This window comes from Pseudoalteromonas sp. GB56 (assembly GCF_054923835.1).
In genome coordinates this window covers 346,029-403,699 of sequence record NZ_JBPCHK010000003.1, presented here as the reverse complement: position 1 = coordinate 403,699, position 57,671 = coordinate 346,029, and the positions used below count along the sequence as shown (strand labels likewise).

Below are 57,671 nucleotides of genomic sequence, written 5' to 3'. Positions count from 1 at the left end.
TATTTAAATTCATCACATTGTGTACCAAAAGTTTTAGCGGCACCGCCACGCTAACTGCTTTGCGCTACTATGTCAAAGTCCTTAAGTTATAACGAAAAAGAGCGCTTGCGCGCTCTTCTTTGGTATTTACTTATTCATTGCCTGTAATAAGAAGGCTGAAATTTTTGCCCCCTCTCGCAAGGTTGTTTCAGAGCTCGATTGACCGACAAGCGAGCTGTCAGTAAATGGGGCTATTTCCATCATATCTGCGCCAGTAATTGGGAATTCATCGCCTAGAGCGCTGAGAATTTCAAGCGCTTGTTGCGGGTTTAACCCATCCTCTTCAGGCGTGCCGGTAGCTGATGCGAACTCTGCATCCAATGCATCAATGTCAAAGCTTACGTATAATTCATCCACACCATCGGCTCGTAACTGTGCTAGCACTTCATCAATCACGGCCTGTGTTCCACGCTCGTTAATTTCATGCGCCCAATGTTGCTTCACACCAAAAGTGCCTTCCCAATGCGCCTTTGGTTTGCCACTTGAACGAATGCCAAACTGAATCAAGTGTGATGGATTAGGCAAGTATTCCAAGATGTGTGTACACCACGAGCCAAAGCACAAATCAATGCCTAAGCGTTCAACGAGCAAGTCAGTGTGCGCATCAAAATGGATGATAGCAACCTTCTTACCTTGATCACGCTTTGCCTGTAAGTAAGCTTTCGTCAATGGGTAACTGATTGAGTGGTCACCACCGATACCAAAAATGCCTTTTTCTGGGAAGTTAGCATAAAAATCGGCACACACATCTTCTGTAATAGACAACGGACTGACGTGGTACTCACTCTGCTCGTCGGCATATAATGCTTTTTGGCAGTTGCTGATGGTGCCTTCGTTTAGATATTTGTCATGTAAAAGGTGTGGGATAACGCGCACATCACCTAAATCAAAAGCACGTGCTTGCGGCTGTTGTTCAATCAAAGTAGTGCGCACAAACAGGGGCCCCCAGTTGGCTCCACGTAAAATACCGCCGCCGCAATCAGAGCTTATGCCCAACATCACAGCTTTGTGTTCAGTCGTTTGCAGGTCTTCTAAAGAGTCGCGCCACAGAGTGTCTATGTCCTCTGTTTGTCCATAGAGCTTTTGATGCAACGCCGCTTTACGCTCTTTTGCCGTATTTACTGTGAATACACCATTACCCGGCGGGCACAAGCATTGCTCTACTTTATTACGAAAGTCCTGCCACTTCGCTGACATGCTATCTCCTCAATATTTATGCAATTCTGATACTTACCTAAAATTTTTTACTAGCTTCTGGTTTAGACCGCATAAATCAAACTAACTTCCTCAAAAATAGGAATGATGATTTACATTAACTAACTAATTTTATTAACTTTTTATTTTAAATAGGAAACGTAGGTAAGGGTTAATACTGGATCAATATACAAGCTGAGCACAGAAGTCAAACCCAGTCTAAAACGGGCTTTGTGTCTAGGTGACTGGCTATGCACAATACCTGCATAAGCCAGCCAATATTAGATAAATCACCCTATTCGTACGTTCTTGGGCGTTTTGTTTTGATAGTGGCGATGTAGCCGTGCCAACTGGCATAACTTAACAATGGCATAATGATAATAAAGCCTGCCGTGCCCGTTGCAAAGCCGATGAGTATTAACGCAATGATGCATCCGCACCAGACAATCATCGCACCAATATTATTGCGCACAGCGTGCATCGAACTCACGACCGCGGTCATAATATCCACTCTGCGCTCCATCATGATTTGAGGGGTGAACGCCGACATCGCGAACACAGTGACTAAAAGTACTCCCCCGATTAACGAACCGAGAGTTAAGAACGCACTGAGTTCCTCAAAGCTGGGGTTCACCGTATTAGGGTATAGCGCATGAACCAAGGCAGCGAGTCGCATCCACACTATCATTACAACCATCAGTAATACCGCAAAACCCCATTCCCCTGCGGGGTTTCGAAACATAGATTTGAGACTGTGTGTGAGTGTTGGCGTATGTCCTTTCTCTAATTCCCATGCGACGTCGTATAGGCCGGCAGCAAACGCGGGCCCGACCAGTGCAAACGCAACTGCAGCGGGTAAAATAACTAAGTGACTTTGGCTGGAATAAACAAAGAATAAGATTGTTGCCGGTATCAGTGTGAATACAAGGCCATAAATTAAACTCAGGATTGGAGCTCTCGCCATGTCTCCAAAGGCCAATGCTAGCCAATGAAAAGGAGCGAAGGTACTGATTTTATTACATTCAAAGCAACGCGCAAACTCGGTATGACTCGTGGCGTTTGTTGATACAGCCATAACTTACCTCCTATGATACAGTTACTTAACATCTAGTTGAGATTTACTGTACAAGCAAGGATTTGGATCATTAATATCGGACATTTGTCCTTATTGACTCAAAGTAAACAACCGCAGCATGTACCCCAGAATTATCATCAACAATTACTTATCAGTGATGCTATTGTTTTTATAATCATTCTCGCTCATTAATGAGTGAGAATAGGCACTGTGTACTGAACAATATACATAGGCTTATTACGAGCAGCATCACCGATATGGCATAAGAGAGCTATCATGAAAACGATGTTTCATCTAGGGATCAGTAAGGAACAAATCAAAGGCGCGACACTGGCTATCATTCCCGGTGCACCTGAACGTGCAGGCGTCATCGCAGAGTTATTAGAAAATCATACTTGCCTCGCCAAACACAGAGAGTTTCACGTTTATTTAGGCGAAATAAAGGGTATTTCTGTTGTCGTGTGTTCTACCGGTATCGGCGGTCCTTCAACCTCTATCGCTGTGGAAGAGCTTGCCCAATTAGGTGTTGAGACCTTTTTACGCGTTGGCACCACTGGCGCTATTCAACCTCATATTAATGTTGGGGATTTATTGATTACTCAAGCGTCTGTGCGTTTAGATGGTGCTTCTCATCATTTTGCACCAGCGAGCTATCCCGCTGTTGCAGATTTCAAAGCGACAGCCGCCTTAGTCGCCGCGTGTGAGGCGAATAATGTGCCGCATCACATTGGTATTACCGCATCAAGCGATACGTTTTATCCGGGACAGGAGCGCTATGACACCCACAGCGGCTATGTGCCTCAACACCTACAAGGAAGTATGAAGCAATGGCAAGCACTCAATGTGATGAACTATGAAATGGAATCAGCAACGCTGCTTACCATGTGCAGTGCGCTAGGATTGAAGGCTGCGTGTATCGCAGGAGTATTAGTAAACCGCTGCGATCAAGAGATCCCAGCGGTGGATATTCAAGCTGTCGAGAAGCGTTCGATTACCCAAGTGATCGCTGCTGCACAATCGCTTTTGGGTTAGACCGATTCATACAGGGCATTCGGTGCTAGCCGATGCACCATCGTGGCTATCACTTCGCGATGAGATTTTAGGCTGTGAGTTTCTAACAAGGTCACAGCCGCAATTTTATTAAAATCAATTCCTTGTCCACACAACGCAATCTGACTCAATGCCGCCAAAAATGGATTGAAACTTGGATTAAACGCCGCGTTTTCGATGTATCGTCCATAGAATGACTCGCCTTCATAACTCACCTCAGCAGCCGCTCGCCCACCACTGTAGGGTGCATAACTTGCCTGTTGATGTTGTCGCAGGTGTGTGTGGGTATGTGTACCGTCCATATCCGATGTCACCGCCGCGGTAAAAATAGATTCTTTAACACCTAGATCAATTGGCCCAAACGCATGAGGTAGTAACGCATTGAGTGTTGTGTGCGTATCAGCAATACTCACAGGCAACACAGAGCCACTAACAAATTCATTCATAAATTGGCGGCAATACCCGCAAGGAGCCGCATTTATATAGATATGTTTAAGCTCAACAGCACCATTTAACCACGCATTGTGCAGTGCACATTGCTCAGCATGTACTGCACTCTCTAAACCGAAATGGGCTATTTCCACATTGACACCAAGCGCATAGAAGTCTTCTCCCTCTTGGTTCTTGGCGTGAACCAATGCGCTCACATGAAAGTTAGAAATTGGTGCAACTGCCCAACGCTTAAACTCATCCAGCAACCACGCGGCCGTTGCTGCAGTATCAGTATGTAAATCATTTGCTAGTTGGGTAAATTGAGAAGAAGTGATAATCCCACGTTGGCGCTCAATCGTTTCGAGCAAAGTAGATTGGCTCACACAGCAGCCTTGATTGTTATATTTATTTGAGTCGATAGTACCGCAGCGGCAGTAGCGGAGCAACTACAGGCACATAGTGTCACACTGCATTTAATCTAGCCAAAAATAACAAGCCCTCATGATGAGGGCTTGAGACGTTTCTTTTAGCCTGTATTCCGCATACCTGCTGCTATTCCCGTCATGGTGATCATTAGGGCATTATCCAACGCCGCCGAACCACCAGCGCGAGCACGTTTTAGTAATTCAACTTGCAACACGTTAAGTGGATCGGTATAGGGGTTGCGTAACTCAATGGATTGTCGGATCCATGGTTGATGGCCCAGCAGAGTATGCTCTGGGCTCAACTCTTTTACCAGTGCAGTGGCTTTACTCAGCTCACCTCGTAGCTCTATACCTAAAGGCTGTAGTGCTTTGTCCACCAGGTGTTGGTCGTAATACTCACTCAACCAACTGTCCGCTTTACAAAACACCATTTCCAGCATTTCCAATCGCGTACGGAAAAATGGCCATTGCTGTGACATGTGCTGTAAAAGATGCTCACCAAATTGCTCAATCGCTGCGCCAAGACCCTGATAAGCGCCAAGCCACGCAGGCAACATCAAGCGGTTTTGAGACCAAGCGAAAATCCAAGGAATAGCACGTAAGCTTTCAACCCCGCCATTGGGGTTACGCTTTGCTGGACGAGAACCCAAAGGGAGTTTCCCGAGTTCCTGTTCAGGGGTTGCGCTTCTGAAATAAGGCACGAAATTAGGATTTTCGCGCACGACTCCTCGGTAATGATTACAGGACACATCGCTAATGAGCTCCATCGCTTGACGCCACTGCGGCTCTGGCTCAGGCGGCGGCAATAAATTACCTTCCAAAACTGCACCAACATAGAGATGCAAACTTTGCTTGGCCACCGCAGGTAGGCCAAACTTGAAACGAATCATTTCACCCTGCTCGGTGACTCGTAAGCCATTTTTCAAACTGCCCGGAGGTTGTGAACGTAATGCCTGTGCAGCAGGTGCACCACCGCGCCCTACGGTACCTCCTCTGCCGTGGAACAAAACAAGCTCAGTGCCATGTTGCTCGCTAAGTTGTACCAAGGATTCCATTGCACTGTATTGAGCCCAACCTGCGGCCATCATACCCGCGTCTTTCGCAGAATCAGAGTAGCCTATCATCACGTATTGATGCGCGCCCATGATGTCACGATATACTTGATTCTCATACAAGGTGGTCATAACTTGAGATGCGCGATTTAAATCGTCCAAGGTTTCGAACAATGGCGCCACAGGCATATTAAATTCGCAACCGGCTTCTTTGAGCAGTAGTTTTACTGCCAGTACATCGGACGCTTGTCGCGCCATCGAAATAATATAGATACCGAATTTATCAGCACGGTTGTTGGCGATAACTTTAAAGGTATCAAGGACTTCTTGGGTTTGCTCACTTGCTTGCCAATGAGTTGGAAGCAAGGGGCGTTTGTTAGCGAGTTCAGCTTCTAAAAAGTCGAGTTTGCGCTGCTCGTCCCAAGACAAATAATCACCCAAGCCTAGGTACTGGGTAATGTCACTGAGCACTTGCGCATGTTTATCGCTGTCTTGTCTAATGTCGAGTTGACTCAACTGCAAACCAAAGCAGCGACAGCGAATGAGCGTGTCCTTGAGCAGCCCATCAGCGATAGTCTTCATTTTGTTCGCACACAGCGATTCATAGCACAGTTGCAACACATCGGCGATCTGCGCAATTTCAGTGATTCTGTCTTCGCCCCGAGTCGGTTGACCCGTAATTTTTGATTCCAAGAATTTATGCGTTACTTGCAAATCCGTGCGCAAAGTTTTTAGTAATTTTCGATAAGGTTCATGCGCATCACCAGCAACCGCTAACAAGGCCTCGCTGGCTTGGTGCATCGACAGTTCACTGATCAATTGATTGATATCACGGATATATAAGTCCAATGCCATCCATCGCCCGTGCTCAATAACACTTTGCGTGACTGTCGCGGTGACAAACGGATTACCATCTCTATCTCCCCCCATCCACGAGGTAAAACGTACAGGTTTGGCAGCTTCATTCAAACCAACACCCAATTCTTCTGATAATAACGAATCGAGTTCACGAACATACTCAGGGACTGCTTGCCACAGACTGTTTTCAATCACCGCAAAACCCCATTTCGCTTCATCCAACGGTGTGGGACGGCTTTGGCGAATTTCATCGGTATGCCAAGCTTGTGCAATCAGTTGGCGAACACGCGTCATAATGGCTGCTCGCTCAGATGGCAACAAATCACCCAACTCTAGTTGGTTTAGGCAGTTCGTTAGCTGCACGTGCTTATTAATCAAGGTACGACGGGTTACTTCTGTAGGGTGTGCCGTAAGCACCATATTGATATCAAGTTTAGCGACAGCATCTTTTATTTGTTCATCGCTGATATTATTGTGCTTTAAACGTTGTAACGTCTGTTTTAATGGGTCTAATTGACAAAACCCTTCATCGGCATTTCGCGATACTGTGTGATATTGCTCAGCAACATTAGCAAGATTAAGGAATTGGTTAAATGCTCTTACTACCAATAAAAGTTCGTCATCACTTAAGTTTTGAAGCTCAGTAAGCAACTGCTCTCTGGCTAGTTCATCACCATTTCTCGAGCTTTTAGCTAATTGGCGAATTTGCTCTACTTTGTCCAGTGCTTGCTCCCCAAGCGCCTGCTCAATGGTTTGACCTAAAACTTGTCCTAACAAACTTACATTACTACGTAGCGCAGCATATTGGTCACTCATTCCCATTCCTCCTGTGCATAATGATGCACCAGTTGTAGCATGGATCAGGGAGTGAATTAAAGGGGGCATAGCCATGAGTGATAAATCTTCAAGTGCATGAAAAACGGGTTATAGCTCCGCTCGTTTGTAACTAAGCCACTACAAAACCAACGCATTGTTCAACTCATATCTTTTTATAACAAGACTTTGGATAATCACCAATAAACAAGCTAGAATCAGGAAGATAGCAGTGACTCTGGAGACACACACATGTTGCGAAAAACCCTATATATTGTCGGCCTTTGCACTTCTTTTGCATTGACGGCACCAGCGCACGCTGGGTTAGAAGAAGGCATAGCGGCAGCAAATGTCGGTGATTTTGAAACCGCACTAACGGAGTTCCAATACCTAGCAGATAAAGGATTTGCACCAGGCCTCTATGAACTTGGACAAATGTATGAAAACGGCTATGGCGTTGCTAAAAATCAACATAAAGCGGCGGAGCTATACCAACAAGCTGTTGATAAAAATTACGCTGACGCGATGTTTTCTTTGGCGGTGATGTATCAAGAAGGCAGAGGCGTGAAAACTGACCTGCAAAACGCCGTTAAATTATTCGAAGGTGCTGCAGCGAAGGGGATTGCAGCTGCACAGTACAACCTAGGCGTGATGTACACCAATGGCGAAGGCGTCCTAAAAGACTACCCAACGGCAGTTGATTGGTATCAAAAAGCAGCTGCGCAAAACTATACACTGGCGCAGTTCAATCTAGCTTTGATGTATTATGAAGGCTTAGGAGTACCTAAGAGTTTAGAAAAATCATATATTTGGAATACTATCGCTGAATACAACGGCAACGATGATGCGAGCACCAGTCGAAAACTCGATGAACGTAAATTGCAGCCTGACGCTATCGAGCGCGCAAAGAAAACGGCAGACTCAATATATGAGAAAATCCTTGCGGGACGTTACACAGGTGAAGGCCGTCGCCTCTAATATGCACAATGAGCTCCGCAGATGTTCCCTCTGCGGGGTCTCCTTTAAGGTATCTCTATCTGCTTAATTCGTTTACAGGATGTAAAGTTATATATGGATGTATTTGAATGCCACCTCCTCTGTTTTTCTGAGGCTTTTGCTTACGCCCCAAGACACATGTCTCCTGTTCTGTCTTGCCATTCTTGTGATGAGAACGGAGGCTTCCTATGGTCGTAGAAAGTGTCGCTAAAAGTCATCAAGGTCTTGTTCGCAAGGACAATGAAGATGCCGTGTTGGAATTGCCCAATCACCAAGTATGGGTCGTTGCAGACGGCATGGGAGGTCTCAGCGATGGCCACTTCGCCAGCAAAACAGTGGTTAACCATGTTGCCAATCGACTTGAGCAAGATACGGGAAATCAAAGTACTGTGCAGCTTGTCGTCCAAGCACTGCACGCCGCCAATGAGGACTTATACCACTATGGGATTGAGGAACTGAGTGGCAAACGCATTGGCTCCACTGCCGTTGCACTGGTGATTGGCGAGGACGATTATCACTTTATTTGGGCAGGTGATAGCCGAGGTTATTTATTCCGCGAAGGTGCCTTAGTGCAGCAAACTCGCGATCACAGTCGCGCCAATCAACTTCTTGATGGCGGTTCCATCACCAGTGTTCAAGCAGCGAGTCACCCTTTGAAACATGAAGTGGCAAGAGCAATTGGCGTAACTAACCACGTTGCAATTGAAGTCGTTCAAGGCAAACTGAAATCGAACGACACATTTTTACTGTGCAGCGATGGCTTGCATGACGCATTATCTGATTTTGAAATCGAAGGCGCGCTAACTGGTGCCAATATCGATGTCAGCATAGAAAAACTGGTGCACTCAGTGCTTGTTCGCGGCGCGCGCGACAATGTGAGCTGTGTATTGGCAAAGTTTACACGTTAACACTCTTTTATCCCTTCGGGCGCCATGCGCCCTGGATTTTCTCTTGCGCTAGATCAAACAAGCGTCCCTCTTGGTATCTTCAGGTTTTGATTGTGTGATTTAGATCAACAAGTTTGGTGCTACATGGTTGCTAAAATTTAACCAGCTACTCATATGACCAAACAAGGAAAGACCATGGCGCACCCAGATATCCCCACCCACTTTGATTCACAAACGCAGCCTAATGTCACTCATATCAGTACATCAAGTGGTGAACCCTCACTGCATGAGCAGTTGTACCTTTATAAGCAATTACTACAAGAAAAAGAGCGACAAGTTAAACAATTACAACAAGCTCAAGAACCACTAATCCAGCAAATAAATCAAGCTGAGGCTCTGAACAAGAAGGCGTTAGCACACATGGATAAAATGGCCGAGCAAATGCAGCAGGTGCAAACACAAGCTAAGCGTGAAGTACAAATTGAAATGGCGCATTTAGAGCAACAATTAGAAGAAGCCAATACCAGCAAACATGTACTCAAGCATCATTGCCGTGACCTGCAAGAGCGTAACAAAGAGTTGCACGACCTCCTAAAATCATCAAATCTCCACGTTGATGAGCTGCAAGCGCGCTTTGATCGTCAAAGTAATGAAATCAATGTGATTCGTGATGAAAAAATAAAACTCAGTATGCAAATCATTGAGCAAGGTGAACACATTAAGCGCAGTGAAAAGCAACTGCATGAAGCGATGCATGGCTATTACACAGGCGTAATGAACAAACACAAGAAATTGAGTAAAAACTTACCTCGCTAACACGCTAGAGTGGGCATTGCGCCCACTTCTACGTTCTAAACTGCTACTTTCTCAAATACAGCCACTTTGACAAGCCGAGCAATAGTTTAGAGCGCTGTAGCAATAATCGTGCTTTAGGCCAACGCGCCGGGCTGTGAACAACAGCGCGGGCATGAGAAAAGGTAATGAACCCTTCTTTACCATGGTACTGACCAAATCCAGACTCGCCCACGCCGCCAAACGGCAAATCTGTTGCACTCACCTGCATCAAGGTGTCGTTTATGGCCAATGTACCGCTTTGCACTTGTTCACTAACATGTTGCCATTGTTCAGCGTCTTGAGCGAATAAGTACAGTGCCAAAGGTTTTGCTTGGCCTTTGAGTGTCTCTATCACCTGATCAATATCATCGTAACCATAAACAGGTAATATCGGACCAAAGATTTCGGTGTTTGCGATGTCCATGCGAGTGTCGACATTCAGCAACAGAGTAAGACGTGTATTACCTTTTGCATCTAACAATGGCAGCGCCTTTGCCCCGTTTTCACATGCTTGTGCCAATAAAGAATTGATGCGTTGTTGTGCTCTATCGGAAATAATCTGGGTACTCGGATACGACACAGCAGCGACACGTTGTGTGATTTGTTCGATGAAATCATCAAGCAGATGATCAGGTACATAAACGTGATCGGGTGCGACGCAAATTTGCCCGCCATTGGTCAATTTGCCAAAGCACAATTGCGATACTGCACTTGGCAAATGTGCCGAAGGCAGCACAACCGTTGGCGACTTGCCGCCCAACTCCAGAGTAAGAGGCGTTAAATTTTGCGCGGCACTGCGCATAACATGGCGACCTATTTGTGTGCCGCCAGTGAATAGCAAGTGATCCCAAGGCAATGCACTAAATGCTTCAGCAATGTCGCTTTCCCCCTCAACGAAGGCGATAACTTGTTCTGTGTTTGCTGGCAATAGCGCCTTAAGTGCTGCGTTTAAATGAGGGGTGTATTCGCTGAGTTTAACCACCACCCTATTTCCCGCAGCTATCGCGAAAGCAGCTGGCGACAACGCAAGATTAATCGGGTAGTTCCATGGCGAGATCACACCAACAACGCCCTTTGCTTCGTACTTTACGTACAATTTAGATGGAAAATGAGCGAATCCAGCGCGCCTTTTTTCGGGTTTAGTCCAGCGTTTAAGATTCTTTGCACAATATGCAATTGCGTCCACCGTGGGCAGAATATCACTAAAAACCGTGTCGAATTCATCGCGATAACCAAAATCCTTGCTCACAGCTTCCACAAGCACGTGCTGATGACTTATGAGCGCTTGTCGTAATGCGTCAAGAATCTCTTTTCGACGCCCAAGCGATAACGGCCCTTGGTCACGATGAAAAGTGTTAAATTGGTTATAAACTCGTTCCAATTCAGGGATGTTAGCAATCATATCAGTAGAAAATTTGGTTGTTTAAATACAGCGTAAGATTAAAAAGATACATTGCTAAACAAGGATTTACCAGTATTGAACTGAAGCCAATACTGGTAACAGTCAAGATTAAGCTTGTGCGAGTTTTAACTCTCGACGTGCTTTATAGTATTTATAAATACCGATTAGGGATGCAGCTATCCAGAAAATTTCAATTACAAAGCTGGCCAAGTTGAAGTTGTAACACAGGCTGATAAGTAAAAGGATGGCCCCCGTTAGGTTCATGACGTTATAGCCAATACCTGATGCAGGAAGTTTTCCTAACTGCAATAAAAAGAAAGCGCCTACCACCAAAAAGGTACCACTCATTCCAATTACATCGAATAAAAGATCCATGATCTACTCCACTATTTATACAGCGCAAGCCTACCAAGGGCCGGGATTCCCCCTAAGGACATTTGCCCTACTTCATATACACTTTCTGACCAATCATTTTAAATGCGGGGGTACCGCGTATGAGCATGTCTCGAGCAAATACTTGTTGGCATTGAGGGCACGTGGCCGGCTGTTGAGTATAATCCTCAGTGATCCGCTCTTTGAAGCATTTCACCAATGCGCCTTTGCCCCCTTTACGATAGGTGTAGAGTTGAGTTCGACATTTAGCACAAAAAATATCGACCGTTCGTACTGGGCCTTTTTTGTTTGGTTTTGCCATGCACTCCCCTTTTCAGTTGATTGCACAGTTTATCATGGAATTACGAGGCTAATGCCACAACCCGAGTATTAAACCGATTAGTGTAAATTGCACCGTGTGATAGCCGCCGTTAACAAGAAACAATTTCAAGGGCCGTTGTTCAAATAAATAACTGATACCAAACGATGTCGCCACCCACGCGATACCTGCCGCAAAGCCTGCGCCAACAGCAAATCCCAAATCCGGTTTCGGGCCTAAGAACAACGCAAAAACAAACGCGGCTATCAAAGACAAAATAAGTGCTAAAGAAAACACTTTTGGCATCGACGCCTCAGCCAAGTCCATATCAGTGAGTCCGCAGCCATCAAGCCAAGCAGATTTGAACATCAAAGGAGAGTACCAGAGACCACCGAGAACAAACGTAGCGAGTGCAGCACATAACACCGCAAGAAAATTTAATTCGGAGAAATTCATAGCAATACTCACACTGCCTATACCCTCTAAGCGTAGCCTGAGATCGAAAGAGCAGCAAAAATGTATGTCTGCGACAAAATGTCGCACATTGGCAGATTCCCCTAGCTCAGGTCACGCAAGCACAGGAAAATAGTCTCAAACATCACGGCAACAAGAAAAAATAATGAACTCAACATCCGTACTGGCATCCTCACTTGCACTCGCGCTCAACGCTTCAAGTTACGCGATGGAAGTGATAACTGTCACAGGTTCTTATCACCAACCCAACGAGCAAAAACTAGCTGTTGAACCAGTGCTATTTAGTCAAGATACCAGCGCTTGGCTCAAAGGGGTCGCTGGCGCAAACATCAATACCAATGGCCCTATCACGGGTATTGCCCAGTACCGAGGAATGTTCGCAGAGCGCGTCAATATCAACAATAATGGATTACAACTGGCTGGAGCTGGCCCAAATGCCATGGATACCCCTTTAAGTTATGCACCGAGTGTAATGGTAAAGCACATGCAAATATACAGGGGGATAGCACCTGTTAGTGCGGGTATCGACACGCTCGGTGGAGCCATCGAAGTGACAATGAGAAAAGCACACACACAAGAAGCACCGTGGGCACAAAGCAACGTCAATTTAGATGAGAATAATGCCTACAAAGGTAGCCTAGTTACAGGATTTGGTGCTGACAGTTTTGGAGCAATGGCCTATGCAGAACAACAGTACAGTGACGAACAACACAGTGCGACAGGCGTTATTCCTAACAGTCACTATAAACGCCGTCAATTTGGGTTATTAACAACATTCTCTGCTCGTCAAGGGAACGTTCATGTCAACGTTCATAAAACGGACACCGGCTCTACAGGCACCCCTGCTCTGCCTATGGATATTGATTACATCAACACAACCAAATATGAACTCGAAGGTGACCACACATTGAATAATGGGACCTTGTCATGGGGTCTTGCTTATCAAGATGGTGACCATGGTATGGACAATTTCCAACAGCGATTTGTGAGCTTTGCATCAAAAGAACGCTATACTCGAGCATCGTCGAAAAGCACAGGTTTATATGCCCACTTAGAAAGTAATAACTGGAAAATAGGGTACGATGCGTCACTGAGTACCCATAACGCTGATATTACAAATCCTAGTAATCCGATGTTCTTTGTCACTAATTTTAATGAGGTACAAGACCATCGCCACAGTGTTTTTGCTCAATATCATCTGTCCCAAAAACATTTAGAGAGCATTATCGGCGTGCGAGTCAAAGCAAACATGTCCGATGCCAACAATGTGAGTTCTTCGATGGCGATGATGATGCCTGCAGCGGCTTTGCTAGAACAACGATTCAATAACGCAGACAAAAATGTGTTTACCGGAACTTACGATGTCACATTCAATAATCGCTACAGTGTCAATGAACTCACTTCACTGTCTTATGCATTTGCTGTAAAACAGCGCGCACCGCAGTATCAAGCTCGTTATTTATGGCTCCCGATGCAATCGACCGGTGGTTTAGCCGATGGACGTACTTATGTCGGTAACATCAACTTAAAAGCGGAGACCGCGTATCAATTTAATATCGGTATTTCTGTTCAAACAGGACAACTCACCTTGAGTCCACAAGTGTTTTATCAACATGTTGACGATTATGTGCAGGGTACCCCTATTCAAGATGCAGTCGTTAATAAAGTGGCCAATATGATGGGGGGTCACAATGCGCTGCAGTTTAACAACATAGACGCTGTGCTTTATGGGTTTGATGTTACCTCTCACTACACTATCAACCCAAGCTGGTACATTAATGCTAACGCGAGCTACGTTAGGGCAAAACGTGTTGACGGCGTTCAGGATGACCTTTATCGAATTACACCAGCGAATATTCAACTGGGCCTTAATTACACTAATGACACTCTACGTGCACAAGTGAACTGGCGAGGCTATACAAAGCAACACAAGGTATCGCGATACAACCAAGAATTACAATCACCTGGTTACGGCGTTCTCGATTTTACAACCTCTGTGGATGTGACCCCCTCAGTAAGCATCCGCGCAGGTATTGAAAATGTATTTGATAAGGCATACAGCGAACACCTCAGTGGCCGTAATCGTATCGCTCAAGTTCAAACTCAGGTAGGTGAAAAACTAGCTGCGCGGGGCCGCACAGTTAATCTGGGTATTTCATTGCTACTGTAGGCTGGTGCCTACCCCACAGCCGGTCTCAACTTGAGACCGGCTTTTTTTGCAGCTTACGTTGCAAAGTTCGGCGGTGCATATTGAGTTGTCTTGCTGTTTTAGAGATATTACCATCATTGCGACCAAGCACCGCTTGAATGTGCTCCCATTCAACTCGATCTGGCGACATCACGATGTCCTCTGACACAGAGTCATCGCTCGCCTGCCCGTTTAATGTTGCTAATATCATCGCTAATGAAGCGGGTTTACACAGATAATCATCCGCACCGAGTTTTATAGCCTGCACAGCTGTGGCGATACTCGCAAACCCTGTCAATAGCACAATCCGAGTTGCTGGTAATAAGGCACGAAGTGGCGCTAACAGAGCTAATCCAGACTCACTATCAAGATTCATATCGAGAATAATATGGGTGGGGCGAACGGCACGAGCCTGCAAGAGTGCTTCGCTGCTATTTGCTGCATGCGACACAGTGCAACCACCACTTATGAGGCGTCGCATTAATGTTTGTGCAAATACACTGTCGTCTTCAATCAGCAAAATATTCACGTTTAGGCCTTAGGTAAAAAAATATCAATACAAGCGCCAGCTGGGGTATTTGTTAGTGCCAATCGTCCACAACAGCGCTCTATCGTTGCGTTCGTCAACCACATTGCCACACCAAATCCATTATCGCTGGCTATGATGACAGAGCCCAAATCAGCTAATTGCTGGGTATTAATTCCTTGTCCTTGGTCTTCGATTCGCCACTGCACTTGCTGCGTGTGGCCACTCACCTTCAAACTGATATTTGACGCACCTACGTGTTCATTTGCCCTTGCTGCATTAGCTAAGACATTTAAAAACGCCGCACTCAATAACGGGTCCGAGTTAATATGTGTATCCATAAGAACTTCTGCGGTATCAACGTGCAAAGTTTGTAGCGGAAATTGAAGACTAAATGCTTGCTTAATCTCAGTTACAAGTTCACCAATAGTACAACTAGATGATGCGGTGACATTCTTTTGCGCTTGGCGTAATTGCTCAGACCGCTCCCTGAATAAGTCCAGTTGCGCCTGACATTGCTCAATGGGTGTTTTTAACTCTTCACTAATAGGCCTTACACTCGCTTGCGACGAGCTCAATTCCTCTAACTCTTCGTGCAGTAACGCAATCGTAGCCAGGGGAGTAGCCAGTTGATGGGTCGCTTGAGCCGCTGCATTTCCTAACGCTAACAACTGTTCTGCACGAAGTTGTTCTTCGCGACTGCGCGCAATAGCGCTTTGCTGTTTTGCCATCGTTCTCGCTAATGCGCTCACAACAGTCGCGACCACCAGCGCACTAATAACAAAATTGACCCACATGGCAATAAAGTGGCCTTGCATCGCCATTGTGTGGTGCCCTGCTCCATGCACACTATGTTGCTGAGGCATCACAACAACAAGCCAAGTATAAATTGCTATTGCAATGACAGTGATAACTGCAGTAAGGCGTGCAGGTAGAGTGACCGCTGCAATGATTATCGGTAAGAGAAGCAAGGAAACGAACGCATTCGTCGCCCCACCGCTGAGCGCGAGTAATAGCGTTAAAAAGCCAATGTCAGCGATAAGTTGCCAGACAATAGTCAATGAGCCCACACGCTCATTTTGGCGCAAACGCTTACGCAATAACCACACACTCGCTAGTTGAAATACAGACTCCAACGCAATCACAAGCAGTAAGGGAAGCAGAGCCAAATCGAGGTCTAGTATGAAGTGCCCAATTAAGACAGCGCAAAACTGCACAACAATAGCAAGGCTACGAAGTAACAATACGCGACTAATACTTGATTGAGGGAGCAAATCCAAGGGGGGATACACCTTTGCTTATGACTGCGAAGATTGTACTAGTTTAGGTATCACTGAGGAAGTTGAACTGTGCTTTTTGGCAAGTTTGTTGAAAGCTGTTTGATATACCTCAACGCTCCTGACCTTTTATTGCAAAGGGCTCGCACGGGGAGCCCTGATGATACACCAAACGCCATTGTTCATCATCGTTTAAACGCCAAATCGACATACGCATAGAGAAGTGCCATTGCCCGCCTTTGATGCGTTTCAGCGCAGCGTTATAGGAAATTTGAGCAACGTCATCACTGAGCATTCTGCCGGTAAAGTCTTGATTGTGGAATATGGGCTTTCTACCTTTGGAGCGCTCTTTGGGCAAACGTTCGAGTACATTTTCTTTATCGAGACGGCGACCATCCACTGATACTTCGATAAAATCGTTATCAAGCATCGCACTGAGGCGCGCAGCATCAGAGCGAACGTCATCACGCATAAGTGCACGTTCGCATTCGACCAGTTGTTCTAATAGCTGCGCTTTTATTTTATTCATTGTGCTTAATAACTTTCCCTTGTTTCATAACGAAATCGACAGACAGTAACTGGCCAATGTCATCCAGTGGTGATTTATCGAGTGCGATTACATCAGCGTAGTAGCCTGTTTCTAATTTGCCAACTTCTTTCTCCATATTCAATACCTTAGGAGCAGATTCTAGGCTCGAAGCAATCGCTTGCCTTGGCGTCATGCCATAATCCACCAACAGCACAAATTCCTTAGCATTGTCACCATGACGAGAAACTCCAGAATCCGTGCCAAATGCGATATTGATTCTTTTTCTTCAACGCACTTTGGAATGACGCTTTAACAACTGGCGCCACCGTTTTTATCTTTTCAACAATCGCAGGGGGAATGTTCGGGTTCGATTGCACCTCTTCGCTAACCGAAACACCAGCCAGTAAAGTAGGAACCAAATACGCACCAGTTTGTTTGAATAATTTAAGGATGTCATCATTCAAATAAGAACCATGTTCTATTGAATCAACCCCAGCTCTGAGCGCTGCTGCGATTCCTCCGGCGCCATGGGCATGGGCTGTCACTGGGCGACCGAGGTTATGAGCAGTATCAACAATGGCACTTAGCTCAGCATCTGTTAGCTGTTGATTTAAACCCGCTTTGGTATTACTTAGTACACCGCCAGTGGCTGTAATTTTGATTACTTGCGCGCCAGCTTTGACCAACTCTCGTACAGCCCGAGTACAGTCATCTGCCCCATCACACACGCCCATTCTAGGCGTAAATGCTTCGAGAATTTCTTGGCGATAGCCGTGCATATCACCATGCCCTCCCGTGGGTGTGACAGCTTCACCCGCAGCGATAATTCGGGGGCCTACGATCACCCCTTTGTCTACAGCACGTTGCAGCGGGAAAATAACATCATTACTGCCACCTAGGTCTCTAACTGTCGTAAATCCGGCTTCAAGTGTGGAGCGAAGGTAATTCACTGACCGCAACGCACTGTCAGCCTCTACTTCCATCAACGCTCTGTGAGGGTTTGCCTTTGGATCGCGCTCAAAGCCAACGTGAACATGCAAATCAATTAAACCGGGCATGACAAACTTGTCGCTTAAATCGACCAGCTCAGAGTGTTGCAAACCCAAGTCTGCAGATGTGAGAAAACCCGCATGAATGGCTTTTACTTTGCCATCTTCAATTTCAATTGTTTGCTGCTGTGCTACTTTTTTATCTGCTGCGCTGAGTAATTCACCCGCATGGATTAGCGTGGTGTTGGCCCAAGCGGTGGGCACGGATGTCGCCATAAACACGAGCGTTGATAGGAGCGTTATCTTCATCTTAAACCCTTAACCTTTTGATTATTTGTATTATTAGGTACATAAACTGCAAATATAAAATGCAGTTATGTTTACAATCTAACACAACATACTTTGCCTTACTGCGCCAGTATAACTCGACCAACTTACGGCATTTTGGTATAAAGTAGCGATAAGCAAAAGACATCGGGCCAGTATAAAAACACTGCGTCCCATGCAGCAACGATTAGGATTTTATATGCACTATGCAGAGATCACAGGCTGGGGTAAGTGTATTCCACCAGCGCGAATTAGCAATGAAGACATTGCTACCGTCGTCGATACATCAGATGAGTGGATCAGCTCACGTACTGGTATTAAAGCTCGCCATATCAGTCATGTAAGTACGGCCGAGCTCGCTACAGTGGCCGCGCAACGTGCATTAGATTGCGCAGGTTTAGACGCTGCGGACCTAGACTTGGTATTGGTAGCGACCTGTACGCCAAGTACCGTGGTGGCAAACACGGCCTCTGAAGTACAACAACGTCTGGGGGCAACCGGTGCAGCTGCATGTGACAGCAACGCAGCGTGTTCAGGCTTTTTGTATGCGTTGCAAATGGCCACTGCACAAATTCAAGCCGGTATGATCAAGCGTGCAGTAGTGATTGCTGCTGAACGTATGCTTTGGTATGTAAACTGGGCGCGTCGTGACAGCGCTGTGCTGTTCGGTGACGGCGCAGGTGCGGTTGTTCTCGAAGCAACTGAGCAAAAAGTGGGCTTACTTGCCTCTAAATCTGGTTGTGATAGTTCAGACAGAAGTATTCTGCACATAGAGAACTTTGGTTCGAATATCAATAAGTACGAAGCCATCGGTGGTTCTGAAATTAACTTCATTGGCCCTGAGATTTTCAAGCGCGCAGTGAAAGGCATGAGTGTTGCGTGTGATGATGTTTTAAACCAAGCACAAATTAGCTTAGACGACATCGATGTTCTGGTTCCACACCAAGCTAACTTACGTATCATCCAATCGATACAACAGCGCCTGAAAGTTGAAGATGACAAGGTGATGATCAACATTGATGAGTACGGCAACACATCAGCGGCAACCATTGCTATCGCATTATGTGAAGCGGTTGAGCGCGGCATGATCAAACCTGGCGCAAATATTATGTCTGCAGCATTCGGTGCAGGTCTTACATGGGCCGCCAGCTACATTAAGTGGGGCGAGCGTGTTACACCGATGCGTGAGAGCACAGCGGAACTGGCGCCATGCACACAAACAGGTTTGGAACTCATTGCTGATGCAGTGAAAGCCTGCCAAAAGTAAGTCACCTTTGTAATTTGACCTAAAAAAGCCACTCCTGTGGCTTTTTTTATTGTTCCGCCCCCAAATTTGAGCCAAATCATTAATACCCTTGAAAAAATTGACTATGGTTTAGACAGAAAAGTTAAATCGTAGGAACATCACGGCAATGAAAAGACATGGGTTACACATAGGCATCGAACGAAATAATGAGCGGTTTTATATCACGCTGGTGCTGGTAGGTACGTTAGGACATCAAGACTATGAGATCATCACTCCGATGTTCGATGATGCGCTTAAAGGTGTTGATGAACGCATAGTAGACGTATTTATTGACGCCAGTGCACTCGAAGGGTTCAGTGCCCATGCAATGTGGGATGACTTTAAATTGGGCATGACACATCGCCATCAATTTAGACGCATTGCATTGTATGGTCATGAACGTTGGCAAGCCTATGCCGCGCGATTTGCAAACTGGTTTGTCAGTGGGGAAATCAAGCACTTTACCCGTCCGGGCGATGCGCTAATGTGGTTGAACGAAGAATAGTTGTTTTAGGCGAATCTGTGTTGATAACGGCATTTGATGACCGTTATCAACACACTGATATTTTTAGCTACCGAATTTGTCATGAAGAAGTGCATACACTGCACGAATGCCAAAGGCTTCCCCACCTACTGGTCGGCCAGGTAAAGCGCGGACATTCCATGCCATCACATCAAAATGAATCCAAGGCGTTGTTGGTGCAACAAACTCTTGTAGGTAGAGCGCTGCAGTAATAGCGCCACCAAATGGGCCTTTACTACAGTTAGTCATGTCTGCAACATCACTGTTTAACAAGTTCTTGTATTGCGCGAACAAAGGCATGTGCCAGACAGGGTCTTGGCTTTGCTCACCCATTGCGCACAACTTAGATGCGAGTTCACTGTCACTGCTAAAGAAACCCGGCAATTCAGTGCCCAGCGCCACGCGCATCGCACCGGTTAAAGTTGCAAAATCAACAATAAGGTCAGGATTATCTTGCTGCGCTTCATCGAGCGCATCACACAGAACCAAGCGCCCTTCAGCGTCGGTGTTGTCGATTTCTACAGTAATACCTTTACGTGTTTTAACTACGTCACCTGGGCGGAATGCATTGCGTGAAACCGCATTTTCAACAGCAGGCACTAACACGCGCAATTGCACGTTCAAGTCCATCGCCATAATCAAGTTAGCAAGGCCAATCACATGCGCTGCACCGCCCATGTCCTTTTTCATCAAACGCATGCCATCTGCAGGTTTCAAATCCAAACCACCGGAATCAAAACACACGCCTTTGCCAACAAGCGTTACTTTAGGCGCATCTTTTTTGCCCCAACGTAAATCGAGTAAGCGAGGTTTGTTCTCACTGGCGCGGCCCACTAAATGGATTGTTGGGTAGTTTTGCTCAAGCAGTTCATCGCCCACCCACTCGCTAAACTCACCTTGGTAACGAGTAGCTAAATCACTCATTACTTCACTGAGGTGCTGCGGCATCATGTCTGCCGCTGGGTATTAACGAGGTCGCGAACCAGCTGAGTCGACTCAACATGCGCGGTCAATTCGCTAAACAACGATGGGTCTTCAATTAATAAACGCGCTTTAGGCGCCGATACTTGCTTATAGCCGCTAAACTGATACCCACCAAGGGCAAATCCAAGCGCTACTTCTTTAAAATTTTCAACGTTTTGTAATTGGTAGTCCGCTTTAGGTAGCTTCTTAACTATATCGCCTGCGGCCCACATATCTTGTGTATTTTGGCAAACAAGTACAGCTTGTTGTGGCTGACCTGTAGCAGTATTTGGCACGATACATAAACCTGTTTGTTCAAGGGCACTCGCCAACCAATTTTGTGTAAATTCATCTTGCTGTTCACACCATGCTTGGCATTGGGCTTTATCAAATACAAAAAGTGGGATTAACTGAGTGTCTAAGCGTGGTTTATTAATGAGTAATTGCATTGCGGACTCACTGTCTAATACTAATAATAGTCAGGATAACAATTCCAATAACTAAATGATACTACTGAGTTATGCAGCACGTACCTACATCAAAACGACTGTTCTTCGCATTGGGCTTAGACAAATACACTAAACAGCAAATTGATAATTGGCTATCGCAAAGTGTCACAATGACCAAAGCGCCGACTCAATCGCGCAATTGGCATCTGACCCTTTTGTTTTTAGGCGAAACCTCAAACGAGATAGCAGCGAAATTAACGACCGAGGTGCAATCCCTGTCTGTAAAGTCGTTTAAACTGACGATAGATGACTACGACTTTTGGCAACATAATGGCTTGTTTCATCTAAAACCCAGTGTTGCACCAGCTGAATTAATCGATTTAGCCGCACAATTAAGAACTATCGCGAAGCAGTACGGTATTGAGGATCAGCACGCGAGCTACCGACCGCACATTACGTTAGGCCGAGGGCTGAAACACTCACCGAAAGTCGATGCTGCACCAACACATCACCAGCTAGATGTAACTGAATTTGCTCTTTATCACTCGACAAGAGATGAGCTTGGGCTGGTTTACCACCCTATCGCCCAATTTCCGTTGAAATGAGCGGCTTAATTAGCCCTCTTTGTCCGTTTCTTCTGTGGGTTTCGCTTTGGGAGGTTTAGGATGACTGAACGAACTTGGCAGAATATCGACACCAACCATGTGGGCAATTTTCACCACTAATGGAATAGTGATAGGCGCAAATGGTAACACTGCAAACACACCTAACCCCAAGCCTTTAAGGATGTCGATGAACTGCTTATTGGCAATTTCCAACTCTTGTTTGCTGGCTTGTCGCTTGGTGTATCGTTTGTAGATTTCAAGCATTTCTCGCGTCTCTTGACGCTCTTGTGCTAACGCCCATTTTAACGTGACCATCGCTCGACGAAGCTTTATTTTTTGACGACGCCGCGAAATCATTAATACTCGCAAAGGTGCTCGATGAAACGAACGATATATCCGCATAATGTACTTCTGAGTAATTTCCAGAACCGATTGTCACACACTTCTGTATGCGAAGCTAGGATTTGTAACGTCCTTCTCACGCTTTCACAGTCAATCGTTATTGCATCTAATTTTTACAAATTCAAAGCCCGCAAACACCTGTACCAATTTTACGTCATCTGTTAAACAGTGTTGATCTGATTGTTAATGATCTGTATACGTATATTATACACAATGACAACAAACAAAGATAAATCTGTATAAGTCTGGGGGACGAACTATGAAGTTAAAGTACAGAAAACTGCAATCAGCTGTTCGCTGCGCACTACTTTCAACATCTGCAATCGCAGCAATGAACAGTGGTATGGCTTTCGCTGAAGATGAAACTGGGGCAGAAAATAACGAAAAAATTGAGAAAATTGCGGTTGTCGGCTCACGTGCTGCACCACGTTCAATTGGTAGCTCACCTGTACCAGTTGATATCATCGGTGGCGATGAGCTGGGCAAATCTGGTAACACAGACATGCTTGAAGCTATCAAGGGGACTGTTCCTTCTTTCAACGTACACAGCAACCCAATTAGTGATGCTGCAACGCTTGTTCGCCCTGCGAATTTACGCGGTTTGCCTTCAGACAGCACGCTAGTATTGCTAAATGGTAAGCGTCGTCACCGTGCATCGGTGATTGCATTCTTAGGTGGCGGTATTAACGATGGTGCGCAAGGTCCTGATATTTCAGTAATTCCTAGCATTGCCTTAAAGCAAGTCGAAGTACTACGTGACGGTGCTGCTGCACAATACGGTTCAGATGCTATCGCCGGCGTAATGAACTTCGTATTAAAAGATGCCAGCGAAGGTGGCATGCTTGAAGTTCGCCATGGCCAATACTACGAAGGCGATGGGGATTCAACGCAAATCGCAGGTAACATCGGTCTTCCATTTACTGATGACGGCTTCGCTAACTTCAGTTTCCAATACAAAAATGCAGATGCAACAAGCCGCAGCGTTCAGCGTCCTGATGCTGCTGCCTTCATCGAAGCTGGCGTGCCTGGCGTACCCGACCCTGCACAAATCTGGGGCTCACCAGAAGTTAACGACGACATCACGTTGTTCGGTAACATCGGTTTAGAGCTGTCTAACGATGATGAATTTTACATGTTCGGTAACTACTCTGAGCGTGATGTTCGCGGTGGCTTCTACTACCGTAACCCACACACCCGCCCAGGTGTTTACTCAAACGACGGTGGTGAAACACTTTTAGTGGGTGACTTAACGGGTGACATGAGCGGTAACTGTCCAACGAACATCCAAATCGATGACAATGTGTTAGACAACCCTGAGTTCATCAATGGAGTATTAAATAATCCAGATTGTTTTGCGTTCAATGAGCTTATCCCAGGCGGTTTCACACCAAACTTTGGTGGTAACATCGTTGATACCTCTATCACCGCAGGTGTGAAAGGTGAATTTAGCGAAGGTATTTTTGCTGGTTGGTTCTATGATGCTAGTGCATCGGTAGGTTACAACGCATCACGTTATTTCATTTACAACACAGTAAATGCGTCATTGGGCCCAGATACACCTCGTGATTTCTCTCCAGGTAAATATGAGCAACTAGAAAAAACATTTAACTACGACATGAGTAAGTTGTTTGACTGGGGCTTGTATGATGACGTGAACGTTGCCGGTGGTTTAGAGTGGCGCGAAGAAACCTTCTCAGTTATTTCAGGCGACGAAGCGTCGTTCGAGGTAGGTCCGTTAACAGAGCAAGGTTTCAGCATCGGCTCGAACGGCTTCCCTGGTTTCCAACCATCGCAAGCGGGTGAATTTACTCGTCGTAACTATGCAGCGTACGTTGATGTTGAGACCCTATTCACTGAAGATTTCTTGATGGGCTTCGCACTTCGCTATGAAGATTACGATAGCTTTGGTTCAACAACGAACTACAAAGTAACAGGTCACTACACAATTAATGATATGTTCTCACTTCGAGGCTCTGTGAGCACAGGTTTCCGTGCGCCAACAGTGGGTCAAGCGAATGTGAGTAACGTACAAACAAACTTGAGCAGCGGTGTATTAGTAGACTCGGCGTTATTGCCTCCTACTAACCCAATTTCTGTACAGTTAGGTGGTACTGAATTGGAGCCTGAAGAGTCAAGCAACTACACGTTCGGTGCAGTTTACGAAAACGGCGACTTCTTCATGACTGTTGATTACTACAACATTGATGTTGAAGACCGTATTTCGCAATCGGATAAAATTGAGCTATCTGATGCCGATAAGCAAACCCTTAAGCAAGCAGGTGTACCGAACGTAGATCAACTTGCTCAAGTCAGCTTCTTCACCAACGACTTCGATACTACAACTCGCGGTGTTGATGTTGTTGCCAACTACAGCGCTGATCTTTTGGGTGGTTCTTCAACTTTCAGTGCTGCATACAACTGGAATGAAACAGAAGTTACTCGCTTCAGTGATATTACTGGTGCATTCAAAGTAGATCGCTTAGAAAATGATTTACCAAAACACCGTGCGACCTTCACTTGGTCTCAGGACTGGGAGTCAGTTTCAGGCTTTATCCGTGCTAACTACTTCGGTGAATACCAAGGCGTGCACGTAGATTACGATGCAACGGCGAAAATGGCAGACGCGTCATTCACCTTTGATGCAGAGTTAACATACCATGTGAACGACAATATCGGTCTATCTGTCGGTGCACAAAATATGTTTGACGAAGAAGGTGAGCCATTAGACTTCGCTGACCAAACAGGTTTAGCGAACAACACCTGGGGTGGCAAGTTCTATGAAACTTCGCCTTATGGCTTTAACGGTGGTTACTACTACGTGAAAGCGTCTTACACCTTCTAATAAAGCAATACCCATTGAGATTTATAAGCGGGCGTCAGCCCGCTTTTTTATGCTTGCGCTCTACATATTTGGGGAGTATTTTGAATTCAAAGGAAATATTACACAGCAGAGTTATGAACTTACTGGAGCAGGCCAATCAACTACTCAGTGAAAATCGCTTAAAAGAGGCTGATTTTCATTATCGTTCTGTACTTGAAGCCAACCCAAATCAGGGAGAAGCGTTATTCGGGCTTGGGCGTATCGCCATGCGACTTGAGAAGTACCCAGAGGCCGTGTATTTGCTCCGACAAGCCTGCCAGCGTTTACCTAAAGTGCTTAACCCATTGTTCGCGCTAGCCGACGCGTTTGATGCCATGCAACAAAGAAAAGACGCGTTCGACATTTTGGAGTATTGCTGCAAAATAGCACCGCACAATGCCGAGGCGTTTTATCGCTTTGCTCAGCACTTGCAAATTTACGGCTACACCCGCCAAGCGTCAGACGTTCTAAAGAAAGGTCTAAAATGCCCTGATAGCGCAGTGACTCCCTATATTTATTACGATCTTTCCAATATCGACACACAGGCCATTACCAAAGACCATGTTGAACACCTGCATGCTCTGCTTGCTAGAAGCCAACATAACCAATCTAATGTCGTACTGCATTACACACTTGCAAAGAGCTATCATAATTTGGGGGATAAAAAACCAAGCGTTTTCTCATTGGCGTCTCGCAAATGAACTCCAATCACAGCTTTGTCGTCCTTTAGATGGTGGTTTCGATCATTTTATCAAAGACATTATCGACCAATTCAGCACCGAGTTCATTGATGAAGTGCAAGACCCAGTAAAGCCCAGCTTTACACCTGTCTTTATCATCGGCATGCCACGCTCAGGCTCAACGCTATTGGAGCAGATGCTGTGCCAACATCCAAGCGTTGCGAGTTTGGGTGAAAACGATGTGTTCAGTCGTAGACTTATGGCTTATTTAAGCCACAGTAGCAATAAATCGTTTCCACAATGCATGGCAACCACAAACAAGGATATGCGCACACAGTTACGACAGCTATATGCTAATGAAATAAGTAAGCATAAACTCAGTAACGCAGTGATCATCAATAAATTACCTGCAAACTTTCAATCTGTAGGGGCCATTAAGGCATTGTTTCCTAATGCTAAGTTCATTGATATGCGCCGCAGCTTTTACCCCATGGCGTGGTCAGTGTTCACACATTACTTCGGCGCTAATGAGGCATTTTACTGTGATATGAATGCGTTGATGACGTACTACGAAGGGTATGACAAACTCATGCAACATTGGCGAGATTGTCTCCCACAAAGCGTCACCACAGTACACTACGAGCAGTTAGTGGAAGACCCGCAAGCACTGTTGCGCCCCTTATTTTCCTGGCTAGGTCTCACCTACACCCAAGCTAGCTTAAAGTTTTATGATACCCACTTGCAGGTTAATACCTTGAGTCGAACTCAAGTGCGCCAACCCCTTTATGCCACTGCAAACAAGGCATACAAAGAATACGAAGCGTCATTTAAAGAATGTTTTGACCGTGAAGTCACCATTAGCGTCATACCTCCTGAGCAGGAGAGCGCAAACAGTTAGTTTGATGACAGCGTGAGTATTCGAACAGCACACTTTGATACACACGCAGTTTAAGTATTTGACTATAATAACCTTGTCTAATTATTGTTCAACCAAAGGCTACCGGTCATCGTGCCCGACACACATACATTCGCACTGCACACTTTTGCTTTATTGAATCGCTTCTTAGCGTTCGTCATCTCATCCCTGTTGATATGCCAGGTGTCTTTGGCGTCACCAACTAAACTTGATATTGCTGTTGGTAACACCCTTCCCCCGTACAGCATCGCTGAATTTGAGTCCGGTATTGAAGTAGAAATCGTGCGCACTGCGTTACAAAATAAAGGCTATACGGTTAAATTTTTTTACGTGCCTTTTGCCCGTCTTAAATCATCATTGCACTCCCACCTAGCTGACGCAGCGCTCACTCTTAAAAGTGACAATGAAAGTGGAGATATTTACTATTCTGAGCCTCATATTGAGTTTCATAATGTAGTCGTCACGCTGTCAAAAAATGACATCTCTATCAAATCGATAGACGACTTAAGCTCGCTGTCTGTCCTCGCTTTTCAAAACGCCAACATAAACCTAGGCGATGCATTCGATGCCATGGCAAAGGGCAATTCACGTTATGCTGAGATAGCAAATCAAGAAAGTCAGGTTTCCATGCTATTTTTAGAGCGTGTGGATGCGTTAGTCATAGATAAAAGGATTTTTGATTACTACCAACAACGCTTAGATTCGCCTTTAAACGCTCAGGCAATAACGGTTCACAACATATTTAGCCCCACTGATTACCACGTAGGGTTCATTAAAAAGGCGATTCGTGATGATTTCAATCATGCATTGAGTGATTTACGCTTATCAGGGCAATACCAAAACATACTTAACAAGTACTAACTTCAATCGCTCTAGGAACTGTATTTTTCAAACCATTCAAGCACATCTTGAAATTGGTCGCGTTGTGCTTGTGGGTGAGTTAGCATATCGATATGACCATAGTCATGGTGATGCCCTTTGTTTCGGCCATACACATTCAATTGCTGAATGCCCACACCTGACTCCTGCATAAACTTTTTGATATCAATTGGTTGGGCCAGCGCCTTATCTTTGACACCCGCAATGTGCAAAATAGGTGGTAGCGCTTTGCCTTTGAGTGCTTTGGCATAGTCAAAACCATCATCACTGTCGATCCAAGGCCTGATTTTAGCCCACTGCATACTTTGACGGTGTGATTTGACTGTCTCATCATCACTGCCCCACTTCAGCTTTTTAGCGGGCAGGTAACCATGTTTCTTCGCGTATTTGGGCGCAAGCCAATACCAAATTATATTGCCCTGAATAAATTTACTGATATGACGATTATAAAGCGAACGCTTTGAACCGAAGTACGCGCACGCTTTGACTGACTTTATGTATTGTGGAAAGCGCGCAAAAGCGCTATTGAACAACACCCCACCCCAAGAGTGCGCCACCCAGTATGCGGGAAACTCGCCACAATGTTGCTGAATATGCGTTATAAAAGCCGGAATTTCCTGACAAATAGCCTCTGTTTGCCCGTAGCTGGCACCTTTGTTGATAGCAGGTTTACTTTCTCCTCGCCCACATAAGTCAGCGACATAACAACGGTATCCATGACGCGCAAGAAACGGAGCAATACCCTTATTGGAATGAGTGTAGAAAATTTTGCCATTCTCGACAGCACCATGCATGAAAAATACGACTGGCCCCGTCGCATCTCGCTCGGCAATATAACGTAAATGCAGCTGTTGCGTCGGGGTATAGTCAATTAACAACGACTCTTGTATTAACTCGGACATGGTTATTCTACTTCTTGTTCTTTTCACTCATCCTACCAGTAGGCACTAAAAGCGACAAGTAGTATGCGCGCCCCCAAATTTGGCGAGTGCCATTCAAAATGAGAATCTGCGGCACGATGAGATTTTGGTTATACAGTAACACCAATGCAGAACCCTTATTCGTTGATGTCAGAAATTCGAGTTGTAGGAGCCACTGGCTAGATGAGCGCTAGCAAAAAGACGATGAAAATGTGCCGAAAAAGTTTGTTTGATGGTTTCTATGTTGTGTAATTCACATTTACGAAGGGAAGCGGCCTTGTGCCATTAGTGGTCATAAGGCCAACATTGACTGTCAGCAGACGTTGAACATAACGCATATTTGGACAGAAACACGTTAGAGTAATTATTCGGTAACGCCTTACTAATGGGCGCAAAAATGCTTGGCTAAAATTAGCGACGAAGGAGCACAAGCCAAGCGTTTTGCGTCCTTTTGAGTAACTTGTTATGCATGCTAACCTGCAATCTGTGCTTTTATATTCTCCAATAGATTGTTTATATCGCCCATTATCGTTAAGCATTCCTGTGCGTCACAGAAAACTTCTAACTTTACTTTTTTTAAACCCTCTGAAGTTTCAAACTGAAGGCCAATCTTATAATGGATGAGAGTGCCAAGTTTAAACTCGTTAAACTCAATAAGCTCTTTAGATTGCTGAAATTTATTTAATTCTAAATCTTTTAGCGGCTTAATACTTAACCATGCGGCGTCATAAGAAGTATCTATAACCTCACAGATTACATGTACAGAGCCATCACTAAACTTTTCAATTTTTCCACAAAACGATGGAAGCACTATTTCCCTATCAAACACTGTAACCTTTGGTAGGTCGTTACTAGAATGTACAGAAAAACTTAATAGGAAAACTAGGGCAATTAGCTTGTTAAAAGGCACGACCATTTCCTGTATGCATAACGCCCGCATAATGGGCGGATTAAGCTTGGCTAAAATCAGCGAGGAACGAGCGTCAGCCAAGCTTTAGACGTCCATTCATTCATGCGTTTGTTATACCTACTTTTTAACATGATTGACGTTGTAGGCCGTAACATTCACTTTAACTTTTTCACAGGGATTCGCTGGGTCTTTGCCAATACAATATCCTGTAAACCAAATATCTCCTAAGCCGATATGCATACCGTAAGAATTAGCGAAAAGATTTGCGAAAGACTGTTGTTTAACCCTTTCTAACATTTCACTGGTTACGATGCTTTCATAGTTCGTAATGAATTCATTTTTATTCTTAAAGTATTTTGTACCGCTATCAAAATTGACTCTAATGGGGTAACCATTGAGGTTGGCAACTTTTTCGATTTCTTTTGTTATAAGGGCATTCTTTAATTCATAGAAAAAGTTTTCATATATCTCACTTTCTCCATACAAATACTTAAGTCTATCTCTAGATTCCTCATCTGTTCCCGCAAAGGAGCTACAGGAAAGAACCATAATTAATAAGACTAGAGAATTTCGCATATTCACCTGTAGGTATAACGCCCAAATAACGGGCTAATAATGCTTGGCTATACTAGTGAGCGCAGCGAACCAAGCCAAGCGTTATTAGTCCGAGCGTTAATTTGCTTGTTAGGTGGCCTTTTAACCTAAGCCAAACAATAAAATACCTGCGACAAAATAAATGATTGGCAAAGTATCCCAATATCCGTAATCACCTATAAGCTTAAATTTTTTGGTCGCCTGTTTAAAACATACGATGTATACAAATGAATAAGAAATGATTGCAGGAACAACTAAATGAGATAGTTTTGACTGTTCAATTGCGAAGCCATATCCAAACGAAAGCCAGAGGATAAGGGCCATTAGAGATAATGGAAGTAATATTATACCTCCAATTAACAATGCAAAATTTCTACTTAACCAATCCATTGGACACCTAACGCCCGCATAATGGGCGGATAATGCTTGGCTAAAATCAGCGAGGAACGAGCGTCAGCCAGCTTTAGACGTCCGTTCATTAATGCGCTTGTTATACGTTTTTACCACTGATAATGATGTTACAAGCTTTAGTAACACTGTCCCGATAATACTCGATAGTTTCTTTTAATTCTTTATCAGCTTTAGCCAGAAACTCTTCTGAGCACTTTGACCTAACATGAGTTAAGGGTAAATGATCTGTTTCTGATTCAATTTCACCAAAAATATGAAATTCAGTGTTCCAGCATTGGCCATACTTTTCATTACCAATACGCCATAGCTTAATTACCAATACGCCATAGCTTAATTACGTTATCTAAGTAATCTTCATCGCTTTCCAGCAGCTTTTTCGCAAACGTAATTGCTTCTTCAGGCACTTAATTTACTCCGAACTCTAGAAACGTATAACGCCCGCCTAACAGGCGTAAAAAGGCTTGGCTATAATTAGCGACGAGGGAGCGCAAGCCAAGCTTTTTACGTCCTTTGTTGAGGCGATTGTTATGTGACCATTACTCACATTTACTGCCTTTATCTTTAATAACATAAGCTGCAAATTTATCGTCTTCATTTCCACTAATGCGAACATGTTCAAAACGATTATTTAAAACATCAAACCAAAAGCACCTGATATGTTTGTTTGCATGATTCTGAGATATTTCCTGAATCTTTTTATTAATATCTGGATCATCTAACAAAAGTTCTGCAAACAAGAATGACGCTCGGGCTTTATAAGTATTTGGATTATCAGCGTTGAGTAAATCTAATACCACTGGCTTGTAGCGATGCTTGTTTTGTGTAAACAACTCTGTAGCACCATCATCCATGCCTGAACCAAGAGAATACATTTTGTAAAGTAAAAACACTTGCACTCTGTTGCTAAAAGTAACCAGCAAAACAAAAGTAACGACTAGAATTAAAAATGTTATAAATATTTTCACTGAACCTTCCTAGTCACATAACGCCGCAATAAAGGGCGGCCAATACGTAGGCTGCTTTGTGTTATTCTGGAGCGTAGAGACAACACAAAGCAACCGGAGTATTGGGCGTCCAGCCGGTATGTTTTTACCGGCGATCTTTCATTGCTTTGTTATATCTCTTTATCAAAAACGGTTGTTCCATCTTCATCTTCCCAGACTTTTCTCAGCGAGCTAGGCATCAATTCGTGATGACCAAGGCACACAAGAATGGGCTCAACCGATACGACTGCCAAATAGCCAAGTTCAGAAGGCTGATCATTAACCGCTAACGACTCTGTAACCATACCTAAAGCAACTCCCATTTCACCAATAGCAGGGCCACCACTAAAGCCTGCTCGAGCGACGGAAGAAAGAATAAAGTGTGGATGCCCACCAGTATACTTGTCTATAACGGCATTAACTTCAGCTTTTGAGGCAATAAGGGTTGGCTTATATGAAAATGGAACCGGAGGAAAACCTAAAACTATCGCTGTAGTCATTACATGTTCAGTGCCTAACCAATCATCAAGATGATCTCCGAGCGGTATTACAGGCGCATCAATACCTTTAACCTTTAATAAAGCTACATCTATATCTTCATTGGGGTGATAGTATGGTCCGTCAATTGAACTTGCATTATCAGGAAAATGGGTAGTAGTAAACTTTCTTAGATGTGGATTAGATTCATCATCTTCATAGATGAATCTTGGTTCGGTATTTGCCACGTCTACAATCGTTTTACCTTCAACCACATGTCGTGCAGTAACAAAAATTCCGTCACCGACATGAAAACAACTTCCGATATTTTCTGAACCATCAGAATCTTGCACGACAACATACGCCACACCTGCCGCATATTCCTCATAAATTCTTCTAGCTATTGGCGGTGAGCTCATTCCTATTCCTAGATATAACGCCCGCATAAGGGGCAACAAAACGTAGAAGGTAATTTTGCTACAATCGCGAATCGATAGCAAAAGCGCCGCCGAGTTTTGGTGTCCCAGAGAGCGCAGCGAACGACTTGATGCGTTTGTTAGGCATACTCTTGACTTTGCACATGCAATTCAATCGAATCTAGTAAGCATCGAATTAATATACTAATGACAGCACTCATCCCCTCGACAAGTGGTCGTTGGTTTTCAGTAAATGACTTTTGTCCATGGAATAGGTTACAGCGAGCCTGATAAATAATAGACAAAAGACTTTTATGGCACCCTGTTCTAGCTTTACTGACTAAAGATTGGTCTTTTTCAATATCAGGTTCGCCAGTTTCATAATTGGTATGTATATAAAAGCCACCGTAAGATAGTGCATCATATATGTTTGTTGCTCCGCCCAAAGCCATGGGACTGTTTTCAATTAACGACCTTAAGTTGGCTCTCCCACAAAATGCTTCAACACCATCAATTGCTGCCATTCTATCCGGTGGAGGAGAAAAAACACGAGCCCCTCTACGAGAAATAAAACGTCTGTATAGGGGGTGATTTTGATTTATAAGTATATGAGCTGCTTCTTCATATAATCGATTATAAGCCACCCACAAAGTGAAAAATTTATCAAAAACACCTTCCAATGGACCGGTATCTGTATTTTCTGCCTTTCTCAACCAGATATTGATAAAAGAGCTTAAATGATCATAGTTTAACTCCACGAGACCTCCTTGTGTGCCTAACAATTTAATATCGAGCGATTGGGTCGTTTTTCTCCCGCAACCTGTCTCGTTTTTGTCCTTAGACCATTGATAGCAAATTTAGGAAGTACTTACCAGCATTGAAGTTACGTTACATTGCTCTAAACGTGGATAAGACTAAAACGACCCAATGGGTCGTTTTCTTGACTATAGGAGAAATACAACAACACTGTATATACACACAGCTATTTGTTGGAGCTAGCTCAATGAGAACTCGTTCACCATTTTTAAACCACATCGCCGAGTTTATGTTGACTAAGCAATATTCACTCAGAACCGTTGATACATATCTTAAGTGGATTTCTTCCTATATTCATTATCATGGTAAACGTCACCCAGCTTCAATGGGCAATAACGAGGTTGTCGAATATCTCGACTACCTTGTACTTAAACTGAATGTGTCTCCTAAAACACAAGCGACAGCGTTAAATGCGTTATCTTTTTTGTATAAGCAAATAATTAAACAGGAATTGTGTCCGAATCTAACGTTTGTTAGAAGCAAGCGCCAATCTAAGTTACCAATTGTTATGACCCCCGAGGAGGTTAAACTCCTCATGTCGTTTTTAAGTAAACGATATTATTTAATTTCAGGTTTAATGTATGGTAGCGGCTTACGTGTAATGGAAGCTGTTCAACTACGAGTTCAGGATATTGACTTTGACTACAAGTGCATTCGGATCTGGAATGGTAAAGGGAATAAACATCGGGTGGTTACACTCGCCACAGAACTTATACCTTTGCTAAGAAATCAAATTGCTCAGGCTGATGAATACTTAAAATTAGATTCCCAGAATGAACAATATGCTGGTGTTTGGATGCCAAAGGCATTAGCAAGAAAATATCCTAGCGCCAATAAGTCAATTGCTTGGCAGTATCTATTTCCCTCATATAAGTTAAGTGCTGACCCTGAAACTGGCGAGATTCGCCGACATCATTTTCATCAAACAGGTGTACGTAAAGCGGTTAAAGAGGCAGCCAAAAAAGCACAAATAACAAAACCTATAACGCCCCACACTTTTAGACATTCATTTGCTACCCATTTACTACAAAGTGGTGCAGATATCAGAACCGTGCAGGCTCAACTTGGTCATTCCGATGTGAAGACAACGCAAATATATACTCATGTTTTACAGCAAGGCGCAAACAGTGTTGTTAGCCCTTTGAGCAAAATCTTCTAGCTTGTTTTGGGGCAGAAATGTGTTGGCTGAACGTCGGCTTTGTATAATTGAGCAAATTGCACAGGAAGACATTGAGCATATCTAGTTCGCTCTTAATAGTCGGTTACAAGTTATCATCTGGGTCAATTCATACGGATACATGACTGTTACCATCGAGTTTGAAATAAACGTTTTTCAATCTCTTCAATTTCCGTATGTAGATCTGTGTCTTCAATTCGAAGAGCTGCGTCCTTTGCTATTTCAGAATATGTTAATGCTCGTTCGTTGTCATTTTGAGTCAAGTATAATTCTGAGATTTCGATGGCAACTGATGCAATATATTCGACCTGACCGTGTTGTTGAGCCAGTTTTAATGCTTTTAAATAGGCTGATAATCGCTCCTCACTATCGTTTGTAAAGTCCGCAAGTGTCTCCCACTGAAACGGGTGATCCAACACTGTATTTTCGTGAGTTTCACAGATGTTCCTTAGTTTTCGGTGTGCTTCCCAATAAGCGTTTGTTGAGGATTCGTTTGTGATTTCTAAAGCGAGTTCCAATATCTGTTCATGGAATGGTGGTTTAAATTCCATAGATGTTCCTATCAAGTCAGGCGCACTTCTTATGTTTGCTATGCACTGCTTCCATTTCTAAACTATCGATGGCTGTTATCAGGAATCTTTTGGCCCTATTTTTATCATCTCGGGCCAAACGCAAAGTATACCTTTCGTAATGAGGGTGTTTTGTACTTGCGTACCTAAGGCGACTCGACTTGCTCCCAAAGCTCAATTTTCACGCCATTTGGGTCAAGTATCCATGCGAATTTTCCGTACCCTTCGTCAACAGAATCAAGTACTTCCACACCTCTCGATTTAAGTAACTCGATAAAGCCTGCAAGATCATCCACTCGCAAATTAATCATAAAGTTGTGGTCGCTTGGCTTGAGGTATTGGTTATCTTGGAAATAACTAATTAGCGAATAAGGGTTCTCACCTTGCTCTTCAGTCCAATTTAATTGCGGACCATAATCGCCATCAATACCCAACTTTTCTCGATACCACGTTTTTGTGGCTTCTACATCGCTGACCACATAAAACACGCCACCTAACCCGGTTATTTTTGCCATACTCTTTCCCCTAAAATGTTTTAAACAACTTAGTTTCAATGGTTAAGACGTTCTGTTGTGGATGTGCGCTGAGTCACACTTTCCACACCACTTTGTATCTACCAGCGCCACTCTCAGATGGTCCATAAGGACTTACCAACCCGAATTACCTTGTAAAGAGCACAACGAATGATTTTAAAATTAAAGCATGACTTAGTTTACAACTAAGTCAAACACCACATTAATTGACGAAGTGAACACGATGTTTTCTTGAAGATAACGTCCTGGCTCTTTACTCTTACGCAGAGATCCAGTAACCACAATGCGCTCCACATCACTGTTGGCTCCATACCTGTCATAACTGTTGTTTGAATTTGAATTGATGCTGTAAATCTGGCCTAGCTTTGCACCGAAAGCTTTTGCCAAAGACTTCCCTTTATCCTTGGCATTTTTAACCGCCAATGCATTCACTTCATCTTTAATAGCTTCTTCATCCGAGGATTTGAGTTGAATATTGGCTATCTCATCAATATGAACATTTAAGGCGAAATCCATTAGTTCGTTTAACTTACTTAGATCACGCAGGGTGACCTTTAAACGTCTTGTCGCTGAATACCCTTTAAGTTGCTGTTTGCCATTATCGTCATAGTCATAAACAGGCTGAGTTGAAAGGCTCGATGCGGATACATTGTACTCGTTAATACCAAAGCGGCTCAGACCGCCTAAAAATTCATTAACTCGGCTATCTGTGTCTTTTTTAGCCGCAAGGCTTTGTTGTTGCGTACTCTCTACTTCAAAGCTAATTAACGCTAGGTCAGGTTTGGCTTGTAATTGAGCCGTCCCAGTCACAGCAATATGGCGATTGTTTAGAAGGCTATTATTTGCCTGTGATAAGCAAGAAAAAGTGAGCAACGCACTGATTATTATATATTTCATCGACACTCCATGTGCTCAGGAGCGACCTTGTCGCTCCTTAGTTGATAGGGAAGTAACTATCGGGATTTAATCAACATTTTTCAGTGCTTTACGTTGACGAGCGAGCTTAAAAATAGCATAAGCCTCCCAAAGCATGATGGCACCGCCAACACCTATCATTGCATAGCAATTTCGCGGATCATTCAAAAAGTCGATAAAGGCGTCGCCGTTAACTGCAAAGACGCCGTACAATCCAAGTCCAAATAGAATTGAACCCGGCGCGCCGAGTAATTGCACCTTCATCATTTTTTTGGTTATGGCCGTTTGTTTTTCTTCCATATTATTTGTCATTATTTTTTCCTTTTTGAGAGAGAGCTTGCTTAATCTATTCCTATTCGGCGTACGCAGTCACTGCAATTGCGCAGTGCGTATCAATGCCAAGCAACTATAATCCACCGAAGCAATCCCTTATAATTACCTCATTATTGCCAATAGAGAAAGCCTTTTGCACCCAAATAATTGCCACAAAAACGGTTATGACTTCAATGCCTTGTGTAAATCCTTACCTATCCTCGAAGCATTTCTTGTGCAGCGCCCAGATGGGAAAGACACCATCAACTTCAGTGATCCTATTGCGTTAAAAACGCTTAATCAGGCACTCTTAAAGCATCATTACAATGTGGCGATATGGGATTTACCTGATGGTTTTTTGTGCCCACCCGTTCCAGGCCGCGCAGACTATGTGCATCATTTGCACGACTTGATAAGCAAGGACACTGAGTTAAATGTCAGCCAACGAAAAGTGCGTATCTTGGACCTCGGCACGGGTGCTTCGCTGATTTACCCGATACTAGGCAACGCATTATTTGAATGGCAATTTTTAGCCAGTGATATTGACACACAGTCGGTCAAACTTGCCAAACAACTGGCGCAACTCAATGGTTTGCCAATCAAGGTCATACAGCAAAAGCAACCTGCTCTTTACTTCGATGGCATTATCAAGGCGCAAGATACGCTTGTAGCCACCATGTGCAACCCACCCTTTCACGACAGTGAACAAAGTGCGATTGAGGGCTCACAGCGAAAATGGCGCAACCTCAAGGGCGAGCAAAGTGCTCAACTGAATTTTGGCGGGCGAAGCAATGAATTATGGTGTGAAGGGGGCGAATTCGCGTTTATTCGCAATATGATTTTAGAGAGTACTCATTTTGCAGAGCAAGTAATTTGGTTCACAAGCTTGGTATCTAAAAAGGAAAATGAGCGCCCACTAAAAGCGGCTTTACGTAAAGCGGGGGCTGTGCAGATTGAAGTGGTGGCCATGAATCAAGGGCAAAAAGTCAGTCGCTTTATTGCTTGGAGTTTCATGGACCAACAACAACGCTCTCACGCACTGCAGAGCGTATTAAGCTAATTGGCCTTGTTCGCTATCGAGCGCTTCTTTGTAGTGTGCACGACACACTGACACATAGCGCTCATTACCACCAATTTGCACTTGGTCACCACTTGCTACTGCATTGCCATCACTGTCATATCGAAGTACGTGGTTGGCTTTACGCCCACAATGACACACTGTTTTCAGCTCAATCAATTTGTCAGCCCACGCTAACAAATATTGCGAGCCAACAAAAAGCTCACCGAGGAAGTCGGTTCTTAATCCATAGCACAACACGGGAACACCCAATTTATCAACAACTTCCGTTAATTGCATAACCTGTTGCTTTGATAAAAATTGGCTCTCGTCCACCAGCACACAATGTAAGGGTTCTTCTTTATGTTGGCGCTCAACAAGAGAAAATACATCTGACTGATCATCAAAAATAAATGCATCTGCTTGTAAACCAATGCGAGATGCCACTTTGCCAACACCGGCACGATCATCAATGGCCGCTGTCATGATCATTGGGCGCATTCCACGCTCACGATAATTAAAAGCAGATTGGAGTAAGGTTGTTGATTTTCCGGCATTCATCGCCGAATAGTAGAAATATAACTGTGCCATGGGAATTCTAATTAAATAAGCGCTGGGCAAGCTTACACTAAGCGTGCAGTAAAGTCATATTATCACCCTACCTGTAAACGCAGGATTTTCTATTTGTAGAGCGCTTTCATAAAGAGGTAGCGTAGATATATTTCCGTACCATCGTGCTGACCAACTGTGTCCCATAGAGCCTCAACACGCGGTTTGTGCATCGCGTAAAACGTCGGTGTCACTGCAAGATATCCATGTAATTGTTCGAACGGAGGATAGATTGGGCTCACTCCTTCAACACCACTTTGGTCTGCATAAACGTTTCGACCATTGATCTGACATACCCCCATCACGGCATGAACGCGTCCGTTTTTTAATAGTCTATAACCATCCTTTGGTGAAAAAACGGTATGAAGTAACAGCGGTTCATTTTCAAGCTTATCTGCAATTGCATAGCCGTTAGGCACAGCCACAGACAAAGGTTGATGGTCAGTTAACTGTTTTCTTCGCCAATATTCATGGAATAGTTGGGTGCCAATAAAGCAGTTACCTAGTTGCGCCAATGAACGAGAGGTATCTAGTTTGCCATCTTTCATTGGGTAACTAAGATGTTCGATTCGATGTCCGCGAAAGCTGGCAATTACAGCATCCGCTTCTTGGCGCGCCAACATTTCCCAGCACCGCATCCAAGGTCGACGCATGAAGGAAAATTTTACATCAGCTTTTTGCTCTATTTGGAGCAAAATATCAATATTCGCACCCGGTTCATTTGCGGGGACATGCTCTCCCTCTCCAAGATAAAAAGGAACGACTTGCTTATCTTCATAACACAAGCGAATGTCCAAAGGTCTTGCATAAGATTTACATGCATAGAAGCACGCACTCGTTACAACCAACCAAGTAACAAATCTGCTCACACTACACCCACTTTCTGTACCTTAATCATCAACATGGAGTATAGCTTGTTCAAACTGCAACAACCACTGTTTACGCTCAATACCTCCCGCATAACCTGTTAAGGTTCCGTTACTTCCTATTACTCGGTGGCATGGCACAATAATACTGATAGGGTTTCGCCCGTTCGCTGCGCCGACTGCACGCACGGCCTTTGGATTGCGAATAGTTTGCGCAATATCCAAATAGCTGTTTGTTTTTCCAAACTCTATATCCCGCAACGCCCCCCAGACTTGTGATTGAAACGCGGTGCCATTGACCTCTAAAGGGACTGAAAATTGTTGACGTTTGCCAGAAAAATATTCAGTCAGTTGCTGACAACCAAGTTCAGTGAGCGGATTCTTTGGAGTAGATGCTGGCAGAAAACGTGCTGAATCAAAGCCTACATAACTCAAGCCATTTTCTGTCGCTTGAACCACCAAGTCACCTATCGGGGTGTCCATCATTTGTTGATATGTATTCATAGTGTTTGCCATAATTGAAAAGTTAAATACGAGCGAAACGGTGATGCTTTCTGTGCGTCAAAATGCTCGACATTATTGAGTGCTTTTTTTACCCCTAAGTCACCACCTAAGTAAATATCAGGATCACTGCAACCACGCATTTTCGCGTAATCGACCGTCCAAGGGCCAATCCCCTTTATAGCCAACCAATCATCTAAATTATCCCAGCCATGTTCAGCAACAAATGCACTGAGGTCGATAATTGCTTGCTTACGACGACCGGGCATTTTAAAAAACGTCAGCGCATCTTGAGCAATAATAGTCGCGGCAGGAAAATACTGACCGTTTTCACCCAGTTCTTTCACTAACAAGGTGCACAAATCTCGGGCGGCGGCCACGCTGACTTGCTGCCCTAAAATCGCGCGTATCCCAGCTTCAAAAGGATCCCAAATTCCGGGCAGTCTCAAACCTTGAACCAGCTCGTACTGCTCACCTAAAGCAAGTTGAATTTGGGTGTTAATCACTTGGCTGTCAGCGTCGACATCCAAAATTCGGCGAATATTGGCAACCACACTTTGCAGGTGTTGCCAATTATCAAGCGTGATATCGACCCAAAAGCCCTGTTTGTCTTCATCGAAATGTACTTCAAATTCGCCTTTACACTCTCGGAAAGTAAATGTACGCCCGTAAAGGTTCTCTCCTACCCATTCCATTGGACTGATCACGCGTTTACTAAGAAAGCCCAGCATAGCTGGCCAATTAAATGGCGGACGAACACTGAGAAATAGTCGAATATGATCCACGCTTCGTTTGTGTGTTTTTCTAATCTCGCTCGGCGTCAACTGTAAGGTCTTTTTAAACGCATCATTAAAACGACGTACACTGTTGAAGCCAGAAGCAAATGCAATATCGGCAATTTTCAGGTTCGTTTGTTGCAGCAATTGTTTAGCGAATTGGCATTGGTTGAACAACGCATATTGCCCAGGGGCGATACCGTAATGACGTTTAAATAACTGATTCAGATAACTTGAAGAGACACCGAGTCGGTCGCTGAGTTGTTGCGCATCACCGTGACTAAAATGTCCCTGATCGATAAGTTGTTTCGCGCGTAAAGCTGTTGTTTGTGCGCCCAACCACGGGTAACTGCCAGGACTCGCGTCAGGACGGCAACGCAAACACGGACGAAATCCGGCTTGGCTCGCTTGGTGTGCATGTTCAAAATATTGCACGTTACTTTCTTTAGCCGGTGGCGCAGGACAAATGGGGCGGCAATAAATACCTGTGCTCCGTACGGCCACATAGAACAAGCCATCGAATCGTTTATCTCTGCTCAAGCGCGCTGTCTGACAAATAGGATCAGAAAACATAAATCTCTGCGTGGGTAATCTTTAATAAGGTCAGCTTAACGCATTTGCAACGCAACTATAGCCGGATTTTGCACTCAATAGGAAAAGAAACAAAAAATGCCGAGACTCGCTCGGCACTCAAATTTGAAATTATTAGGCTTGCTCAGCAAATTGCAGTAGCTCTTCACCATCTAATCGGTAAATAATCCACTCGTCCTGAGGTTTTGCGCCAATACTGTGATAAAAATCAATCGCTGGCTTGTTCCAATCGAGCACGACCCACTCGAAACGTCCGCATTGTTTTTCTACAGCACGACGCGCTAAGAACTGCATCAAGGCTTTACCGGCCCCTTTGCCCCTTTGGTCTTCATTGACAAATAAGTCTTCCAAATACAGGCCGTTGCGACCGAGCCACGTTGAGTAGTTGTAAAAATAAACCGCAAAGCCGATAGCGTGTGCATCATGCGCATCACTGTCAAAACAAATAACGCTATGCGCTGTAGCGCCTTCAGAAAACAAGGTGCGCTCAATATCTGCTTCTGTTGCAACGACGGCGTCAGGTTCTTTTTCATACACTGCGAGCGCATTGATAAATTGATAGATCAACGGCACATCGTTAATAACTGCATCTCGTATGTATACTTGGCTCATTTTGGTTCCTTGGATGTAGCAAATTAATTTAATGCCCATCAGCTTTACTAGTTAAGCCGATGGGTGTAACTCACCATCATACAAGGGCAAGACCACCTTGCAAGTTATACACGTTATCAAAGCCAAGTGATTTCAAGTTATTGATGGCCTGTCCAGAGCGGTTGCCCGTTCTACATACCAACACATAGCGAGTTTGAGGGGATAACTGATGAGAGAAAAATGCATTAGCTAAACGACTCAAAGGCACGTTCAATAACTGACCATCATTAACGTTGAACAATGAACGAATATCTTTTGCGCCATGCTCATAGGGTTCGCGAACATCCAACACCATGGTTGGGTATTGCGCATCTTCGAGCATGTGTTGCACTTGCTCAACTGTCAGTTGCATCGCATTTTCCTGCTTCGCAACAAGACTGAAACCGCACAAAGCACCACAATCACTCATTGATTGCTCATCCATTTTCGCTTTTTGCGCCACAAATTCTTGTTCAGTTATTTGTTCGTTGAGCAACTGCTGGATAAGCGGTGTAGCTTGCACTTGTGCAGCCCAAGTCAGCGCAAAACACTGTTCATAATCGTGCGCTGGACAAATAACTGAATCGTCACTCAGCGTCGCTGCTAAAGTACGAATCGATTCAGCCATTTGCACCGTATCAGCATCGTCGAACTGAGTACTGCCTAGGCCGCTAAATATAAAGAGGTCACCACAGAAACAAGCCGACACATGTTCGCCTTGGCTTAACACATAACTGTAGCTATCAGCGCTGTGGCCAGGTGTTGCAATACGTGACAGGGTTTGTTCACCCAAGCGGATATTTTCGCCCGGCCAGCCCAGTTCATCACCGATATCCGCCATCGCTAAACGATTCGTTAGCAGGGCACGTGCTGAGTCTTTATCTTGATGCTTGTGAGTTTCCAACACCGCTTTTACATGTAAGTGCTGTTGCGATACAAGGCGCACTAAGCGTGGCACAAGTTCTACAACAGGGTCGATAATAACGGCTTCGTTATTAGACGCCACATACAACCAACAGCAACTTCCTTGGTGACGAAGCTGAGTGAGGCCCATCGCACAGACCTCATGCTCGGGCTGCGCCGCATCAGACACGATTAAACAATTATTCGCAAGGACAGGCTTGAGTGCGCAAATACGCTCGCATGCCAATTCAATCTCTTGTGCAGTTGCCGCCGGACCAAACGACATACGGATTGCGTTTTCGCTTTGCCAATCACTGGCGTTCATTGCATCAAGCACAAAGCTGCGTGATGCGCCAGAGCTACACGCAGAGCCGCCGCTGACACGAATACCGGCAGCATCGAATAAATCCATGACTTCTTTGGACGTTAAACTGTTAACACAGAAATTCAGCGTTGTTGGCACGGTACCAGCCAATGGTGCATTGAAAGAAATATCGCCAAAGGTATTTTCCAATGCGGTGATCAGCTGTTGGCGATATCCATGCAGCGTTTCAACTGGTTTAAATACGTCCGATGATTTATCCAATAGCAGATCAAATAATTCATAAAGACCCGCAATCCCTGGCAGATTTTCAGTGCCTGAGCGCATGCCGCTTTCTTGACCACCACCTGCAATAAAGGGTGTATATGGGCTATTTTCACGAATGTATAAAAAGCCAATGCCTTTGGGAGCATACAATTTATGACCAGAAAACGGCGCGTAATCGATAGTCGTGTCACTTAACGCTAACGCTTGCTTGCCCAAAGCCTGAACACAGTCAACCATCCAGCTTACATCTTGGTTGTGTTCGCGAATAACGTTTTCTAATTGTTGTAGATCTTGGTAAACACCTGTTTCATTGTTAACCGCCATCGTACAAATCATCAATGCACTGCCCACATGTTCCGCAATAAATTGCTGATCGAGTAGACCATTCTCATCCACTGGAATAGCAAGGACTTGTGCACCAAGACCCAGTACGTCATTCCAATGTTTTAATGTGTTTGGAACGGCTTTGTGTTCGGTTGCACCGTAGAGTAATACACTGTCTGATGTGGCTAAGTGGCGTTTAGCTAACAAGGTAGAAACGACCGCTGTTTGAATACCCTCAGTCGCACCGGATGTAAATAGAATATCGCCTTGAGCAGCGCCAATAACGTTTCGCGCTTTGGCTCGCGTTTGTTCAAGTAAGTACTTTGCTTGTACGCCGGTGATGTGTGAGCTGGAAGGGTTGCCGAAACACACTCGCATGGTATGAGACACAACATCGGCGATACGCGGCAACACAGGGGTCGTTGCATTGGCATCAAGGTACACAAGATCTTGACTAGTCTGAGTGAAGAAACGCTGGGACATAAGACTCTATATTACAAAAAGCTATAACTTATAACCATTGTACACAATTGTGCCCAGCGTCATTAATACCGATTTGTTTGCACTAAAAATGCTTTTATCAGTTTTTCTTCTATAGGTTAGGTGGTTGCGCTGTCTTCACTGACTTCCAGTTTGGACGACCATGCATTGGCAAGAGCGCGCACGAGCGAGGCCAGTGGTATTGCAAAGAATACGCCCCAAAACCCCCACAAACCGCCAAAAAACAAGACCGCGGTAATAATAAACACGGGATTTAAATCAACAGCTTCGGAAAACAATAAAGGCACTAATACATTACCGTCGAGCGCTTGGATAATTCCGTATGCAACAAGCACAGTCCAGAATTCGCTTGTTAAGCCAAATTGGAACAAGGCCACAGCCGCAACAGGAATGGTTACAAGCGCAGCGCCGATAAAAGGGATTAATACAGAAAGTCCGACTAAGACTCCAAGCAACGCCGCATAACGCAGACCAAATACCGTGAAGACAACAAATGACACACCACCGACGATGATAATTTCGAACACTTTGCCACGTATGTAGTTCATGATCTGTTGGTTCATTTCTTGCCAAACTTGCTGAATCAGGCGACGCTGATTTGGCAACAATGCACTGACACTATTAACTAACTGGATTTTGTCCTTGAGCATAAAGAAAACAAGCAAGGGCACGAGCACCAGATAAATGAGCCAAGCAACGACATCTTTTAAAGACGTGAGCGAGACGGAAACGACCAATTGGCCAAACTCGACGGCCTTAGTTTCAACACTGGTGACAATGGAGCGCACCTGTTCTTGAGTGATAAGCGCTGGGTAATCATCTGGTAAATGCAATAGATAGTGTTTGCCCTGCTCCAACATAGTCGGTGCTTCTTGTAATAGGTTAGTGGTTTGCTGCCACAATATTGGCCCAAACCCAAAAATGAATCCCCAGCACTGAGGAGCAAAATACACTCATTACAATAATGGTCGCTATCGTGCGCGAGAACCCTACTCTTTCTAACCTTAATACCGGCCAGTCCAGCAGATAGGCAATGACAATAGCAACCAAAACGGGCATCAGCAGAGCACCAAAAAAGTACAGTGCAGCAAATGCACACAGTAATAACAGTAACAGCGTTACTGAATGCGGATCTGAGAATTTACGTTGATACCACGAGCGCACAAATTCAAACACAGGCAACGTTCTCCACTGTAATCGTTACGTTTTCTTCTAATTCTACTAGTTTATAAGGTAATTTTCGTGCTCTTAAGTAACGCTGAATGTCACTCAGGCTAGTCGTTTCGTGCAACGCCAAGGTAAATTCAATATCTTGACCTTGTTTTTGAGCACAGATAAGTGCCAATTTAAATCGCACAAAAAGCTCTGGGCATTTGAAACACGTGAGATCTAATTTTTCCATATTACCCAGTTAAATTTACTGTTTTGCTATTTTTTTTAGAGGTGACAGGCTCTTATATTGTAACCTCATTCGCTATAACAACTATAATACCTTAAAAATACTTAAAAGGATTACGACATTCGTTTATCCTTATTAAAGCTTGGTGGAAATAAAGGAAGAATTATATGGCGACATCGCACACTCGCGCGAAGCTTCCAGCCAACCCCACATTGAAAGAAATAAACTGGTACAAAAAACAGTTGAATTGGGGAGAGTTGCCACCGTTTTATCATATGGTGTCTCAAAGCTTGAGCGAGTCAGAAAACTTGCTAGAGCATGGTTTCGATACGGCAATTAAACGTATTTTGGACAAGCGTAACTGGAATCTAAAGGCATTAGGTGGACAAGCCGACGAAAATGGCATCATTCGTTGTGACAACAAACCCCACATCGGCCTGCAGCAGGTATTTACAGAGCGCGGTTATGAACTCAAAGCATTTGCCTATGACGGCGACAAGCCAATAAAGCACTACGTCCGAGATGATCCCAAAATGGAATTTGACGTGTGGGAACCCGCCACGATGGAAAATGTGATTCGAATTGGTCAATTACATAAGTTTATTGCATTCTATTTCGGCAATGGCGATGATGCTGATAAGGCGCTCATTCTCCACGCACATAAAGTTGTACATAACACCGTAGAATTATTACGAAATGAAGTGAACGTTCGCAGCTTTAGTGGTGTCTCAATCAAAGAGTTCTACCACATGTGCGACAAGAACCAGGGAAAGCAGGACTTTGATTTGGCGATTTCGCGCATGATCCAAATAGACGATACATACCGCAAGGAATAATATGCTATTTAAACGTATGTTGTTGTGCTGTGTCATATTGAGCACAACGTTTATACCAGCACAAGCAAAGAGCAGTTTTGAGTTACCAGATTTAGGCACTTCCGCACTCCAGGCTTTACCGCTAGAAAAAGAACGCGCAATAGGTGAAGTCATGATGATGCAAGTTCGTGGCACATCACCCGTTGTTGATGACCCTGTATTGAATGAGTACTTGAGCACCTTAGGCAATAAACTTGTATCTCACGCCAATGACGTGCGTTTTCCATTTTCATTTTTCTTAATTGATAACCCAGAGATAAACGCTTTCGCATTTTATGGTGGTCATGTGGGCGTGCACACAGGGTTAATTTCACAAGCCGACAATGAAAGTCAATTAGCCTCCGTTATCGGCCACGAAATTGCACACGTAACGCAAAGACACTTAGCCCGCCGCTTGCAACAACAGCAAGATAACTCAGGCTTAACGATCGCAGGTATGATTGCCGGTTTGCTGGCAACGCTGGTCTCACCTGATGCTGGCTTAGCCATTATTTCCGGCACCCAAACCCAATCGGCGCTAAGCCAGTTAACTCACAGTCGCGGAGCGGAACAAGAAGCAGACCGTATTGGCATGCGCACGCTTTATGACGCAGGGTTTGACCCAAAGGAATCGGGCGAGTTTCTTACCAAACTGTCAGCACAATTACGCTACAAACAAAAACCCCCCGTATTTTTATTGACTCACCCATTACCACAAAGCCGAGTCAGTGATGTACGATTACGCGCTCAGCAATATGAAACACGTCAGTATGCAGATAGTCTATCTTTCCAATTAGCCAAAGCGCGGGTGATTGCACGCTATGGGAGCGACAGTGAGCATGCTGAAAACGAATTTCGAAAACTGCTAAAACACAATAGCTTTGGTGATACCTCTGCATTACGATATGGCTTAGTACTGGCGTTAATAGACCAAAAAAAGTACTCATCCGCTAAACCAATTCTCGATGAATTGCTTGATGCCTCACCCGATAACCTGTTCTACCTAGATACACTCACTGATTATTATGTGGGATTAGGTGAGCCACAAAAGGCGGTTGAACACCTGGCTCCTTTTCATCAATTACGACCTAACAATCAAGTTATCACGCTCAACTATGCCCATGCAGCTATTGAAGCGAAAGATTATGAGTTAGCGAAGGAGCTACTGCGTAGTTTTGCGCTCGAAAAGCCGGAGCATTTCCTTGCAAAGCAACTGCTAACAGACACATACAAACACCAAGATGATAAAGCGGCATACCATGAAGCGAACGCTGATTTAATGGCTCAAGTAGGCGCTTACATGAAAGCGGCTGATGAAGTACAAAAAGCGCTTAATTTTATCGAACCCAATGAAGCAATTAAGCAAAAGCGCCTAAAAGCGTTACTCGCCCAATACCGCGCTATGCAAAAAGAGTTGGCACGGATGTAAATCACGGAAGTAACTAGAAGACGTTGTGTCTGTGGTAATTGCTAGCAATGCCTGCCGACCAAGAAAAAAGGAAGCTTATGGCTTCCTTTTCCTTTAATCACATACGCTGATTTACCGCAGCACTACCCTTTGACCGCACTATCTTTTAAACTAGCGCTACAGTAAAAAATTAAGGAAGTTTTATGTCTTTAGTGATTTATCACAACCCACGTTGTTCAAAGTCTCGCCAAACCCTAGAGCTAATCGAAGAAAAAGGTGCGAATGTAGCAGTCATCAAATACCTCGATGAAACACCCAGTGTTACCGAGCTAGCAGAATTGGTTAAAAAATTAGGCTTTACTTCCGCTCGTGAGCTGATGCGCACTAAAGAAGACATTTACAAAGAACTTGACCTTAAAAACGAACATGACGAGCAAGCATTACTCAATGCTATGCACGCCAATCCAAAATTAATTGAACGTCCAATTGTGGTTAAAGGTAACAAAGCAGTGCTGGGTCGCCCACCTGAAAATGCGCTGGAGCTCATTTAATGGCACCCATTTTAGTGCTTTACCACAGTCGCAGTGGCAGTGTAAGAGCACTGGCTGAGGAAATTGCCGATAGCATTGAGGCACAAGGCACAGATGTCTGGCTGCGGTGTGTCACAGATGATGGCGAACATCCTAAAGCATCAAAAGATGAGTTATCTAAGTGCTCAGCATTGGCATTCGGCACACCAACACGATTCGGTTCTATGGCCTCGCAAGCCAAACTGTTTTGGGAGCAAAGCAGTGATTTGTGGCTAAGAGGCGAGCTGATCGACAAGCCAGCATGTGTATTTACATCGACCAGCAGTATGCACGGCGGTAATGAGGCAACCTTGCTCGATTTAAGCTTACCACTTTTGCACCACGGTATGGTGCTTGTTGGCGTGCCTTATGACGTACCCGCACTCAATGCAACAACCACCGGCGGCGCTCCGTACGGAGCGAGTCATGTGTCTGGTTTGGATAACAACACCCAATTAAGCTCTGAAGAAAAACAAATTTGCCAAGCACTCGGTAGGCGTCTGGCAAGTTTAGCGAGAAAGTTAAATGACTAATACAGCAAAGAAACCGATCACTAAACGTTTTCAAGTAGCTGCCCTTGTCGGCTACTTTGGATTGTTAGTTTTGATGCCTTTATGGCTTTTCGTGCTCTCGCCAAGAGACGACTACAGTTTTGCTTTCACCTTTTGTTTGTACATTGTGCCGTTGTTGTTACCCTTAAAAGGCATCATACAAGACAAGCCTTATACCTACGCGTGGGCCAACTTCATTGTGATGATCTACTTCATCCATGGTCTAACCTTACTTTGGGTCAGCCCAGATGAGCGCCTTTGGGTGGTATTAGAGCTTGTATTTGCATCGTGTATGTTCATAGGCTGCACCTATTATGCTCGTCATCGCGGTCAAGAATTGGGATTAAAAGTTGGCAAGTTAAAAGATGATTTGGCTAACGAAAAAGCAGCGCAAGAGTATCACCGCCTAAATAACAGTGATGAGTAGTAAATACGCCATCCACCTGATTTAACTAAAAATGCCGAATAGAGATATTCGGCATTTTTAGTTTAGCGATTATTCTTAGTGTGGAAATAGTTAGACTATCCGCCCAACTGACTAATAAATGCCAGTGCCACGACGCTTAACAAAGCAATCTGGGCAACCAATGACATCATTGAACCAAAACGCAGTAATCCCAAACCAAATGGGTGGCGGATATGCGGGTATAACGCACAGCGTTTTAAGCTAATCGCAAAGAAAATCGCCACCACCGACAGCAAGGTGAATAACAAGGTCAGTTCACTTTTAAATTCTATTGAGTCATCAAAGAAGAAGAACAATTGCAACGGCAACAACAACATCACGATGGCATGTAACACATGCACTTTAGCAATGCGCATGTACTGTCCATCGGGTGACAACTCTTTAATGCCAAACTCGCGTTCCATAAGTCGTACTAGCGATTTGCGATTGCGCTCCACCGCATAGCGATAACAACTTAAGCCATCATCATTTTTGGCGTGGAAATATGCGCCTGAACGAAGCAGCAAAGACAAACATTGTGCGTTGTCAGCATTCACAGCATAGTGCAAAGCGTTATTACCCTTACTGTCTTTAGCATCGATTGCCGCTTCTTTAAGAAGCGCCTCCACAACACTGACAAAGCCCTGCTCTGCCGCCAACATCAACGCGGTTTGTCCTTCATCATTAGCCACAGAGCCATTGGCGCCTTGCTCGATAAAGCGCAGTGCCATACTTTGTTTCGCTTGCGCACTTTGCAGGTGAGATAACAAAGCTTGTTCGAGAAGTAGCTGAAGGTTACCTTCATCTGAGATTGCTTGTAGTAAAGTAAAGCAATCATTGCCGTTGACCAGCTCGGCTTTGGTGTCGTCCAACAAACCTGCTAAGTCAGCAGCACACTGAGGTAAAAATGGCGCGAATTTATTTCTAAAATCCACTTCCTGCCACAGCGTTAAAATATCTTGGCTATTGAGTTTTACTTCACGCTCAAGCAACATTTCCAGCAACGAAAAATAGCGCTGTTCAAACAGCAATCGTGCCAAAGACAACGGCGATTCAATTGCAATTTGCGCATTGATATCAGCGTATTGCGCTAAGCGCTCTAACAGCAATTCGCTAATTTGCTCAGCCGTGTATTCGTTGCTGACAAAGTACTCTTTTGCCGCTTGAATGTAATGCAAAGCTTGCTCGTTAAAGTCACTGATATGCTGAAAAGTACATTCTTCAAACGGCTCACGAGGTTGTAGCCAGATCAAATAATAAATGGGTGGCAGCGTTGTGCTACTTACATTTTCTTCAATCCTTGTACTGCAGGTTGGCCATGCTTCGAGGGCATCGAGTATGAAGGCGCCGTTTTGCTCAATGAGACCTTTGAGTAATAACGGGTATTGTTCCGGCCAGATGAGTACCTTTTCCATTAACTGTGAAGACTCCACTAAATCGTTCTAAAAGTTGCGTTGCAACGATAAACTCAGTTATAAAGGGCGCTCCCTTACCCTTCACTTAATATTAACGGATACTGCAATGCAAACTTGGCATATCATCCTTATCATCGCCCTAGTATTGGGGGTAATTTGGAGCAATATCGCGCTGTTAAAATATTCAGCTAGAATGGACTTCAAAAAGTTTAACCAAGATCCCATTGAGAAGGCAAAGCGCAACCTTGAAGAAAAGGCGCGCAATGAACAATCAGAATCTGATGAAAATAATTAAGCCACCAGCCAATTAGCCATCAACGTAATAATTGGTAAGCTAATTAATGTTCTTAAAATAAAAATCAAAAACAATTCGAAAATGTTCACTGGGATCTTACTCCCAAGCAACAACGCGCCCACTTCCGACATATAAATTAGCTGGGTTACACTCATCGCAGCAATAATGAAACGCGTCACTTCGCTGTCGATGTTAGACGCAGCCAAGATAGACGGAATGAACATGTCGGCAAATCCAACTACGATGGTTTCTGATGCTTTCACCGCTTCAGGCACACCTAAAAACTCTAAATAAGGAATGAATGGTTTACCTAGCCATTGGAATACCGTGGTGTGCTCGGAAATTAACAATGCAAACGTACCCACAGCCATAACCACAGGTAACACCGCGAAGACCATATCTAACGCGTTATGCAAGCCTTCTTCACATGTGCCTTTCACGCCCTTTGCATGTCGTGCTTTATCAAGCGCCATATCGATTGACTGACGCCACAAGCTTTTATTTTCTGGTACTGACTCGTTGTCATGACTTAACGTGTCACCATCAATGTAAACATGCTTTTTCAAACTCAGTGGTGGAATGCGCGGTAAAATCAACGCACACACAACACCGGCCAAACATACAGTTAAGTAAAATGGTGCAAACAAATGCTCCAACCCTACTTGGCCGATAACCACAAAACAGAACGTGATAGATACAGCAGAAAAAGTGGTGCCGATAATGGCTGCTTCTTTTTGGGTGTAATGCTTTTCTTCATACTGTCGAGCAGTCATTAAGATACCGACACTGCCATCGCCCAGCCATGACGCGGCACAGTTAACCGCACTTCGACCAGGCACACCAAACAAAGGGTGCATGATTTTTGTGAACAAAGTGCCTACAAGTTCAAGTAAACCGAAGTTAAGCAATAAAGGCAGTAAGAAGCCAGCAAGGATAAACACGCTCAATAGCAATGGTAATAGCTCTACTAACACAAATGCGCCAGTTGCTTCAGAATAAATCGCTTCATGACCAATCTGAAAATAAGTCATAACCACAAACACCATGCCAATCAAACGCACCACTAACCAAGTTGGCGTTACTACGAATAGATGTCTCAGCAATGGTTTATCGAACAATGCCTTAGGCTGAACCACCGTCATCAATAACGACATGATTGCTGTGATGCTAATGATAATAAGCAACAAAGTGTTGGAGATAGGTGCTACTGACTGGCGCAGCATATCCGCTAATATCGCCACAGTGATCTTAATCTGACCATCCCATGGAATCGGGATCATGAATAAGAACACACCAATAAGTGACGGTATAATAAACGTCAGTAATGTACTGACTATCGAACGGGGCTGGCTTGTTGTCATAGTTATATACTTTTTTTAGTTTTAATAATGGATGTATGTAACGCCTCAAAAGCAAAAAAGGAAAAGAGCTACCACCCTTTCCCTTTTTTTACCTAATGCTGACGCTAGATCTGAATGCCTCGAGTGCGCAATGCTGCAACTAGCGCTTGCTGAAGGTCATTCATAGTGCCCGGCTCAAGTACTTCGCCGTCTTTATCCATCCAAGTAATGCTTGTACCACCTGCGTTCGCTGGGCTTACAACAATTTGATATTGGCCATTTTCTAGCGGCAACTGCATGGTTTCTTCACCCCAAATAGAGTCCCATACACTGCTTTCAGGCTTTTCATAATCAGCTAAAATAGTGCCTTTGTCTTGGTCTACCTCAATAATCGTAAATTGTAGACGCTCTAAGAAATTACCAAAACGCTCAAAAACAACATCTGATCCCTGTTCCGTCATCAGTGCGGCATTGCCTTTGTTATCAAAACCGAGTTCTAACGAAATAACACCTTGGCGCTGACGCAAGTCCACTTGCAATTGGCGATAGCGGTAGTCAAATTCTGCAATTGCGGCATTCAATGCGCGCGTCTCCAGTCGCTGCTGTAGCAGTGGCGTAAGTGGCACTGACTTAGAGCGATAATCAACAAGCTGCGCTTTTAGTGCAGCAGTGCGTTGGTGTTCCTTTTCCTCAATGATGTATTTATAACGTTGTTCAGCAACGATTTCGTCGTCCCACAACCAACCTTCTTCCACACGAACGATCGACACCCAATCACTTTCAATGGTGCCGTTGGCTTTGTCTGCATTAGTCGCGCTAATATTGTAATCGTCAAATACAGCTTCGACTGACCCAAAAATGAAATCGCTCAAATCTTCGATGCCATCATTTTTATCGAAGTAAACGCGTACTTCTTTGTCATTTTCTTCAATCCAGCTGCCTTGCGCGATGGGCATAACTTGCATCGGTGGCTTAACCGCCTTCGCATCTTCGCTGTTATCGTAAGTCGCCACGTCCATCGTATACGTTGGGTCTTGGCGCGGAGCATCGAGTCCCTCAGGTGTAATTACTGGTTTGTTTGCTTGATAGTTACGTTTGTGATGCGCGTCGTTGGTGAAAATGCCGCATCCACTTAAAGTTACTAAGGCACTTAACATCAATGCTTTAGGGATCCAATACTGCACGTTGTAATTCTCCTATACTCACCCTTATTATTGTACGGACTTTGAGTCGGTGAGTCGTAATTGGTTCAGTGTCAGATGCAACTTAATGCGCACTCTGCCAGTATTTGATTACGGCAAAAGCGTTAAACCTTTGTATCGACACCCAGTCCACCACGGTGTGCACACTCGCAGTGGGTCAAAAGTTTTAGCTATGGTACTTTTACACGGGTTTAAAAACAAGAATGTCACAGTGGAAAAGGCGATAAACCTGCACTTCGGCAAAAGTTGCGCTTTAAAACCGCAAATATGCTACACTGCGCGGCCAACAAATTGTTTTCTCGTAATAAGGGTGCCTCACATGGTCGAACTGGCCAAACAACAATTAGTGATCACAGCAATTGGTGAAGACCAAGCGGGCGTAGTCAGCGCTTTGACGCAATTGGTCAGTGACTGTCATTGTAATATCACCGACAGCCGTATCGCTATTTTAGGCAACGAGTTAACATTTATTATGTTGCTCAACGGTGATATGGCTGCAATTAGCCGTGTAGAACATTTGTTGCCAAATAAAGGAATGGAGCTGGGTCTTCTTACTATGATGAAGCGCACTTCCTCTCATACTGAAGAGCAGTTTGGCGGCGGCTATACACTTGAGTATGTGGGCATAGATACACCGGGTACACTGAGTCAGATTACCGGCTATTTTGCTGAAAATAACATCAGCATATGCTCACTAAAGTCAGATACTTACGAGCAAGAAGACACCCTTCAAATGCGTTGTGAGTTGGAGTTCAATGTTCCTCAAGAGCTCGACATTGACGCATTCAAAGTTTCTTTCGAAGCTTTGTCACAGCGCTTAGACATTGACTATATCTTTAGAAGAATCAGATAAGGAACTCGTTATGAACACCTTGCAAGCAGGCGATAACGCGCCATTATTTACACTTGAAGATCAAAATGGCGAGAGTGTGAGCTTAGAAGCCTTGTTGAAAGACCAGCAAGTACTTGTGTATTTTTATCCTAAAGCGTTAACCCCTGGTTGTACTGTTCAAGCAGAGCAATTACGTGACCACAAAGCTGAGCTAGCAAAGTTGAATACTGTCGCTGTGGGTATCAGCCCAGATCCGGTTAAAAAACTAAAGAATTTTGAGACCAAAAAAGAGCTCAACTTTCAGTTGCTCAGTGATGAAGACCACAAAGTCGCAGATGACTTTGGTGTCTGGGGCTTAAAGAAATTCATGGGTAAAGAATATGACGGCATTCACCGTATCAGCTTCTTAATCTCTCAAGATGGTAAGGTGAAACATGTATTCAACAAGTTTAAAACTAAAGACCATCACCAAGTCGTTATTGATTATTTAACTGAGAATAACTAACAACAAAGCGGCTTATAGCCGCTTTTTTTGTACCACGTCATCAACATCTGGGTTAGTTGATGCCAATGTATTTATGTACTTGAATAGACAAACGCCAGTTTTTCTTAATACAGGTATCAATCGCCAACTTGGTCGCTTTCGCCTTTTGACTGATAGGCTGAAGGTACACCAGCTTAGGTGAAACCCCCGTCGAATCAAACAAAGCTTCAAGCTCATCAATGTGCTTTTGCATGGCCACTGGATGCTTTATTTCGTCCGCTCGTTGCATGGCACTTGCTAACACTTCATAACCACCACGCATGTTAATTTTTGGCGATACTGTGACCCAGGTTTGCGCTGGCGCTTTAATTTCAAATGTACCACTGGTCTCAATTTGAGTGGTGTATCCGTTGTTGTGTAACAACTCGCACAACGGCACCAAGTCAAACAAACAAGGTTCACCACCCGTAATAACGACGTGTTTTGCGTTGTAGCCACGGGTGTTAAATGCCGCTAGCACATCCTCAGCCGATGCATTAGCCCAATGCTCAGAGTCAGCCTTTTTTTCTAACGTTTGTTCCAGTGAAACGATAAATGTGTCTTTCGCTTCCCAAGTTTGCTTGGTATCACACCAAGCACAACCTACAGGACACCCTTGAAGGCGAACAAAAATCGCTGGCGTTCCTGTGTAACTGGCTTCGCCTTGGATGGTTTCAAATATTTCGTTAATTTGGTACAAAAATCTAACCTACTGCTAATACTGTATATCGACTATTCACATAAGCCGCCATTAACATGGCGAAAAATTGTGATTTGGCTACAAACCCTGTAGTATACCGCGCCCTAACGTAAACCTCTATTGATGATTATAAGGCTAACAGATAAATGGCAGAAAAGGTCGTTGTAATATACTCAGGTGGCATGGATTCATTTACCGTGCTGAACAAAGCGCTTCGCCAAGGCCACGAAGTCTATGCTCTATCATTCAATTATGGTCAGCGCCATGTCAAAGAGCTCGAAGTGGCTAAATCTGTGTGTGAAGACCTCGGCGTTAATCACAAAATTGTCGATATCTCGGCAATCAATCAGCTGATCGGTGGTTCATCTTTAACGGACGACATAGATGTTCCAGAGGGCCATTACGAAGAAGAGAGCATGAAGAGCACGATTGTGCCAAATCGTAATATGATTTTGCTTTCTCTTGCCGTGGGTTATGCTGTTTCATTAAAAGCGTCGAAAGTATTTTATGGTGCACACTCAGGAGACCATGCCATCTACCCTGATTGTCGCCCCGAATTCGTTAAAAAAATGGACGATGTGTGCCGTATCGCTAATTACGATGAAGTAGAGATTGTCTGCCCTTACCTTGATAATAATAAAATTGACATTCTTACTGATGGACTAAAGATGGGTTTGGACTATAGCAACACTTGGACGTGCTACAACGGACGAGAAAAAGCCTGTGGCAAATGCGGTGCGTGTCAGGAGCGTTTAGAAGCGTTCGCATTAAATAAAGCCATCGACCCAATTCCATACGAATCCTAAGAAATCCCCCCTTTGTGTGCCATTGGCTTTGTCCAGTGGCTCAACTACATTTAGTGGTTATACTTAATATTAAATTGCTAAAGTAGTTAATAATATGCTTATATACCTGATATTGCTGCTCATTCTAGTTTGTGTGGTCGTATGTTTAGTGAGTCTGAATACTCGCAGTAAATATGCACAACAATTGCAGGAGCTCACTAACCAACAAACACAAACGACACAAAACTTCTCGTCTCTTCAACAACAATGTATGGCATTAACGGAACGCGTACAGGTGTTAGAAGCCATCGTCACCGACAAGGGGTTTAGCGTGGAGCAGGAAATTAGTAATTTATAACTCTAACTAAGAAAGCGCGACGCGAATGAAAATCAGGTCAAAACATCTGCTGTTAGTTTTGAGTGTACTGTATATCAGTGCGTCAATTTTTATCGTCGAGTTTTTCTCTAATCTTTATCAGCAAAAAGAAATTGCCGAAGAACAAGAGTATTTAGCAAAACAAGTCGCACTGATGCGTGCAAAAGTCGAAACGACTGTATTTCAAGAAGTGTTTGCTGCCAACAGTATCGTCATTATTGCCAATCTAGACAAAGAGTTTACCATTAAGAATTGGCACAACATTACCTCCGCTCTGACAGGTAACTCCAACTTAGTTCGAAATATTGCGCTGGCACCCAACAATGTTATCCAGTATGTACATCCTTTTGAAGGTAATGAGCGTGCGATTGGGTTTGATTACCGAACGAACGCGGAACAACTTGCAACGGTCGAAAAAGCACGCCTATCTAAAAATGTATTTATCGCAGGACCGCTTGAACTAGTACAAGGCGGCACCGCGTTGATCGTTCGTTACCCATTGTTCACAGAAATAACCAACCCAGAGACTTATTGGGGCACATTAAGCGTAGTGCTGGACGCAAACAGCTTGTACCAACTGCTTGAACTGGAGCAACAGGGCAATATTACGTATGCCTTGAAAGGTATTGATGGCCAAGGAATAGATGGGCCGCTATTTTTCGGAAAAGAAGAAACGTTCACGTACGCCGACACCGTACTTAGCGTGCAAATCCCTAGTGGCGAATGGGCCCTCGCTGCAAAGTATGGAGAAAGTGAACGGGCACTGTCGCATGCCAATACCATACGTCTGGTAGGCGCTACGGTGAGTCTAATTTTGTACTTTTCAGTGTTGTCTTTGGCTCGCGCCTATTATTTGGTTAAAGCCACCTCATTACAGGACGACCTGACACATTTGGCTAACCGCCGCTCAATCATGCAACGGTTACAAGTTTTGACTAAAGACTCAAAATCGACCAAACACTTTGCGATTATCAATA

At 44.3% G+C, this 57,671-nt stretch carries 60 protein-coding genes and 3 pseudogenes (2 of these 63 cut by a window edge); 25 read left to right on the top strand and 38 right to left on the bottom strand.

Annotated features, from left to right (window positions below; all coding sequences use genetic code 11):
• From ACH19P_RS17225 to ACH19P_RS17215, 3 genes are all read right to left on the bottom strand, one after another.
• Positions 1-16: the 5' end (the start) of a cyanophycinase gene (locus ACH19P_RS17225; protein ID WP_462159842.1), read on the bottom strand. 1,649 nt of this gene lie to the left of the window's left edge; only the first 16 of its 1,665 coding nucleotides appear in the window; its start codon is at positions 14-16; its stop codon lies off the left edge, out of view.
• Positions 17-126: 110 nt separating this feature from the next.
• On the bottom strand, positions 127-1,236 hold the full coding sequence (locus ACH19P_RS17220) for an arginase family protein (RefSeq protein WP_462159841.1): 1,110 nt from the start codon (positions 1,234-1,236) through the stop codon (positions 127-129).
• 292 nt (positions 1,237-1,528) lie between these two features.
• Entirely contained in the window at positions 1,529-2,308 is a 780-nt protein-coding gene (locus ACH19P_RS17215; protein ID WP_462159840.1) for a DUF2189 domain-containing protein, read from the bottom strand.
• Positions 2,309-2,584: 276 nt separating this feature from the next.
• Here ACH19P_RS17215 and udp point away from each other — a divergent pair, with 276 nt between their 5' ends.
• Positions 2,585-3,340: a uridine phosphorylase gene (gene udp / locus ACH19P_RS17210; RefSeq protein WP_462159839.1), complete on the top strand. Its 756-nt coding sequence runs from the start codon at positions 2,585-2,587 to the stop codon at positions 3,338-3,340.
• Here udp and cdd read toward each other — a convergent pair.
• Both cdd and ppc read right to left on the bottom strand, forming a co-directional pair.
• The gene (gene cdd / locus ACH19P_RS17205) at positions 3,337-4,173 is read right to left on the bottom strand and encodes a cytidine deaminase (protein ID WP_462159838.1); all 837 of its coding nucleotides are present in this window, start codon (positions 4,171-4,173) and stop codon (positions 3,337-3,339) included. The two genes, udp and cdd, sit on opposite strands and share 4 nt — an antisense overlap.
• Before the next feature lie 143 nt (positions 4,174-4,316).
• Positions 4,317-6,941, bottom strand: coding sequence for a phosphoenolpyruvate carboxylase (ppc, locus tag ACH19P_RS17200; RefSeq protein ID WP_462159837.1), 2,625 nt, complete (start codon positions 6,939-6,941; stop codon positions 4,317-4,319).
• A 249-nt stretch (positions 6,942-7,190) separates the two neighbouring features.
• On the opposite strand from ppc, the gene ACH19P_RS17195 reads away from it, so the two are divergent.
• The 3 genes from ACH19P_RS17195 to ACH19P_RS17185 all read left to right on the top strand — a co-directional run bounded on the left by ACH19P_RS17195 (position 7,191) and on the right by ACH19P_RS17185 (position 9,637).
• Complete coding sequence (locus tag ACH19P_RS17195; RefSeq protein ID WP_462159836.1) at positions 7,191-7,916, top strand: tetratricopeptide repeat protein; 726 nt, start codon at positions 7,191-7,193, stop codon at positions 7,914-7,916.
• A gap of 206 nt (positions 7,917-8,122) precedes the next feature.
• Complete coding sequence (locus ACH19P_RS17190) at positions 8,123-8,842, top strand: PP2C family protein-serine/threonine phosphatase (RefSeq protein WP_462159835.1); 720 nt, start codon at positions 8,123-8,125, stop codon at positions 8,840-8,842.
• Positions 8,843-9,016: 174 nt separating this feature from the next.
• Positions 9,017-9,637 carry a hypothetical protein gene (locus ACH19P_RS17185; protein WP_462159834.1) on the top strand — a complete coding sequence of 207 codons (621 nt, stop codon included), beginning with the start codon at positions 9,017-9,019 and terminating at the stop codon, positions 9,635-9,637.
• Positions 9,638-9,680: 43 nt separating this feature from the next.
• Here ACH19P_RS17185 and ACH19P_RS17180 read toward each other — a convergent pair whose 3' ends face one another.
• From ACH19P_RS17180 to ACH19P_RS17165, 4 genes are all read right to left on the bottom strand, one after another.
• A complete protein-coding gene (locus ACH19P_RS17180; protein WP_462159833.1) occupies positions 9,681-11,057 on the bottom strand; it encodes an aldehyde dehydrogenase family protein in 1,377 nt (458 codons plus the stop codon).
• Positions 11,058-11,165: 108 nt separating this feature from the next.
• A complete protein-coding gene (locus ACH19P_RS17175; RefSeq protein WP_462160192.1) occupies positions 11,166-11,435 on the bottom strand; it encodes a CBU_0592 family membrane protein in 270 nt (89 codons plus the stop codon).
• A gap of 64 nt (positions 11,436-11,499) precedes the next feature.
• A complete protein-coding gene (locus ACH19P_RS17170) occupies positions 11,500-11,751 on the bottom strand; it encodes a hypothetical protein (RefSeq protein ID WP_462159832.1) in 252 nt (83 codons plus the stop codon).
• 48 nt (positions 11,752-11,799) lie between these two features.
• Positions 11,800-12,204 carry a DUF1761 domain-containing protein gene (locus ACH19P_RS17165; RefSeq protein ID WP_462159831.1) on the bottom strand — a complete coding sequence of 135 codons (405 nt, stop codon included), beginning with the start codon at positions 12,202-12,204 and terminating at the stop codon, positions 11,800-11,802.
• Between the two features lie 163 nt (positions 12,205-12,367).
• On the opposite strand from ACH19P_RS17165, the gene ACH19P_RS17160 reads away from it, so the two are divergent.
• Positions 12,368-14,392 carry a TonB-dependent receptor gene (locus ACH19P_RS17160; protein WP_462159830.1) on the top strand — a complete coding sequence of 675 codons (2,025 nt, stop codon included), beginning with the start codon at positions 12,368-12,370 and terminating at the stop codon, positions 14,390-14,392.
• A gap of 25 nt (positions 14,393-14,417) precedes the next feature.
• On the opposite strand, the gene ACH19P_RS17155 is transcribed toward ACH19P_RS17160, so the two are convergent.
• The 4 genes and pseudogenes from ACH19P_RS17155 to ACH19P_RS17140 form a co-directional block, all read right to left on the bottom strand.
• A complete protein-coding gene (locus ACH19P_RS17155) occupies positions 14,418-14,939 on the bottom strand; it encodes a response regulator transcription factor (protein WP_462159829.1) in 522 nt (173 codons plus the stop codon).
• A 2-nt stretch (positions 14,940-14,941) separates the two neighbouring features.
• Positions 14,942-16,216 (bottom strand): ATP-binding protein, encoded by a 1,275-nt coding sequence (locus tag ACH19P_RS17150; RefSeq protein ID WP_462159828.1) that lies wholly within the window; start codon positions 16,214-16,216, stop codon positions 14,942-14,944.
• Between the two features lie 109 nt (positions 16,217-16,325).
• Entirely contained in the window at positions 16,326-16,742 is a 417-nt protein-coding gene (locus ACH19P_RS17145) for a nuclear transport factor 2 family protein (RefSeq protein ID WP_462159826.1), read from the bottom strand.
• Positions 16,735-18,040: pseudogene (locus ACH19P_RS17140) on the bottom strand (metal-dependent hydrolase family protein). Before ACH19P_RS17140 ends, ACH19P_RS17145 begins: the two are co-directional and overlap by 8 nt.
• Positions 18,041-18,257: 217 nt before the next feature.
• Here ACH19P_RS17140 and ACH19P_RS17135 point away from each other — a divergent pair.
• Both ACH19P_RS17135 and ACH19P_RS17130 read left to right on the top strand, forming a co-directional pair.
• Positions 18,258-19,325 (top strand): beta-ketoacyl-ACP synthase 3, encoded by a 1,068-nt coding sequence (locus ACH19P_RS17135; RefSeq protein WP_462159824.1) that lies wholly within the window; start codon positions 18,258-18,260, stop codon positions 19,323-19,325.
• 145 nt (positions 19,326-19,470) lie between these two features.
• Positions 19,471-19,848 carry a SpoIIAA family protein gene (locus ACH19P_RS17130; RefSeq protein ID WP_462159823.1) on the top strand — a complete coding sequence of 126 codons (378 nt, stop codon included), beginning with the start codon at positions 19,471-19,473 and terminating at the stop codon, positions 19,846-19,848.
• A 63-nt stretch (positions 19,849-19,911) separates the two neighbouring features.
• Here ACH19P_RS17130 and ACH19P_RS17125 read toward each other — a convergent pair.
• Positions 19,912-21,278, bottom strand: a pseudogene (locus tag ACH19P_RS17125) (leucyl aminopeptidase family protein).
• 71 nt (positions 21,279-21,349) lie between these two features.
• On the opposite strand from ACH19P_RS17125, the gene thpR reads away from it, so the two are divergent.
• Positions 21,350-21,883, top strand: coding sequence for an RNA 2',3'-cyclic phosphodiesterase (gene thpR / locus ACH19P_RS17120; RefSeq protein WP_462159822.1), 534 nt, complete (start codon positions 21,350-21,352; stop codon positions 21,881-21,883).
• A 9-nt stretch (positions 21,884-21,892) separates the two neighbouring features.
• Here the strand turns inward: thpR and ACH19P_RS17115 are convergent, their stop codons facing one another.
• On the bottom strand, positions 21,893-22,285 hold the full coding sequence (locus ACH19P_RS17115; protein WP_462159821.1) for a hypothetical protein: 393 nt from the start codon (positions 22,283-22,285) through the stop codon (positions 21,893-21,895).
• A gap of 259 nt (positions 22,286-22,544) precedes the next feature.
• On the opposite strand from ACH19P_RS17115, the gene ACH19P_RS17110 reads away from it, so the two are divergent.
• From ACH19P_RS17110 to ACH19P_RS17095, 4 genes are all read left to right on the top strand, one after another.
• On the top strand, positions 22,545-25,127 hold the full coding sequence (locus ACH19P_RS17110) for a TonB-dependent receptor plug domain-containing protein (RefSeq protein ID WP_462159820.1): 2,583 nt from the start codon (positions 22,545-22,547) through the stop codon (positions 25,125-25,127).
• A 113-nt stretch (positions 25,128-25,240) separates the two neighbouring features.
• Positions 25,241-25,846 (top strand): tetratricopeptide repeat protein, encoded by a 606-nt coding sequence (locus ACH19P_RS17105; protein WP_462159819.1) that lies wholly within the window; start codon positions 25,241-25,243, stop codon positions 25,844-25,846.
• Complete coding sequence (locus tag ACH19P_RS17100) at positions 25,779-26,723, top strand: sulfotransferase family protein (RefSeq protein ID WP_462159818.1); 945 nt, start codon at positions 25,779-25,781, stop codon at positions 26,721-26,723. The genes ACH19P_RS17105 and ACH19P_RS17100 overlap by 68 nt, the downstream gene beginning before the upstream one ends.
• 111 nt (positions 26,724-26,834) lie before the next feature.
• Entirely contained in the window at positions 26,835-27,602 is a 768-nt protein-coding gene (locus ACH19P_RS17095; RefSeq protein ID WP_462159816.1) for a substrate-binding periplasmic protein, read from the top strand.
• An 11-nt stretch (positions 27,603-27,613) separates the two neighbouring features.
• Here the strand turns inward: ACH19P_RS17095 and ACH19P_RS17090 are convergent, their stop codons facing one another.
• From ACH19P_RS17090 to ACH19P_RS17060, 7 genes are all read right to left on the bottom strand, one after another.
• A complete protein-coding gene (locus tag ACH19P_RS17090) occupies positions 27,614-28,522 on the bottom strand; it encodes an alpha/beta fold hydrolase (protein WP_462159815.1) in 909 nt (302 codons plus the stop codon).
• 490 nt (positions 28,523-29,012) lie between these two features.
• Positions 29,013-29,531: a hypothetical protein gene (locus ACH19P_RS17085; RefSeq protein WP_462159813.1), complete on the bottom strand. Its 519-nt coding sequence runs from the start codon at positions 29,529-29,531 to the stop codon at positions 29,013-29,015.
• Between the two features lie 36 nt (positions 29,532-29,567).
• On the bottom strand, positions 29,568-30,026 hold the full coding sequence (locus ACH19P_RS17080; protein WP_462159812.1) for a hypothetical protein: 459 nt from the start codon (positions 30,024-30,026) through the stop codon (positions 29,568-29,570).
• A gap of 120 nt (positions 30,027-30,146) precedes the next feature.
• Positions 30,147-30,434 (bottom strand): hypothetical protein, encoded by a 288-nt coding sequence (locus ACH19P_RS17075; protein ID WP_462159811.1) that lies wholly within the window; start codon positions 30,432-30,434, stop codon positions 30,147-30,149.
• Between the two features lie 557 nt (positions 30,435-30,991).
• Positions 30,992-31,420 (bottom strand): hypothetical protein, encoded by a 429-nt coding sequence (locus ACH19P_RS17070; RefSeq protein ID WP_188728718.1) that lies wholly within the window; start codon positions 31,418-31,420, stop codon positions 30,992-30,994.
• A 149-nt stretch (positions 31,421-31,569) separates the two neighbouring features.
• Positions 31,570-32,334, bottom strand: a complete 765-nt coding sequence (locus tag ACH19P_RS17065; protein ID WP_462159810.1) for a S1 family peptidase — start codon at positions 32,332-32,334, stop codon at positions 31,570-31,572.
• Between the two features lie 137 nt (positions 32,335-32,471).
• A complete protein-coding gene (locus ACH19P_RS17060; protein ID WP_462159809.1) occupies positions 32,472-33,089 on the bottom strand; it encodes a hypothetical protein in 618 nt (205 codons plus the stop codon).
• Positions 33,090-33,334: 245 nt separating this feature from the next.
• On the opposite strand from ACH19P_RS17060, the gene ACH19P_RS17055 reads away from it, so the two are divergent.
• Positions 33,335-34,306: an integron integrase gene (locus ACH19P_RS17055; protein WP_462159808.1), complete on the top strand. Its 972-nt coding sequence runs from the start codon at positions 33,335-33,337 to the stop codon at positions 34,304-34,306.
• 146 nt (positions 34,307-34,452) lie between these two features.
• Here the strand turns inward: ACH19P_RS17055 and ACH19P_RS17050 are convergent, their stop codons facing one another.
• The 4 genes from ACH19P_RS17050 to ACH19P_RS17035 all read right to left on the bottom strand — a co-directional run bounded on the left by ACH19P_RS17050 (position 34,453) and on the right by ACH19P_RS17035 (position 36,653).
• Entirely contained in the window at positions 34,453-34,875 is a 423-nt protein-coding gene (locus ACH19P_RS17050; protein ID WP_462159806.1) for a hypothetical protein, read from the bottom strand.
• Between the two features lie 164 nt (positions 34,876-35,039).
• Complete coding sequence (locus ACH19P_RS17045) at positions 35,040-35,408, bottom strand: VOC family protein (protein WP_462159805.1); 369 nt, start codon at positions 35,406-35,408, stop codon at positions 35,040-35,042.
• Positions 35,409-35,600: 192 nt separating this feature from the next.
• Positions 35,601-36,323: an SIMPL domain-containing protein gene (locus ACH19P_RS17040; protein ID WP_462159804.1), complete on the bottom strand. Its 723-nt coding sequence runs from the start codon at positions 36,321-36,323 to the stop codon at positions 35,601-35,603.
• Between the two features lie 66 nt (positions 36,324-36,389).
• Positions 36,390-36,653: a hypothetical protein gene (locus ACH19P_RS17035; RefSeq protein ID WP_462159803.1), complete on the bottom strand. Its 264-nt coding sequence runs from the start codon at positions 36,651-36,653 to the stop codon at positions 36,390-36,392.
• A gap of 154 nt (positions 36,654-36,807) precedes the next feature.
• Here ACH19P_RS17035 and rlmF point away from each other — a divergent pair, with 154 nt between their 5' ends.
• Positions 36,808-37,713: a 23S rRNA (adenine(1618)-N(6))-methyltransferase RlmF gene (gene rlmF / locus ACH19P_RS17030; RefSeq protein ID WP_462159802.1), complete on the top strand. Its 906-nt coding sequence runs from the start codon at positions 36,808-36,810 to the stop codon at positions 37,711-37,713.
• On the opposite strand, the gene ACH19P_RS17025 is transcribed toward rlmF, so the two are convergent.
• The 8 genes and pseudogenes from ACH19P_RS17025 to ACH19P_RS16990 form a co-directional block, all read right to left on the bottom strand.
• Positions 37,705-38,301, bottom strand: a complete 597-nt coding sequence (locus tag ACH19P_RS17025; protein ID WP_462159801.1) for a thymidine kinase — start codon at positions 38,299-38,301, stop codon at positions 37,705-37,707. The genes rlmF and ACH19P_RS17025 overlap by 9 nt on opposite strands.
• An 89-nt stretch (positions 38,302-38,390) precedes the next feature.
• A complete protein-coding gene (locus ACH19P_RS17020; RefSeq protein ID WP_462159800.1) occupies positions 38,391-39,188 on the bottom strand; it encodes a hypothetical protein in 798 nt (265 codons plus the stop codon).
• A gap of 21 nt (positions 39,189-39,209) precedes the next feature.
• Positions 39,210-39,689 carry a methylated-DNA--[protein]-cysteine S-methyltransferase gene (locus tag ACH19P_RS17015; protein WP_462159798.1) on the bottom strand — a complete coding sequence of 160 codons (480 nt, stop codon included), beginning with the start codon at positions 39,687-39,689 and terminating at the stop codon, positions 39,210-39,212.
• The gene (locus tag ACH19P_RS17010) at positions 39,686-41,035 is read right to left on the bottom strand and encodes a DNA-3-methyladenine glycosylase 2 family protein (protein WP_462159796.1); all 1,350 of its coding nucleotides are present in this window, start codon (positions 41,033-41,035) and stop codon (positions 39,686-39,688) included. The genes ACH19P_RS17015 and ACH19P_RS17010 overlap by 4 nt, the downstream gene beginning before the upstream one ends.
• 132 nt (positions 41,036-41,167) lie before the next feature.
• A complete protein-coding gene (locus tag ACH19P_RS17005; RefSeq protein WP_462159795.1) occupies positions 41,168-41,665 on the bottom strand; it encodes an N-acetyltransferase family protein in 498 nt (165 codons plus the stop codon).
• A 76-nt stretch (positions 41,666-41,741) separates the two neighbouring features.
• Positions 41,742-43,982: an aminotransferase class V-fold PLP-dependent enzyme gene (locus tag ACH19P_RS17000; RefSeq protein WP_462159794.1), complete on the bottom strand. Its 2,241-nt coding sequence runs from the start codon at positions 43,980-43,982 to the stop codon at positions 41,742-41,744.
• Positions 43,983-44,098: 116 nt separating this feature from the next.
• Positions 44,099-45,176, bottom strand: a pseudogene (locus tag ACH19P_RS16995) (AI-2E family transporter).
• A complete protein-coding gene (locus tag ACH19P_RS16990; protein ID WP_462159793.1) occupies positions 45,169-45,402 on the bottom strand; it encodes a hypothetical protein in 234 nt (77 codons plus the stop codon). The pseudogene ACH19P_RS16995 and the gene ACH19P_RS16990 overlap by 8 nt, the downstream one beginning before the upstream one ends.
• A 164-nt stretch (positions 45,403-45,566) precedes the next feature.
• Here ACH19P_RS16990 and ACH19P_RS16985 point away from each other — a divergent pair, with 164 nt between their 5' ends.
• The 5 genes from ACH19P_RS16985 (at position 45,567) to ACH19P_RS16965 (ending at position 49,208) form a co-directional block, all read left to right on the top strand.
• Positions 45,567-46,235: a hypothetical protein gene (locus tag ACH19P_RS16985; RefSeq protein WP_462159792.1), complete on the top strand. Its 669-nt coding sequence runs from the start codon at positions 45,567-45,569 to the stop codon at positions 46,233-46,235.
• Between the two features lies 1 nt (position 46,236).
• Positions 46,237-47,682 (top strand): beta-barrel assembly-enhancing protease, encoded by a 1,446-nt coding sequence (gene bepA / locus ACH19P_RS16980; RefSeq protein WP_462159791.1) that lies wholly within the window; start codon positions 46,237-46,239, stop codon positions 47,680-47,682.
• Positions 47,683-47,864: 182 nt separating this feature from the next.
• Positions 47,865-48,212, top strand: coding sequence for an arsenate reductase (glutaredoxin) (arsC, locus tag ACH19P_RS16975; protein ID WP_462159790.1), 348 nt, complete (start codon positions 47,865-47,867; stop codon positions 48,210-48,212).
• The gene (gene wrbA / locus ACH19P_RS16970; RefSeq protein ID WP_462159789.1) at positions 48,212-48,763 is read left to right on the top strand and encodes an NAD(P)H:quinone oxidoreductase; all 552 of its coding nucleotides are present in this window, start codon (positions 48,212-48,214) and stop codon (positions 48,761-48,763) included. The genes arsC and wrbA overlap by 1 nt, the downstream gene beginning before the upstream one ends.
• Positions 48,756-49,208: a DUF2069 domain-containing protein gene (locus ACH19P_RS16965; protein ID WP_462159788.1), complete on the top strand. Its 453-nt coding sequence runs from the start codon at positions 48,756-48,758 to the stop codon at positions 49,206-49,208. Before wrbA ends, ACH19P_RS16965 begins: the two co-directional genes overlap by 8 nt.
• A gap of 95 nt (positions 49,209-49,303) precedes the next feature.
• Here the strand turns inward: ACH19P_RS16965 and ACH19P_RS16960 are convergent, their stop codons facing one another.
• Positions 49,304-50,641, bottom strand: coding sequence for an ankyrin repeat domain-containing protein (locus ACH19P_RS16960; RefSeq protein WP_462159787.1), 1,338 nt, complete (start codon positions 50,639-50,641; stop codon positions 49,304-49,306).
• A gap of 106 nt (positions 50,642-50,747) precedes the next feature.
• On the opposite strand from ACH19P_RS16960, the gene ACH19P_RS16955 reads away from it, so the two are divergent.
• Positions 50,748-50,936: a DUF2897 family protein gene (locus ACH19P_RS16955; RefSeq protein ID WP_462159786.1), complete on the top strand. Its 189-nt coding sequence runs from the start codon at positions 50,748-50,750 to the stop codon at positions 50,934-50,936.
• On the opposite strand, the gene ACH19P_RS16950 is transcribed toward ACH19P_RS16955, so the two are convergent.
• A complete protein-coding gene (locus tag ACH19P_RS16950) occupies positions 50,933-52,297 on the bottom strand; it encodes a YjiH family protein (RefSeq protein WP_462159785.1) in 1,365 nt (454 codons plus the stop codon). The two genes, ACH19P_RS16955 and ACH19P_RS16950, sit on opposite strands and share 4 nt — an antisense overlap.
• 104 nt (positions 52,298-52,401) lie before the next feature.
• On the bottom strand, positions 52,402-53,460 hold the full coding sequence (gene bamC / locus ACH19P_RS16945) for an outer membrane protein assembly factor BamC (protein WP_462159784.1): 1,059 nt from the start codon (positions 53,458-53,460) through the stop codon (positions 52,402-52,404).
• Positions 53,461-53,797: 337 nt separating this feature from the next.
• On the opposite strand from bamC, the gene ACH19P_RS16940 reads away from it, so the two are divergent.
• Positions 53,798-54,331 carry a glycine cleavage system transcriptional repressor gene (locus ACH19P_RS16940; RefSeq protein WP_462159783.1) on the top strand — a complete coding sequence of 178 codons (534 nt, stop codon included), beginning with the start codon at positions 53,798-53,800 and terminating at the stop codon, positions 54,329-54,331.
• A gap of 10 nt (positions 54,332-54,341) precedes the next feature.
• Positions 54,342-54,815, top strand: coding sequence for a thioredoxin-dependent thiol peroxidase (gene bcp / locus ACH19P_RS16935; protein ID WP_462159782.1), 474 nt, complete (start codon positions 54,342-54,344; stop codon positions 54,813-54,815).
• A gap of 52 nt (positions 54,816-54,867) precedes the next feature.
• Here the strand turns inward: bcp and queE are convergent, their stop codons facing one another.
• The gene (queE, locus tag ACH19P_RS16930; RefSeq protein WP_462159780.1) at positions 54,868-55,533 is read right to left on the bottom strand and encodes a 7-carboxy-7-deazaguanine synthase QueE; all 666 of its coding nucleotides are present in this window, start codon (positions 55,531-55,533) and stop codon (positions 54,868-54,870) included.
• A 146-nt stretch (positions 55,534-55,679) separates the two neighbouring features.
• On the opposite strand from queE, the gene queC reads away from it, so the two are divergent.
• The 3 genes from queC to ACH19P_RS16915 form a co-directional block, all read left to right on the top strand.
• Entirely contained in the window at positions 55,680-56,339 is a 660-nt protein-coding gene (queC, locus tag ACH19P_RS16925) for a 7-cyano-7-deazaguanine synthase QueC (RefSeq protein WP_462159779.1), read from the top strand.
• 94 nt (positions 56,340-56,433) lie between these two features.
• Entirely contained in the window at positions 56,434-56,676 is a 243-nt protein-coding gene (locus ACH19P_RS16920) for a hypothetical protein (RefSeq protein ID WP_462159777.1), read from the top strand.
• A gap of 25 nt (positions 56,677-56,701) precedes the next feature.
• Positions 56,702-57,671: the 5' portion of a diguanylate cyclase domain-containing protein gene (locus tag ACH19P_RS16915; protein WP_462159775.1), read on the top strand. 377 nt of this gene lie beyond the right edge of the window; the window shows 970 of its 1,347 coding nt (coding positions 1-970); it begins with the start codon at positions 56,702-56,704; its stop codon lies beyond the right edge, outside the window.

Excerpts from the sequence above, each read along its gene's own strand:
- ACH19P_RS17105 (WP_462159819.1), top strand. The coding sequence starts at position 25,241 with ATGAACTTACTGGAGCAGGCCAATCAACTACTCAGTGAAAATCGCTTA.
- ACH19P_RS17135 (WP_462159824.1), top strand. The coding sequence starts at position 18,258 with ATGCACTATGCAGAGATCACAGGCTGGGGTAAGTGTATTCCACCAGCG.
- ACH19P_RS16920 (WP_462159777.1), top strand. The coding sequence starts at position 56,434 with ATGCTTATATACCTGATATTGCTGCTCATTCTAGTTTGTGTGGTCGTA.
- ACH19P_RS17010 (WP_462159796.1), bottom strand. The coding sequence starts at position 41,035 with ATGTTTTCTGATCCTATTTGTCAGACAGCGCGCTTGAGCAGAGATAAA.
- ACH19P_RS17040 (WP_462159804.1), bottom strand. The coding sequence starts at position 36,323 with ATGAAATATATAATAATCAGTGCGTTGCTCACTTTTTCTTGCTTATCA.
- ACH19P_RS17185 (WP_462159834.1), top strand. The coding sequence starts at position 9,017 with ATGGCGCACCCAGATATCCCCACCCACTTTGATTCACAAACGCAGCCT.
- ACH19P_RS17190 (WP_462159835.1), top strand. The coding sequence starts at position 8,123 with ATGGTCGTAGAAAGTGTCGCTAAAAGTCATCAAGGTCTTGTTCGCAAG.
- thpR (WP_462159822.1), top strand. The coding sequence starts at position 21,350 with ATGCAGCACGTACCTACATCAAAACGACTGTTCTTCGCATTGGGCTTA.
- ACH19P_RS17045 (WP_462159805.1), bottom strand. The coding sequence starts at position 35,408 with ATGGCAAAAATAACCGGGTTAGGTGGCGTGTTTTATGTGGTCAGCGAT.
- ACH19P_RS17115 (WP_462159821.1), bottom strand. The coding sequence starts at position 22,285 with ATGCGGATATATCGTTCGTTTCATCGAGCACCTTTGCGAGTATTAATG.
- udp (WP_462159839.1), top strand. The coding sequence starts at position 2,585 with ATGAAAACGATGTTTCATCTAGGGATCAGTAAGGAACAAATCAAAGGC.
- ACH19P_RS17160 (WP_462159830.1), top strand. The coding sequence starts at position 12,368 with ATGAACTCAACATCCGTACTGGCATCCTCACTTGCACTCGCGCTCAAC.
- ACH19P_RS17025 (WP_462159801.1), bottom strand. The coding sequence starts at position 38,301 with ATGGCACAGTTATATTTCTACTATTCGGCGATGAATGCCGGAAAATCA.
- ACH19P_RS17110 (WP_462159820.1), top strand. The coding sequence starts at position 22,545 with ATGAAGTTAAAGTACAGAAAACTGCAATCAGCTGTTCGCTGCGCACTA.
- ACH19P_RS16940 (WP_462159783.1), top strand. The coding sequence starts at position 53,798 with ATGGTCGAACTGGCCAAACAACAATTAGTGATCACAGCAATTGGTGAA.
- ACH19P_RS16990 (WP_462159793.1), bottom strand. The coding sequence starts at position 45,402 with ATGGAAAAATTAGATCTCACGTGTTTCAAATGCCCAGAGCTTTTTGTG.
- ACH19P_RS17090 (WP_462159815.1), bottom strand. The coding sequence starts at position 28,522 with ATGTCCGAGTTAATACAAGAGTCGTTGTTAATTGACTATACCCCGACG.
- ACH19P_RS16955 (WP_462159786.1), top strand. The coding sequence starts at position 50,748 with ATGCAAACTTGGCATATCATCCTTATCATCGCCCTAGTATTGGGGGTA.
- ACH19P_RS17035 (WP_462159803.1), bottom strand. The coding sequence starts at position 36,653 with ATGACAAATAATATGGAAGAAAAACAAACGGCCATAACCAAAAAAATG.
- ACH19P_RS16960 (WP_462159787.1), bottom strand. The coding sequence starts at position 50,641 with ATGGAAAAGGTACTCATCTGGCCGGAACAATACCCGTTATTACTCAAA.
- ACH19P_RS17165 (WP_462159831.1), bottom strand. The coding sequence starts at position 12,204 with ATGAATTTCTCCGAATTAAATTTTCTTGCGGTGTTATGTGCTGCACTC.
- ACH19P_RS17080 (WP_462159812.1), bottom strand. The coding sequence starts at position 30,026 with ATGCGAAATTCTCTAGTCTTATTAATTATGGTTCTTTCCTGTAGCTCC.
- ACH19P_RS17050 (WP_462159806.1), bottom strand. The coding sequence starts at position 34,875 with ATGGAATTTAAACCACCATTCCATGAACAGATATTGGAACTCGCTTTA.
- ACH19P_RS16965 (WP_462159788.1), top strand. The coding sequence starts at position 48,756 with ATGACTAATACAGCAAAGAAACCGATCACTAAACGTTTTCAAGTAGCT.
- ppc (WP_462159837.1), bottom strand. The coding sequence starts at position 6,941 with ATGAGTGACCAATATGCTGCGCTACGTAGTAATGTAAGTTTGTTAGGA.
- ACH19P_RS17075 (WP_462159811.1), bottom strand. The coding sequence starts at position 30,434 with ATGGATTGGTTAAGTAGAAATTTTGCATTGTTAATTGGAGGTATAATA.
- ACH19P_RS17170 (WP_462159832.1), bottom strand. The coding sequence starts at position 11,751 with ATGGCAAAACCAAACAAAAAAGGCCCAGTACGAACGGTCGATATTTTT.
- ACH19P_RS17055 (WP_462159808.1), top strand. The coding sequence starts at position 33,335 with ATGAGAACTCGTTCACCATTTTTAAACCACATCGCCGAGTTTATGTTG.
- ACH19P_RS17130 (WP_462159823.1), top strand. The coding sequence starts at position 19,471 with ATGAAAAGACATGGGTTACACATAGGCATCGAACGAAATAATGAGCGG.
- ACH19P_RS17065 (WP_462159810.1), bottom strand. The coding sequence starts at position 32,334 with ATGAGCTCACCGCCAATAGCTAGAAGAATTTATGAGGAATATGCGGCA.
- ACH19P_RS17000 (WP_462159794.1), bottom strand. The coding sequence starts at position 43,982 with ATGTCCCAGCGTTTCTTCACTCAGACTAGTCAAGATCTTGTGTACCTT.
- ACH19P_RS17005 (WP_462159795.1), bottom strand. The coding sequence starts at position 41,665 with ATGAGCCAAGTATACATACGAGATGCAGTTATTAACGATGTGCCGTTG.
- ACH19P_RS17195 (WP_462159836.1), top strand. The coding sequence starts at position 7,191 with ATGTTGCGAAAAACCCTATATATTGTCGGCCTTTGCACTTCTTTTGCA.
- ACH19P_RS17220 (WP_462159841.1), bottom strand. The coding sequence starts at position 1,236 with ATGTCAGCGAAGTGGCAGGACTTTCGTAATAAAGTAGAGCAATGCTTG.
- wrbA (WP_462159789.1), top strand. The coding sequence starts at position 48,212 with ATGGCACCCATTTTAGTGCTTTACCACAGTCGCAGTGGCAGTGTAAGA.
- ACH19P_RS17180 (WP_462159833.1), bottom strand. The coding sequence starts at position 11,057 with ATGATTGCTAACATCCCTGAATTGGAACGAGTTTATAACCAATTTAAC.
- ACH19P_RS16985 (WP_462159792.1), top strand. The coding sequence starts at position 45,567 with ATGGCGACATCGCACACTCGCGCGAAGCTTCCAGCCAACCCCACATTG.
- arsC (WP_462159790.1), top strand. The coding sequence starts at position 47,865 with ATGTCTTTAGTGATTTATCACAACCCACGTTGTTCAAAGTCTCGCCAA.
- bcp (WP_462159782.1), top strand. The coding sequence starts at position 54,342 with ATGAACACCTTGCAAGCAGGCGATAACGCGCCATTATTTACACTTGAA.
- ACH19P_RS17145 (WP_462159826.1), bottom strand. The coding sequence starts at position 16,742 with ATGAATAAAATAAAAGCGCAGCTATTAGAACAACTGGTCGAATGCGAA.
- ACH19P_RS17215 (WP_462159840.1), bottom strand. The coding sequence starts at position 2,308 with ATGGCTGTATCAACAAACGCCACGAGTCATACCGAGTTTGCGCGTTGC.
- ACH19P_RS17015 (WP_462159798.1), bottom strand. The coding sequence starts at position 39,689 with ATGAATACATATCAACAAATGATGGACACCCCGATAGGTGACTTGGTG.
- ACH19P_RS16950 (WP_462159785.1), bottom strand. The coding sequence starts at position 52,297 with ATGACAACAAGCCAGCCCCGTTCGATAGTCAGTACATTACTGACGTTT.
- queC (WP_462159779.1), top strand. The coding sequence starts at position 55,680 with ATGGCAGAAAAGGTCGTTGTAATATACTCAGGTGGCATGGATTCATTT.
- bepA (WP_462159791.1), top strand. The coding sequence starts at position 46,237 with ATGCTATTTAAACGTATGTTGTTGTGCTGTGTCATATTGAGCACAACG.